This is a genomic window from Flexithrix dorotheae DSM 6795 (genome assembly GCF_000379765.1).
GTDB lineage: Bacteria > Bacteroidota > Bacteroidia > Cytophagales > Flammeovirgaceae > Flexithrix > Flexithrix dorotheae.
The window spans coordinates 1-50,457 of record NZ_KB903459.1; the positions used below are offsets into that span (position 1 = coordinate 1).

General features: G+C 33.2%; 33 protein-coding genes. 26 read left to right on the forward strand and 7 right to left on the reverse strand.

The window, feature by feature from the left end; genetic code table 11:
- Positions 1 to 882, forward strand: an 882-nt coding sequence (locus A3EM_RS43670; RefSeq protein WP_044239823.1) for a T9SS type A sorting domain-containing protein, incomplete at its 5' end; no start/stop codon positions are given.
- A gap of 187 nt (positions 883 to 1,069) precedes the next feature.
- Positions 1,070 to 2,335, forward strand: a complete 1,266-nt coding sequence (locus tag A3EM_RS0125625; protein WP_020531105.1) for a PD40 domain-containing protein — start codon at positions 1,070 to 1,072, stop codon at positions 2,333 to 2,335.
- Here A3EM_RS0125625 and A3EM_RS0125630 read toward each other — a convergent pair.
- From A3EM_RS0125630 to A3EM_RS0125650, 5 genes are all read right to left on the reverse strand, one after another.
- The gene (locus A3EM_RS0125630; protein ID WP_157638087.1) at positions 2,332 to 3,003 is read right to left on the reverse strand and encodes a porin family protein; all 672 of its coding nucleotides are present in this window, start codon (positions 3,001 to 3,003) and stop codon (positions 2,332 to 2,334) included. The two genes, A3EM_RS0125625 and A3EM_RS0125630, sit on opposite strands and share 4 nt — an antisense overlap.
- Positions 3,004 to 3,055: 52 nt before the next feature.
- Complete coding sequence (locus A3EM_RS43675) at positions 3,056 to 4,102, reverse strand: endonuclease/exonuclease/phosphatase family protein (protein WP_020531107.1); 1,047 nt, start codon at positions 4,100 to 4,102, stop codon at positions 3,056 to 3,058.
- Between the two features lie 283 nt (positions 4,103 to 4,385).
- Entirely contained in the window at positions 4,386 to 5,012 is a 627-nt protein-coding gene (locus A3EM_RS0125640) for a recombinase family protein (protein WP_020531108.1), read from the reverse strand.
- 218 nt (positions 5,013 to 5,230) lie between these two features.
- Positions 5,231 to 12,076: a fibronectin type III domain-containing protein gene (locus A3EM_RS0125645; RefSeq protein WP_169513403.1), complete on the reverse strand. Its 6,846-nt coding sequence runs from the start codon at positions 12,074 to 12,076 to the stop codon at positions 5,231 to 5,233.
- 76 nt (positions 12,077 to 12,152) lie between these two features.
- A complete protein-coding gene (locus tag A3EM_RS0125650; RefSeq protein WP_020531110.1) occupies positions 12,153 to 13,334 on the reverse strand; it encodes an acyltransferase family protein in 1,182 nt (393 codons plus the stop codon).
- A gap of 472 nt (positions 13,335 to 13,806) precedes the next feature.
- On the opposite strand from A3EM_RS0125650, the gene A3EM_RS0125660 reads away from it, so the two are divergent.
- The 4 genes from A3EM_RS0125660 to porU all read left to right on the forward strand — a co-directional run bounded on the left by A3EM_RS0125660 (position 13,807) and on the right by porU (position 20,392).
- Complete coding sequence (locus A3EM_RS0125660; RefSeq protein ID WP_020531112.1) at positions 13,807 to 14,694, forward strand: decaprenyl-phosphate phosphoribosyltransferase; 888 nt, start codon at positions 13,807 to 13,809, stop codon at positions 14,692 to 14,694.
- Positions 14,691 to 16,022, forward strand: coding sequence for an FAD-binding oxidoreductase (locus A3EM_RS0125665; RefSeq protein WP_020531113.1), 1,332 nt, complete (start codon positions 14,691 to 14,693; stop codon positions 16,020 to 16,022). Before A3EM_RS0125660 ends, A3EM_RS0125665 begins: the two co-directional genes overlap by 4 nt.
- 52 nt (positions 16,023 to 16,074) lie before the next feature.
- The gene (locus A3EM_RS0125670; RefSeq protein WP_020531114.1) at positions 16,075 to 16,806 is read left to right on the forward strand and encodes an SDR family oxidoreductase; all 732 of its coding nucleotides are present in this window, start codon (positions 16,075 to 16,077) and stop codon (positions 16,804 to 16,806) included.
- Between the two features lie 145 nt (positions 16,807 to 16,951).
- A complete protein-coding gene (gene porU / locus A3EM_RS0125675; protein WP_020531115.1) occupies positions 16,952 to 20,392 on the forward strand; it encodes a type IX secretion system sortase PorU in 3,441 nt (1,146 codons plus the stop codon).
- 31 nt (positions 20,393 to 20,423) lie between these two features.
- Here porU and mobB read toward each other — a convergent pair whose 3' ends face one another.
- A complete protein-coding gene (mobB, locus tag A3EM_RS43680) occupies positions 20,424 to 21,578 on the reverse strand; it encodes a MobB family relaxase (RefSeq protein ID WP_020531116.1) in 1,155 nt (384 codons plus the stop codon).
- Between the two features lie 442 nt (positions 21,579 to 22,020).
- Positions 22,021 to 22,677 (reverse strand): antA/AntB antirepressor family protein, encoded by a 657-nt coding sequence (locus A3EM_RS46260; protein WP_020531118.1) that lies wholly within the window; start codon positions 22,675 to 22,677, stop codon positions 22,021 to 22,023.
- 515 nt (positions 22,678 to 23,192) lie between these two features.
- Here A3EM_RS46260 and A3EM_RS46265 point away from each other — a divergent pair.
- The 20 genes from A3EM_RS46265 (at position 23,193) to A3EM_RS46275 (ending at position 49,820) form a co-directional block, all read left to right on the forward strand.
- Positions 23,193 to 24,221, forward strand: a complete 1,029-nt coding sequence (locus A3EM_RS46265; RefSeq protein ID WP_020531120.1) for a replication initiation protein — start codon at positions 23,193 to 23,195, stop codon at positions 24,219 to 24,221.
- 268 nt (positions 24,222 to 24,489) lie between these two features.
- Positions 24,490 to 25,431, forward strand: a complete 942-nt coding sequence (locus A3EM_RS0125705; RefSeq protein ID WP_020531121.1) for a ParA family protein — start codon at positions 24,490 to 24,492, stop codon at positions 25,429 to 25,431.
- A gap of 63 nt (positions 25,432 to 25,494) precedes the next feature.
- The gene (locus tag A3EM_RS46270; protein ID WP_020531122.1) at positions 25,495 to 26,352 is read left to right on the forward strand and encodes a ParB N-terminal domain-containing protein; all 858 of its coding nucleotides are present in this window, start codon (positions 25,495 to 25,497) and stop codon (positions 26,350 to 26,352) included.
- 238 nt (positions 26,353 to 26,590) lie between these two features.
- The gene (locus A3EM_RS0125715; RefSeq protein WP_020531123.1) at positions 26,591 to 27,778 is read left to right on the forward strand and encodes a glycosyltransferase family 2 protein; all 1,188 of its coding nucleotides are present in this window, start codon (positions 26,591 to 26,593) and stop codon (positions 27,776 to 27,778) included.
- A 32-nt stretch (positions 27,779 to 27,810) separates the two neighbouring features.
- The gene (locus A3EM_RS0125720) at positions 27,811 to 28,209 is read left to right on the forward strand and encodes a GtrA family protein (RefSeq protein ID WP_020531124.1); all 399 of its coding nucleotides are present in this window, start codon (positions 27,811 to 27,813) and stop codon (positions 28,207 to 28,209) included.
- Positions 28,210 to 28,359: 150 nt separating this feature from the next.
- Positions 28,360 to 29,358, forward strand: a complete 999-nt coding sequence (locus tag A3EM_RS0125725; protein WP_020531125.1) for a hypothetical protein — start codon at positions 28,360 to 28,362, stop codon at positions 29,356 to 29,358.
- Entirely contained in the window at positions 29,358 to 30,572 is a 1,215-nt protein-coding gene (locus A3EM_RS0125730) for a T9SS type A sorting domain-containing protein (RefSeq protein WP_020531126.1), read from the forward strand. Before A3EM_RS0125725 ends, A3EM_RS0125730 begins: the two co-directional genes overlap by 1 nt.
- 24 nt (positions 30,573 to 30,596) lie before the next feature.
- Complete coding sequence (locus A3EM_RS0125735) at positions 30,597 to 31,007, forward strand: lipocalin family protein (protein ID WP_020531127.1); 411 nt, start codon at positions 30,597 to 30,599, stop codon at positions 31,005 to 31,007.
- A gap of 325 nt (positions 31,008 to 31,332) precedes the next feature.
- Positions 31,333 to 31,701, forward strand: coding sequence for a response regulator (locus A3EM_RS0125740; protein WP_020531128.1), 369 nt, complete (start codon positions 31,333 to 31,335; stop codon positions 31,699 to 31,701).
- Between the two features lie 54 nt (positions 31,702 to 31,755).
- Positions 31,756 to 32,901 (forward strand): sugar transferase, encoded by a 1,146-nt coding sequence (locus A3EM_RS43700; protein ID WP_020531129.1) that lies wholly within the window; start codon positions 31,756 to 31,758, stop codon positions 32,899 to 32,901.
- 63 nt (positions 32,902 to 32,964) lie between these two features.
- Complete coding sequence (locus A3EM_RS0125750; protein ID WP_020531130.1) at positions 32,965 to 39,678, forward strand: PA14 domain-containing protein; 6,714 nt, start codon at positions 32,965 to 32,967, stop codon at positions 39,676 to 39,678.
- A gap of 142 nt (positions 39,679 to 39,820) precedes the next feature.
- Entirely contained in the window at positions 39,821 to 41,002 is a 1,182-nt protein-coding gene (locus A3EM_RS0125755; RefSeq protein WP_026210591.1) for a glycosyltransferase family 2 protein, read from the forward strand.
- Positions 40,999 to 41,913, forward strand: a complete 915-nt coding sequence (locus A3EM_RS0125760) for a glycosyltransferase family 2 protein (protein ID WP_020531132.1) — start codon at positions 40,999 to 41,001, stop codon at positions 41,911 to 41,913. Before A3EM_RS0125755 ends, A3EM_RS0125760 begins: the two co-directional genes overlap by 4 nt.
- Positions 41,914 to 41,960: 47 nt before the next feature.
- Complete coding sequence (locus tag A3EM_RS0125765; protein ID WP_245576551.1) at positions 41,961 to 43,034, forward strand: glycosyltransferase family 4 protein; 1,074 nt, start codon at positions 41,961 to 41,963, stop codon at positions 43,032 to 43,034.
- On the forward strand, positions 43,031 to 43,804 hold the full coding sequence (locus tag A3EM_RS0125770) for a class I SAM-dependent methyltransferase (RefSeq protein WP_020531134.1): 774 nt from the start codon (positions 43,031 to 43,033) through the stop codon (positions 43,802 to 43,804). The genes A3EM_RS0125765 and A3EM_RS0125770 overlap by 4 nt, the downstream gene beginning before the upstream one ends.
- A gap of 3 nt (positions 43,805 to 43,807) precedes the next feature.
- On the forward strand, positions 43,808 to 45,163 hold the full coding sequence (locus A3EM_RS0125775; protein ID WP_083925305.1) for a flippase: 1,356 nt from the start codon (positions 43,808 to 43,810) through the stop codon (positions 45,161 to 45,163).
- Positions 45,164 to 45,189: 26 nt separating this feature from the next.
- Complete coding sequence (locus A3EM_RS0125780) at positions 45,190 to 46,341, forward strand: glycosyltransferase (protein WP_020531136.1); 1,152 nt, start codon at positions 45,190 to 45,192, stop codon at positions 46,339 to 46,341.
- Between the two features lie 109 nt (positions 46,342 to 46,450).
- Positions 46,451 to 47,755: an MBOAT family O-acyltransferase gene (locus A3EM_RS0125785; protein ID WP_245576550.1), complete on the forward strand. Its 1,305-nt coding sequence runs from the start codon at positions 46,451 to 46,453 to the stop codon at positions 47,753 to 47,755.
- 104 nt (positions 47,756 to 47,859) lie between these two features.
- Positions 47,860 to 48,714 carry an SGNH/GDSL hydrolase family protein gene (locus tag A3EM_RS0125790; protein WP_157638088.1) on the forward strand — a complete coding sequence of 285 codons (855 nt, stop codon included), beginning with the start codon at positions 47,860 to 47,862 and terminating at the stop codon, positions 48,712 to 48,714.
- Positions 48,715 to 48,725: 11 nt separating this feature from the next.
- Entirely contained in the window at positions 48,726 to 49,820 is a 1,095-nt protein-coding gene (locus tag A3EM_RS46275; RefSeq protein ID WP_020531139.1) for an acyltransferase family protein, read from the forward strand.
- Positions 49,821 to 50,457: the final 637 nt, after the last annotated feature.

Genomic DNA, 50,457 nt, shown 5'->3' on the forward strand with positions numbered 1-50,457 from the left:
AATATGGTGTTTGCTCATAAGAATGCTAGACACACAATTATTGGAGCTAATCAAACTGGTACCAGTAGAATCATCAACAATATCCTGAACGGTGAACCACAACAGGGTAATGTTAAACAAGCCAATATCGTGGTCACTGATTCTACCAACCTGAAAAGTCTGGTGGAAGACAAAGGTATAGATGTGAGTGAATATGGCATTAACTTCGACTTTTACCTCAACCAAAGACCTCAGGGAGATGCTTTCGATATCGGACCAATGGAATACCTGAAAGAGGGAGGAGAAGGAGATACAAGAAGGATAAGATTTAGCACTGATCAGCTTGATTTTGGAGAAGTATATCTCGGAGATTCTTCGGAATTGGAATTTACTATTGTAAATTTAAGTGCACAACCAGTGTCAATAGATTCCATGAATATTCCTACTCCTTTTTATACGAACTGGAATGCAGGAATAATTGAAGCCAATCAATCTAAAGTAATAAAAGTATTTTTTAAACCTCAAGACAGTCTTTCCTGTTTTAGAAATTTAATTATTTTTTCAGATGCAAACCCTTTCGAAAAGATGATCACTCTTTCAGGAAAAGGGGAAGAAATGTTGCCTACAGGAGACCTACAAAAAGATAAAAATAGAACACTGCTAGTGACTTATCCCAATCCTTTTACAGAGCAAATCTCCTTTGAATTGGATAATAATTTTTTTGGAAAAGTTTATATTTCAATAATAGATATACAGGGTAAAAATGTAAAGGAATTAGCAGTAAATAAACAAAACCTGTTTATAAAGAAAACTCTAGACCTATCTTCATTAAGAAAAGGGTTATATTTCTTAAAAATCAATGCCGGAAGTAATATCATCTCAAAAAAAATCATAAAAACTTAAACTAAAGCTCCTGATTAAGAATAAGCTCAGCTAACTTTAAAAAGTTTGTTGAGGAGATTTTTTTATAACCACCTTGCAGTATATAAAAATTTTATACGCAATATGATTTAATTAAATACCATTCATTTTAATGTAATTATTAGTATTTTTCCAAAATTGTAAAAGTATATCATTGTTAACTAACAAAATGGCTAAAATTTATTTTTACCTATTTATTTTATTATTAAAACTTGTCAGTTATACTAATTCATACTCACAAGACCCTAAATCAACAAATAACAATAGTGAATTTTTCTCTGGAGAACCTATTATATCCAATAATGATAGTAAGTTTTTCTTTGTTAGAAATTTAAAGTTTGGCAGTGGTTATTATGGAGGAATCTTATCAAAAGAAAAACATTGGTTTGACTTAGACAACATTAAAAACAATAACAATGATCACTACAAAAAAAACTTATCAAATAATATTATCGGAATAAATTCCTCAAAAGATATTATTTACTTCGTGAATGGTAAAAAGCCTAATTCAAAGTATTCAAAACCAAGTAAATTCAAAGGTTTATTTTTCTCAGAAAAAATATCTAACCTTTGGAGTATGCCTAAAGAGCTTAAGTTTAATGGTGTGAAAGCAAACAATATTCATAGTTTTTTCATGAATAAAGCTTGTGATTTAATCATTATCAGTATGTGGAACAAGAAAGAGGGTAATGAATCATATGATCTTTATTTATCTACAAAAAAAAATACAGATGAGTGGTCTGATTTAATGAATTTAGGACCAACTATAAATACAAAGAATGATGAAGTCACTCCTTTTTTGGATGAAAAAAATAACACCCTTTATTTTTCAAGTAATGGTCATAAGGGATATGGAGAATTTGATGTGCTTTATTCAAAAAACCTTCATAATTCGTGGAAAGTTTGGCAACTACCAAAAAATATAGGAAACAGTATAAATACAAAAAATGATGAATTATATTTTAGCATTGTGAGTGATAGTATTGGTTTTATTGTCAAAAAAAACGAATATAATCTGACAAGTATTTTAAAATTAAGCTTGCCTAATACTCATAACAACAATTTAAAAACAAAAAATAATTTTTTATTTCTAAAAGAGAATGAAATAGAACAAATACTAAATTTACCCCAAAGTAAATGTGTGATTTCTTTTGCTCCTGAATCAATTCTTTTAAACTCAGATGAAAAAGAACTCCTCTGGTTTATTGTAAATAAAATAAAATCTAAACCAGAGTTGAAAATAGGATTATTATACAAATCCAACGAAAACAACACTAACAACTTAGTAAGCAGGAGGGTATTTGTTATTTCTCAATATTTAGAATACTTAGGAATTGATTCAGAATCAGTTCTTACAGAGAAAATGGAAAATGATAACATCGAAGGTTATTCAGTTGATGATATTTTAGTAAAATTATATATAAGCGAATTTTAATTACCAAATAACAAACTGGTTCCGATAAATAGACCCAAATTTTTTGTGTTGATAAAGTTTATATTTTCTTTCTCAATATTATTAATATTTGAAAGCCCTAAGTAACCTCTCAAGTTAAAACTTAAAACTAATCGATAAGTTAAATTAAGGTCAAATGATGACCCTAATGTAAAACCAAAATCAACTTTATTAAATTTATGCGTAACATCTTGTTTTTCAATTATTACCTGAGAAATATTTGTTTGATTATCTATTTCTAAAATATCTTCATCTGCATTGATTAAAAAACCAACTTGAGGTCCAGCAAATAGGTTAGACCTTAAAAAAGTCGTTGATTTGGATAATTTTAAATTAAGCGTTATAGGTAGCTCAATATAATTTCGAATAATTTTTTTTTTTAAGGTTATATCTTCAAAAATAGTATTTGTCTCTAATCCCTGCGGCCCCCAAACCACGCCCCCTTTTATACCCAGTAAATTATTGATATCAAAAACACCTTCTACTCCTATATAAAAAGCATATACTGAATGATAGTTTTCCTTAATTACATCTTCTTTAAGTAAAACATCACCAAAGGTATTTGAGATTTTGTACCCTCCGTTTAAGCCAAAAAATTTATTAGAATAAAACCTCATATTTTCACCACTTATATTTTGCGCTTTAGCCATTGTACATACAATAAAAACAAAAATAAAACTGATGATAATTCTCATACTATAGTTATAAGGCGTATATTCCAATAATAGGAAAATGTTTGGAAGCTTTACAATCCATTTTTGTATCAAATCTAATAAGCTTTATCCTTGTATCATAAAATTGATTGTCAATTCTCAAAAAAGGTAAAATGCTACTGTTATAAGAAAACCCAAAACCACTTCCTCCATTTTCAAATGCATTATATAAATCATTTCCCAACTTATTATAAACAAAGCTATAAGGTGTCTCATTTAAATCTCCACATAAAATCATTTTATAAGGTGTGTTTTTTATAAAGGATAATAGCTGCTCCAATTGAAGGTTATGTTTTACAACTCCTCTCTTATATGCTTTAATAAGTCCCGTTAAATAATTGGCTTTAGATCCTAGTCTCATGGATTCCAAATGGGCATTTATTATTCTTACTGTGTCGGAATTAATTTTCAAATCGGCATAAATTGCCCCATTATAATGGTTTTCACTTAAAAAGACTGTTCCTTTTTCTATAATGGGGTATTTTGAAAAAATTATCAAACCTTCTCTAATACCATTATCATGTTTTTGTTTATAAACAAAATTATGGTAGTAGCCTCCAGCCTCCGATATAGAAGCTACATTATTAAGAATACTAGAGTTTACATCATCAAAGAATTCTTGCAAACAGATAATATCTGCATTATTACTTTTCAACCAATCATTTATCTCTATTGCATCAGTATTTGATAGAGGATCATAGTATTCTTCAGAAAAAGTAGTTTTCTTATTAAAAAAACTGGTATTGTAACTAACTATACTAGTAGTATTCTGTATTTCAGGAATATTATTAGATGGAAATTGATATGTAGCACCAAAGAAAAAAATGAAGGAAGGGATAACAAATAAAAAGGGGAATAAAATTCTTTTTTTACCTTTTATCAAAAAAATTAAAACCAAGAAAGAATTGATAACAAAAAAAAGGGGAATCAATTGGACAATCACCCCAGCAAACCAAAAATCTTTAGGAGCTATAATCGGACTTACAAGTACAATTAAGTTTACCAGAAAAAATAGAAGATATACAAAAACTTTCATAAAAAGTCAGGCAAATAGTGAAATTTATAGTTTTAATATTTTTCAGATTTAAAGTTAAGTTTCCTTCATAAAAGGATCATGTAACTAATTCATCTTATTTATTTTAAAAAATTATTTAAAACATAATATTAGAAAACCATCTCAAAACAACTTCGCAGTTCAGCGTATTAATGAATGATTGCTTATAAAGAAGAAATTTTAGTTAGAGCGTATCTTGGATAAGATCATTTTATAGAATAATCCACTATTTTCAGTTAAAAAAATAAACAAAACTTAAGTACATTTAAATTTTGTTTTCCAAAGCTAATTTAACACGCCTAACCGTATTAACAGAAACCTCACTTAATTTAGCAGTTTGTCTCAAACTAAATCCTCCTTTAAGACACTTTACCACCTTAGGATAACCTTTTAAATAATCTATATCTACTTTACGGCTATCCTTCGGTCTTCCAATTTTTACTCCCTTACGTCTTGCTTCTGCTAATCCAGATAAAATTCTTTCCCTCAATGTTTCTTTTTCTAATCTGGAAAATTCAGCTAATATGGTGAAAAGAAACTGAGCAACTGGATTTTTTTTCCCATCTTTTAAGGTTTCTATTCCAAAGTTTTGCACATAAATGCTCACTTCGTATTTAGTCAATTCTTCGACTATTTTTAATACTTCTACTGTAGACCTCCCCAACCTTGAAACTTCTTGTACTAAAACTTTTTCAATTTGGCCGGTTTGAGCCAAAAACAATAATTCCTGAATACCCTCTCTTTTTTTATTCGAAGTACTTCCTCCAATTTTTTCAGTAATCTCTTTTATTATATTTATCTTCATAGATTTTGCAATGGTACGCAAATCCTGAAGTTGTCTTTCAAAATCTTGTTCTTTTTTAGATACTCTTACAAAGATTACTCCTTTCATGCAATAAAAATACTCAAGAAGTATCAAAATAACCAAATGGTTTTATTAATACATTTTTAAATATGTACTATGGTTAAATATTGCAAAGCAACAACTGTTCAATGAACAACCTTTTTTTTGATACACTTTACTATAGCAAATACACAACAAAACCAAAACTATCCTAATTTCTATTTTTAAAAATAGAAATTAGGATAGTTGTAAGAGTTACCTGTTTTTTATCTTTTGATTACCTTAAAGATATTTTTTCCTACCGTAACTCCATTTACCTCTAATAAATATAATCCGCTGCTAAATGAAACTACTTCATTTGAAAAATCTAATAACATGGTACTTTTTCCAGCATTAATTTGCATTCCCTTTCTAGAATAAATAGTTCTTCCACTCAAATCTCTTAAAGTAATATCAACCATTTCATCAGTTACTATTTCGAAATCCAGGTTCAAAGTATTCAGAAAAGGATTAGGATAAATATCAACTATATCAGTGATATTATTGATTCCATTATCTTCACTCAACGATTGAGAGGACTTTCTTAAATTCCCTGCATTTTTTTCTACGGCCTGTATAACTAAACCATTAATATATGCAAAAGAAGCATTTGGGCCTAAATCTATATCTATAGTAATTTCTCCATTTCCGTTTGGAGAAATTCCATTTAATACGGCTGTGTTTTGAGTATTATAGGATGCATTTAATGAAACAGATTCAGTTCCTACCGTATAAACCGTTGTTCTATCACCTCCTCCATTTCTACTGCCAAAAAACACAAGATTATATTCAAAAAAACTACTCAGTCCAGAAAGTGTCAGTTGGCCAGTATTGCCATAATCTAACCAATAGGAACTTCTCATTACATTATCAGGAACAATTCCCGAATCATCTCCAGTGATCATGCCATAAGGATTAACTCCATCAAAATTACTGGTAACTTCCAGGTTAATTCCTGTTGGATTTCCTTCATCATTTTTTAAATCAGCATAATAATCCCCTACTAATGGAAATGCACTGGTATTATTCCAAGGTTCTGCTGCTGGATCTGTTTCGTTGAAATTCATATATACAGCAAATACTAAGGTTCTACCTTCAGAAATATTGCTAAAATCAGATTCTCCAATAGCATTGATCGCTCTTACTTTATAATAGTGAGCAGATCCGGTTTCTAGTAATGAGTCAGTAAATGAAGTAACATCAACTCCTACCGTGGCCACCATATTATAATTACCATTCAACGTATTTGACTTCCAAATTTCAAAGCCAGTTTCATTATCTGAATTATCTTCCCAATTAAGCTCTAAAGCTGACTTTGACAGTGTTTTTGCGATAAGGTCTGAAGGCATAAAAGGCAATCCATCATCCTCATATGCTTGTATAATCAAGGCATTGATATAGCCATAACTTGCAGTAGAAGCTTTCTGAACATTGATCAAAACCTCGCCTACACTATCAGGAGAAATCCCATTAATTTGTACTGTGTTTGCGCTGTTATATGCTGCATTAAGGGACACTGTCTCTCCACCTATTGAATAATTGGTCGTTCTATCTCCTCCCCCATTTCTACTGGCAAAGAAGATAAAATTGTACTTATGTGTATTGGAAAGCCCTGACATTTTTATGCGCTTGATATTTGTTGAATTATCCCAATAATAAGATTTCATTACATTATCAGGATAAATACCAGATTCATCACCAGTACCCATACCTGCAATGTCATCATATCCAGTCCATCCATCTAGGAGGGTAAGACCTACACCTGTATCACTTCCGGAGTCATCCAATAAATTAGAAATGGATAAATTGGCATTTGGAATAGCTTGTGTATTATTCCAAGGAAACCCTTCAGGACTATCTTTTGTGAAATTAATATAGGTTGTAGCAATACCAGCCTCTACTACAACGATTTCAATATTTTGGTGAGCACTTCCTCCATTTTCGTCTACTGCAGTAAGGCTAATAATATAATTTCCTTCATCTCCAACTTGAGGAGAAAGAGTAAACATTCCGTTACCGGAACCTTGATCTTCAAATGTCGCAAATCCAGGTAGTCCCTCAGTAGATAACGTTACTATATCTCCTGGGTCTGAATCAGTGGCGCTGACAGATAACTGGAGTATTTCTCCACTCTTCACACCTACGATTCCAATAGGAGATATTAAAGGAGGAGCATTTGGTGTTTCTACGGAAACAGTTCCACTAAACTCAGACTCCCCGTACTGATTCACACTTCTCACCTTATAAAAATAGGTTGTACTACCTGATACAGTACCATCGACATAAGCGGACACATCTGCTGCAGTAGCACCAGGGTTCAGCAACTCATAAGTGCCATTCTCTACTGTAGAACGCCATACCTCATATCCTTGCTCATTATAAGCTACATCAAGCCAAGATAATGCTATGGAAGGACCTGCAGCAAGCGCTGCTGAAAGGTCTTTAGGAGCAGCTGGTAAAGTACCATCATCTAATGACCCTTTCACAATTAGAGCATTGAGATAACTATAAGCCGATCCATAACCTTTAGATACCGTAACAGTAATCTCTCCAGACGCATCTGCCGTTAGACCAGAAAGTGAAACAGTCTCTGTACTGTTCTTTGAAGCATTTAGAGATACTGTCTGGCCATTAACTGTATAATCCGTTGTTCTATTTGTTAGCCCTCCTTCATCGCGACTGCCAAAGAAGATTAGTTCATATTCATAATTTGTAGGCAATCCCGTCAGTGTAAAACTCTCGGATGTTCGACTAGACCAGTAGGATGTCTGCATCACATTTGAAGGATATATTCCACTAGTTGAAGTTGAACCTAGTGTATTGACCCCAAAGTCCGAAGTTCGCATTTCTACAGTTGTAGTACCTCCACTAGCATCTATAAATGGTCCGAATGTAGAACCATTTGAAGGATCTCCGTGTGTATTATTCCAGGGAGTACTTTCATCATATGATGGTCCGTTTAAGTTCACATATATTTCGAGGCCAACTGTTATATCTTCTACCACTAAAGTAAATGTTTCTGTATCAACAGCCCCATCAGGATCTGTAACACTTACTTGAATAGGGTATGAACCCACATCTGAAAGCCCTGGAGCAAAAGAGAGTATTGCTGTTCCCGTATTTATATCAGAATTCATAATACCAAAAGAAGGTAATCCTGTTACCGTCCAGACAAGATCCGATACCCCATTTTGATCTGTAGCAGAAAGATGTATTTCGATAGAATCATTTTCAGAAATAGATATGTTAGATAATGGAGTTATTTCAGGCACATAATTATCACCAACCTCTAAAGAGAATATTTCACTTTTTACTCCTCCAAATCCATCAGAAAGAACGACTTCAATATTTGGGTAATTACCATTATCTGCAGCAACAGGACTAAATAGTAATAAAGCAGAACCATCCCCATAATCTGTTAGTTCACCAAAAGAAGGTAGTCCATTTACAGAATAAGTAAGATTATCACCATCTTCATCTTCTCCAAAAAGGTTTACAAACAATTCGGTACTATGCCTCATGGTTTGGTTGCCTATATCCGAAAGTATTGGTTCGTTATTAAGTGTCTTGATAGAGGCTTCCTGAGGATCAGAACTTCCTCCCACGTTGAACGCAACAACTTTATAGAAGTATGTTACATTAGCAAAAAGTCCTTCTTCATTATAAGATGTAGTATTCGCATCCAGTGTTTCCTGCAGAATGTAATTATTACTATTGCCAACAGATCGATAAATTTCAAAACCTGTTTCGTTATCACTCAAATCTCCCCAGGTCAAGGAAATTGCAGTAGAAGAGATTGCTGTTGCAGTAAAATTAGCAGGGTTCATTGGTGCTGGAGGAAGTAACAATGTTGTAGCATATGGTTTTACTTCGTTTTCTCCAGATGCTAATTTCTGAATTTCTTCTATACTTAATGCTTTCCTGTAAACCCTTAAATCATCCATTAAACCCTGGTAAAAGCTCCCATTATCCCCAAAAGCATTAGAGGAACCATTTGTAGCACCCAGACCCGCCTCATTGCTATGTGCACTCACATCTGAATAACCAGTATTCGGATCAACAGCTTTTTCCTCACCATCTAAATACAAGCTTAACCTACCATTGCTAAAAACTGCAGCCACATGTACCCAAGTATCTAAAGCCACTGTAGAACCTATTGTTTTTTGATTGCTACCATCTCTTACCGCAAGTTCTATTTGACTATTTTCTAAACGAATAGCAAAACCATTGGTAGTTCCACCCTCATCATAGATAACTTTCTTTCCTGTAATGGAAGCTGGTTTCATCCAAAAAGCTACAGTTCTTTCAGTAAACTCATCGTGAAACTCACCAGAACCACTGCCTAATGAAAACCAATCATCTGAACCATCAAAAGTCAAAGACGCTATGCCTTCTTTAACATCATTAGTATTAAATACAGGATTTCCTGCTGGCATAGCATTCAGCCCATTATCGGTATCATTTGAAAAATCATTTTCAAATCTCAATTGCATTTTAGCACTTGGTAAAAATGGCTGAAACGCTGATACTCCATAATCGTTTAAAGATTGAACTTTATAGTAGTAGGTAGTAGAAGCATCCAGCCCACTATCATTGAAACTTGTAGCATCTGCTTCAACAGTACCAGCAGAATAATAACTACCCTCCAGGGATGTAGATCTGTATATTTGGAAACCAGTTTCGTTATCACTATTATCCAGCCAAGTAAGGTCTATTTGATCATATGAAACAGCTGTAGCTCCAATTTCAGTAGGAGTTGCAGGAGGATCATCAGGAAAATCAAAGCCTGCCCGGAAAGCATTATCGGGAATCAGTTGCCTTGATGTTACTCCATGTGCCGTATTTTTCCAATAAACTTCCATTCTTCTACCGCTTCCTCCTCCTTGGAAATAAGTCATCACGATTGGATAATCGCCCGGTGAGGTAAAATTATATGTCCCTTCCCGGTATCTAGAGCTATGTGTCCCATCATTATTGACCACAAGATTTGCCTCATCATAGTTGCCTATATATAATTTACTTCCATCATCTGAGCGCGTTTCAAATGTGTAAGTACCTGCTACTGGAATATTGATAAAGCCTTCCCACATAAAAGCGTAATAAGAATTTATATCCCTTAAACCCAGATCCACATTAGCAGTCGTACCTGTTTTTACCGGAGTAAGCGTATTAAAATCAGGAAGAACACTCCAGGTGCCTTCATAATATTTATAGTTTAAATATGGGTCTAATGCAGCAATCACTACCTGATTACTCTGAGCAGACTCATTTCCTGTTACATCACGTGCCACCACCGAAAAGTTATATGCTTTCCCAGCAATTAAGTTGTAAACTGTAACCTCTGTATCATCAACTACCAAGGCTTTTTGTCCATTCTGATATACATCATATTTGTATACCCCTACATTATCACTAGATGCTTTCCATTTCAAAGTAACTTGTGTTGAGCTTACAGACTCAGCATAAAGGTCTCTTGGAGCAGTAGGATCTTCACTATCGACTTGTGTTTGAGTAGACACTTCCACAGAAACAGGAGCAGCCCCCTCTTCATTAATTGGTCTTAGAATATAAAAATATTCCGTATTAGGTGACAACTCTGTATCTAGGAACGACAACTCATCAGCACCTGTCACATGAACAAGTGTATAGCCAGTTCCTGCCTCTAAGCTTCTGTATATTTCAAATCCTGTTTCATTATAAGTTGCATTTGGATTATCGCTCCAATTTAGCTGAATCTCTGTTTTGGAGATAGCATATGCCACCAAACCATTCAGTTCATCTGGAGCACCAGTTCCCGAGGCGTCTACTACTTTAAACGGAGTAGAAAAATTACTGGAACATCCAAACTTTTCTGTAACCCGGGCTATATATTCACCTGGCTCGGAAACTACAAGTGTACTTGATGTACCGAGTACAGTTCCATTACCTACTTTTTGCCATTCGTAAGACTCATACCCTTCTGGCAATTCGAGGGTTACACTTGTACTGCCATCAGCTGATGGCAGTACATTACTCATTCCTTCTCTCACAGTAATAGGAGGAGTCACTGTAGTAGCCTTCTCTCCTACAACCATTGGTTTTGGTGACCAATACGACCATTCATTCCCTCTTTTTATACGGACATCGTATACACCATACTCAGTAACTTGAATAGTATTTTCCGTTTCACCTGTTAATAACACGCCATCTTTTCTCCATTCATAACCATCAAAACCTGGAGTTACTCCCACCGTAATATCCACAGGATCTCCTGGACAAAACTCATGTTGGCCATACAACACCCATGGGTTTACTTTGTTTGACTCAAGCATATATGGAAAGAAATCATTTTCGGCATAAACAGTTGACATAATACCATGCCCTTTTCCTAAATAAAGCTTGTAGGTAATGTCCCCTCCTGCAGCTTCAACTTGTGATACAAGCGCCTCCGTTTGGTAGGGATAAGGTCCCTTGTCTTTCTCCCCTTGGAACACCCAGATAGGGGTAAACTTATAATCTCCTATTTTACTGGCTGACCCTGGAGATATCCCACTGATGGGCAAAGCAGAAGAAAAAAGTTTTGGATGTTCTGCAATAAAATCCCACACAGAAACTGCCCCACCAGACCTTCCATTGAGCGAAACTCTATTGATATCCAGGTGAAGTTCATTATCAAATTTAGTTACAAGCTCTGATAATGCCTGAAATATAGGTAAAGAGAATTTGGAAATTGCTTGTGGAGCAATAACAAACCCATCATACTTACCATTATTTATAGCTTTTTCAAATGCATCTGCACCTGCATTATTCAGGTGGCGGTCATTTAGATATATCGTACCATCCTTAAAACCATAGCCATGCAAGATAAATATCATAGGATATTCTTCTGCTCTTGACGGGTCGTAATTATTTGGAAACCTCAATCTGAAAGGCACACCTTTGTAGATATATGACTTCCACTGATCTGAGTTCCAATTTACCCCAGGCGTAATCACCCACTTACCTATTTGCCCATAGGGGGGTTGGGCTGGAGGGTTTACTTCATCATACTCTACAATAGGATCATTAGGATCAAGAACTTGACTCAAGACCATATTGGAGCTTAGGAAAAATGCAATTGCTACTAGTAAGTAAATGAAAGTTTTTTTCATGTTAGTTAATATGAAAAATTTAAAATTTAATAGATTGTATTAATACCTCCTTTTGGCGCTCTCCATGAAGATATATCCCAATAATTGAATATCTAACAAAAGCGTGGTATGTGACTAAGGTGATGATAGTTGTCAGGAGTAAGATTATGCCGAACTTAAAGTGATCAAAGTAATTCACTTCTAAAAATAACACTTGCAATCCTACAACAATTGGCAGGTGAATCAGGTAAACCCAATAAGATGCATCGGAAAAATATCTCAGGAGTTTTTGTTCCTTTTCAAAAGCTGTCATAAAAAAACCTAACATACCAAACAGGAGCAAATTAGTTTGTATAGCAGTGAATGCCTTTAATACGGTAATATTAAAAAAACCAAAAAATGCTATATCATAGGTATTGGTATAGATTAGGTAAAAATTTACGATACTTAAACAGGTGCCTATTATCAGATAGTACTTATAAACAAAATTACACACTTGCAATGAGTTTATATTCCTTTGCATGGCATACCCAACAAAATAGAACAGACCATAATACAATATCAAACTCCACTTAATTTTAATACCTGTCCAAGGTTCTACTTTTACATCTAAAAAGAGAAATTGAATCACAAAAAGGAGCACAGATAATACTATTATATTAATAGTAGTGGGTAAAAAAGTGAAGTTATTATTTAGGGCCTTAAATTTTGTTTTTTCCAATAGCCATTTAATACCTAAAAAAATGCTATAAAAAATTATAAGGTAGTATAAAAACCATAAATGAATTACACCATTCCACCTGACTGAAGCTTGAACAGCCAAACTGATGGACGTTTTAAAGGATTCCTCATTTGAAATAAAATAATTATAGAAATGAAATGGGAAAGCTGTTATTGGAACAATTAAAACTAAACCAACCAAAAAAGGAATTAATATCCTTTTTATACGATGTTTTAAAAAGGATGCATGCCCAATTTTTAAGTAAAGAAAACGTGTAAAAAAACCTGCGATTAAAAAAAATAATGGCATCCTAAAAGAATGTATCCATTGATATACAAAATCATACACTATGTTAGCTGAATGACTATCTTGAGGCCACCCACTTCTGGGGTGTAATTGATAAGACATTGCAGCATGTAGTACAACTCCCAAAAACATAGTTATAGCCCTTAAAGCATCCATACTATGAAGCCTAGAATTAAGTCTTACTTGTTTTTGCATAAATATTAGAGCAACTAAATAGAATGACTATTTATATATGAATATTTAATTAATTTCTGCTTGTTCCCTTGCTCAAAATACTTTCCATATTAGCAGTAGGAAACTTAGCTATAGATTAAAAGTAATAGGTATGATTATGATTGGAAATGGATTAAGGATTAATTCCTTATTATTATTAAGGTCTCTTGTAAACCCCGCGTAAAATAACAGTAAACAATTTTAACTCACAAATAAAGGCATCCATTTATTATTTATTGTTAACATTTTATTTTTTTTCTTACATGTATTAATGGTTTATCCAGCCAACAATAACATCCCACAAATCAAAAAACCACTTTTTAAAAATCAACTTATAAATAAAACAATAGCAAATATCAAAATTTAAATATTAGTTAATTTTAATATTAGGCTTTTCATCTTAAAAAGATAAAATTATATATTCGGCCCAAATAAATATCTAAAGCTATTTTTTGTGGAAATCATAAACCTTTTACGCCCTAAACAATGGGTAAAAAATTCTTTTCTATTTATTCCCCTATTTTTTGCAGGAGAAATTTTAGAACTCTCAAAAATAATCACAACCCTTATCGGGTTTCTCTGTTTTAGTTTAATTGCGAGCTGTGTTTATATTCTTAATGATTATAGGGATATTGAAGCAGATAAGAAACATCCAAAAAAATCAAAGCGACCACTAGCTGCAGGTACTGTTTCAAAAAGCCAGGCTATTATAGTATTATTTCTTTGTTTAATAACCGGATTTGGAGTTGCATTTTTCTTACAAACTAAGTTTTTAGTGATTTTAATGATTTATTTCATTCTAAATTTAGGTTATTCGTTTGGCCTAAAGAATATTTCAATTTTAGATGTAATTATTGTATCAATAGGCTTTGTTTTAAGGGTAAAAAGTGGAGGTGCCTTAAGTGACATTTATGTTTCAGAATGGTTAACCTTAATGATTTTTCTTTTAGCACTGATAATGGCATTTGCAAAACGAAGAGATGATGTGTTATTAAAAATAAATTCGGGAACTACAATGCGGAAAGTGGTCAAAGGATATAATCTTGAGTTTATGAATGTAACTTTGGCTATGTTATCAGCAATTACTATTGTAAGTTATTTATTATATGCATTATCAAACGAAATTATAGAACAATGGGGAACTCATAGAGTATATTACACCAGCCTTTTTGTTATTTCAGGTATTTTAAGATACTTACAAATTACTTTTGTAGAAAATGACACTGGGTCACCCACAAGTATCCTTTATAAGGATAAATTCATTCAGTTTAGTCTTTTATTATGGATTTCCAGCTTTTATTTCATAATATATTATCCAGGTATTAAAATTTTTGGAGAATGAAAAAAAAGGTTACGAATTGGGGAAATTATCCAGTAATTCATGTTGAGGAAAAACAGTTTTCTTTTCAAAATGAATTATCTGAGATAAATCACATTAAAGGAAACATAATTGCAAGAGGCTTAGGACGGTGTTACGGTGATGCTTCATTGGGAGACAACATAATTTCTACACTTAAATTTGATAAAGTTTTATCCTTTAGTAAAGAAACAGGTGAAATAGAATGTGAAAGTGGGGTAAGCCTTGCTGATATATTAGATTTCAGTGTTCCTTCTGGATGGTTTCTCCCCGTTACCCCTGGGACAAAGTTTGTTACCGTAGGTGGAGCAGTGGCTTCAGATGTACATGGCAAAAACCACCATGTAGAAGGTAGTTTTTCTAACCATGTGATTCATATAAAAATATTACTTTCCAATGGAGAAATAGTTATTTGTGGCCCCAACTCAAATAAAGAACTTTTTGAGGCCACATGTGGTGGTATGGGTTTGACAGGTTTAATTATTTCTGTAAAATTTAAACTCAAACAAATTGAAACTGCCTATATTTCACAGAAGCAAATTAAAGCAAATAATTTAGAAGAAATCATTAACTTATTCCAGGAACATAAAGAGGCTACCTACTCAATGGCTTGGATAGATTGTTTGAAAAAAGGTAGAAATTTTGGGCGTAGTATTTTAATGGTAGGAGAACATGCTAAAAAATCTGAAATCAAAAAAAAAGATCCCTTAATTCTACCCTCCAAAATGAAGCTTTCAATCCCTTTTAACTTTCCTGGATTTATTCTAAATACCTTTTCTATTAAGTCCTTTAATTTTCTTTATTATCATAAGAATACTAAAAGAACGATTGAAAATATTATCCCTTACGAGCCTTTTTTCTATCCTCTAGATTCCATATTAAATTGGAATAGAATGTATGGAAAAAATGGGTTTGTACAATACCAATTTGTATTACCTCTTGAAAATAGTCATAAAGGACTAATTGATATTTTAACCAGAATTAGTAAAAAGGGTATGGGTTCATTTTTAGCAGTCCTGAAGCTATTTGGAAAACAAGAAAGTTTAATATCATTCCCAATGGAAGGTTTTACCCTGGCTTTGGATTTTCCAATAAAAAAAGGATTATTTGAATTTTTAAATGAATTAGATAAAGTTGTCCTTAACTACGGTGGTAGAATTTATCTTACAAAGGATGCCAGAATGAATTCAGAAGTATTTTGGAATTCCTATCCAAATATTAACCAGTTTTTATCCATTGTGAATAAATATAATCCAGAATTTAAATATTCATCTCTACAATCTAAAAGACTTATATCTCCAAAATTATCTTAATGTAAAGAATACTTGAATAAAGTAATCTAATCTCTAATAAACTAAAATTTTCATGTCTAATATATTAATTCTGGGTGCTACTTCTGATATAGCAGTGGCTACAGCTCGAAAATTTGCAGCTGAAAAACATGACATTCAACTTGCCGGCAGAAATATAGAAAATTTGTTACCCTTAAAAACAGATTTAAATGTACGATTCGGTGTCAATACAGATGTTTTTAAATTTGATGCCAGCGATTTTAAATCCCACAAACCATTTTATTCAGGGCTCCCCAAAAAACCTGATGTTGTGATATGTGTATTTGGATACATGGTAGAAGAGGAAATTGCCGGAGATAACTGGGAAGAAGCAGAAAAAATGATCAATGTAAACTTCACTGGGGCAGCATCAATCCTTAATATTATTGCTAAAGACTTTGAAGAAAAAGGTAATGGTGTAATTGTTGGAATTAGTTCGGTAGCAGGAGAACGGGGACGACAAAGTAAACTTTTTTATGGAAGTGCAAAGGCTGGTTTCTCAACTTTCTTAGATGGCTTAAGAAATAGAACAGCTAGTAAAGGAGTCCATGTTTTAAGTGTAAAACCAGGATTTGTTTATACAAAAATGACTTCAGAACTTGATCTACCAGGTATTTTAACAGCAAAACCCGAACAAGTTGGCAAAGCTATTTATAATGGTGTTCAAAAAAGAAAAAACACTATCTATGTAAAATGGATGTGGAAATGGATTATGCTTATCATAAAATCTATTCCTGAACCACTTTTTAAAAAAATGAACCTATAAAACAGCGAGGTTTTGATCAGAATTATTTTGGTTTTTGTAAGTAATCCAAAAAGTTTGGTTTAATTTTTTACAAACTATTTTTTAAAATCAATAATTCTGGTAGGTTTATAAAACATGATGATGTTTAACAAAACATTTCAAATTAGTGGCAAAATTTTGCTGGAAAAACACATATTTTTCAAAAAAGGGAAAAATATATGTTTTATATATTCATAGCCTAATAATCCTGCTTATTTTTCCTTACATCACATCCTATGGTCAATCAATTCTTAAAGAAGGAGAAATAATAAAAGTAGGAATTGTTAAAAACGGAATATATAAAATTGACAATGATTTCTTAAAAAAACATGGAATATCCGGAGCCTTGGTTAATCCCAGAAATATTCAGGTTTTTGGAGACTTTTCCGGAATGTTAAATCAAAGCAATCAAGCAGCAAATCTAAGTGGATTAAAAGAATGCTCCATTTTCCTTTCTGATCCCAACGCAAATAAATTTAGCAATAATTACCTACTTTTTTATGGAGAAAGCCCTCATACAGTTTCATACCAATCCGATGAGCAAAAATTTATTAAAGAACAAAATATTTATGCTGATACAAATTATTACTTTATAAAAATTAGCAACAACCAAAATTCTTTAATCGATAATAGGAAAAGTCTTATCACAAGCTCCTCCAATATTATAAATACATACAATGCCTATATTTTCCATGAGGTAGAAGAATACAATATATTAAATTCTGGAAGGAGATGGTTTGGAGAAAAATTTGGGAGTAAACCCTCTTTTGAATTTAAATTCCCTATAACAAACATATCCAAGGCATCTCAGATACAATTGTCCATATCCTTGATGGCAAAGTCTTCCTCAAATAGTGAATTCAACCTATTATTGAATGACACTAATGTTGGAAAAACAGAAATACCTGCTATTAATAAAAGTCTGGGAGGCGCATTAGTTCAGGATAACTTCACCATAGAATCAGCTGCTTTACCCAATCTTGATGGGTTGAAACTTGTAATCAAGTTTGTTAAAAATTCTTTGGAAGCAATAGGATACCTTGATTTTTTCAATATAAATTTTGAAAAAAAATTAATATACGAAGGAGAAACGTTTTCTTTCAGATCCATAAAAAGTACAGAAAACCCCTACTCTACTTTTAAAATTAAAACCTCTAATGACTTAACTTTTTGGGATATCACAAATCCATTAAAACCCATAAATCAACTATTTAAGGAAGGAGCTGATGGATTAGAATTTACAACCGACTCCTACAATCTCAAAGAATTTGTTGCCTTCGAACAACATAAAATTTCTCACCCATTATTTATTAGTAAAATTTCAAACCAGGATATTTTAAATTTATCCGTTCCGGATTTACTTATTATATCCAATTCTATTTTTTACCAAGAAGCAAAAAAATTAGCACAATTCAGAGAAAGTAATGATGGACTATCAGCATTAGTAGTTACCACAGAACAAATTTTTAACGAGTTTTCTTCCGGTCGACCTGATATCTCAGCAATTAGAAACTTTGTAAGATATCTATATCTCAAAGACTCAAAGAAACTTAAATATTTACTTCTTTTTGGAGATGGATCTTATGACTATAAAAATACCATTGAGACTTATAGCTCTATAAAGAATACCAACCTGGTACCTACTTATCAATCTAGGGAGTCCCTACACCCTATTTATAGTTACACTTCAGATGACTATTACGGTTTTTTAGATGAAAGTGAAGGATTGTGGTCAGAAACGAATCATGAAAATTATACTCTTGAATTAGGAATTGGACGATTACCAGTTGCCACAAAAAAGGAAGCTCAAGATATTGTTGACAAATTAATTCATTATAGTACCAGTGAAAAAACTTTTGGAAATTGGCGTCACTCCATAACTTTTATAGCTGATGATGGAGATCTTAATTTACATCAAAAACAAGCTGATAGATTAGCCGAATTTGTTCATGGTAGTTATCCCAAAATTGTTTCTACAAAATTATTTACTGATGCTTTTCCCCAATTGGAGACAGCTTATGGAGAGGTAACCCCTGAATTAAATGAGCATATTACCAGACAGATTCATAAGGGGTCGTTAATTGTCAATTATACAGGGCATGGTTCAAATCAAAACTGGGCATCTGAACAAATATTAGGGTTAAAAGATGTTATCTCCTGGGATAATTACAATAATTTGCCACTAATATTTACGGCAACATGTGAATATGGAAAATATGATCAACCTACTCAAAAATCAGGAGCTGAATATGCTCTTCTTAATCCAAATGGAGGGGCTATTGCTCTGATGACAAATACCAGATCTGTTTTTTCAAATAACAATTTTGAATTAAACCAAGACTTTTTTCAAATCCTATTCAATAAGCCTAATGGACAAAACCTAAGATTAGGTGATGTAATTAAGGAAATCAAAAATGCAAACTCGGGTATTATAAGCAATAGAAACTTTACCTTATTAGGCGACCCTTCAATGCAATTATCTTTTCCAAAAAATGAAATTAAGATAACCAGAATTAATGAAAAACAAGTAGATAGAGAACCCGATACATTATACACCAAAAGAGAAATAAAGATCAGTGGAGAGATTTATCAGGAAAATAGTTTTCAGAACAATTTTAATGGAGAATTAGAAGTGACGCTCTATGGCGACCCTCTCGAAATTACTACTTTGGCTAATGAAAAAGAAAATACCAAAATGAGTTTTACTGACAGAAATAATGTCCTATTCAACGGTAAAGCATCCATTAAAAATGGAAAATTTGAAATTTTATTTATGATTTCAGATAATAATCAAATAAGCCTGAAAAAAGGCAAAATACAATGTTACGCTTATTCAATAGAAGAAAACACGGATGCTCAAGGAGTTTATGACAACTTTTTGACCTCAGATACCTTATCCCCCACGCCCACTGATAAAACACAACCAGCAATTGATCTGTTTATTCATAACAGATTTTTTGAGGATGGAGGAAAAGTACCACCAAATACATCCTTGTTAATGGATGTTCATGATGAATCTGGAATTAGACTGGGTAAAAAAAATCAATCAGGAATTATAGCCATTTTAGATCCTGACAGCCTTAATATAAAATATAACCTTGATGATTATTACGTAACTGAAAAAGATAATTTCAAAAATGGATACATAAACTTTCCCCTATTAAATCTATCACAAGGATATCACAATATTAAAATAATTGTAAGTGATAACTTTGGAAATGAAACCAGTAAAACTGTTTTATTTGAGGTTGTAAAACCTAAAAAAAACATTGCACCTAATGTAACAGTATTCCCAAATCCTTTTTCCAATTCTACTACCTTTAAATTGGATCATGGATTTATTGGCGACAATATCAATTATGAAATTCTTTTTTATAACTCCCTTGGATATCAAATTCATAGGCAAACAGGATCTATGACTTATAGCAGGTCTCCAATTTTTATTCCCTTAGAATTAAAAGAAAATTTTTCGACTTCTCAATTGCTATTTTATAAGGTTCAAATCTGTGCACAAGATAATCAGCTTAATTGCTCCTCTGCTTCAGGAAAGATTTTGAGAGTAGAATAATTTTTTTCACACCCTAAATATTTTACACAACTCAATACCCAAACTGAATCCCACGGGTAATAGGCTTTATAGCCAGTTGCAATGTTTTCTTAATCAGCTGAACTGGCAATCCTGCCGGAGATATGGCCATGGATTTCGCCACTTCATCTATTACTTTATTCATCACGTTTTGCCTTACCCCTCCAACAGTGGTCGGTATATGCATCAAACTATTCACTTCTTTATTCTGCCTCATTGCCCTCTCCAACATGTAACGGGCCAGCCCTTCTGGTGATTTCGGAGCATTGATCACCATATCCAAATACTTCACTGCATCGTGCTTTTTAGCATGTCGGTAGGCATAGTTGTTTTCATACCCTCTTACATACCCGAATTGTTTGTCGAATATCTCCTCTGTCTTCCCCACAAACTGATGGCGATCAAAACCTATTTTATGCTCCTTTCCATTCAGTTTTACTTTTCCATTCCGGGGTTTGGAAAATGGTGATAACCGCACTTCCTTCTTCCTGTCCATCCTCGATACTATGATGTGCACATGCATCTGAGCACCTCCTTTATTCCTCCCGGGTAAAATCACTTCTCCATAATCATCCTTGATATAACTCTGGTTTTGATTAAGAATCTGCTGGGACAATGCATTGATTTTTTGCTGATTTCCACCACTGTCTCTTAAATTTTCAACCTCCCTTTTCAAGGCATTAATTTCTACACTCACCTGATAGTTATGTTTAAATACTTCCCGGTATTTTGCCTCTTCCTTTTTATAGCTTCGTTCATGCTCTACTTTGGCAAAATACACCAAATCTTTACCCTGTATTTTTGTACCGTCTTTATAGGTCTGGGCAAAACTATTGGCATATTCTTCCATCACCGCTCTGGTGTAGGCTTTTAACTTTTCCTTATCATGGCCAATATGTGCCAGCTCATCAGCACTTGGGTTAATCGTCAGCATAAAAAACTTGCTCTCCTTGCTTTTCAGCTTCGCCCCTACTCCATTGCTGTCAATGGCATGCCTGACCTGAAAAGAGCGATAATCCTGCCCATCGTGGGCAAAGAAATGTTCCTCTTCCCACAGGTCCTTATCCTCATTTTCCTTCTCCAGGTATTCCACCAATGCACCACAACTCCCACTATTGTTATCGTAGTGGGAATCGTATTTGCCCGTTTGATGGATTTTAACATACATATCTGATCAAATCTTGTATAAATGTGGTTGGGTTGAATAAGATAATCTCTTCCTAATTTTTTCTGCTGTTTTTTACGTAATTACTTACCTGTTTGGGTTATCCCGAAATTATTATCTTTTCCACTATGCAGCAGCTATTTTGGCTTAATATGCTGTATAAAAATAGCTTTTATGACCACTCAAGTCAACTATTTTTGGAAAATGCTGCAAATAAAAATTTATATGCTGCATAATATGCCGCATGTTATTTTTATAAATTACTGATTTATAATATTTTATCCATCACCCAAATATCCACTATCATGCGCTGCGTGATACCATCTTGCTTACAATTTCCCCTCCCCTACTTCCACTTCCTAATTGTAACCAACTGGGGGTTGCTTCAGATACATCCTCTGTTAAAATTTAAGAAATTAAATATTGATATTTGGGCAGGTAAACCTTATTGTCCTAACTTCTTAATGTCTTCCTCAGGTTTATAATCTTCAGGAAGTTTTTTGGTATTATCCTTTATAAGTTTTCTCACATCAGCGTGATTGTCTTTGTGGGTCTTTTCTATTTCACCAAGATCTGACTCTTCCTGTTCTTCCAAAACTTCCTTTGATAGGGCTACAGCAAAACTTCTGGCAGTTAAAAGCACATCTGGTAAAACTTCATCAGGAAGAGGTTCTCCATTGAATAATACTTTACGGGCTTCATGGTCTATTTGAATAAAATTATCTTCAGTATGTCCTTTTTCAAGAAGATAATTCAATAATTTGCTTTTGCCATCTTGCAATTTATTCCAATAATCCAAACGCTTATTTTCCTTGAGTTTGATAAGCGTTTCTTCTGCCTCAATAAAATACTTCCTGGCTTGCCTTCCTTTCTCTGATCGTTGAATCATGGAAATTTCCTTGGCAGTTCCAATTTTCAGGTGATATTCCTTTAAAGTATGACGATACTCTTTTTTGAGTACGGTGAAATAATCCTTATTTTCTTCAAAGCCATACTCAAACATCCTAATGATCCAGTCATTGAATCGGGTTTTTACTTCCAAAAATTCCCATAATTCCCTGGCATTAATCAAATTCCCCTGATATATTTTTATGAGTTCCATGATATATAAAGCTTTATTGGATTCCAAACAATTATCAAAGACAAAGGTAATGATAGTTAAACATACCCCTAATGTTTACACCAAGAATATATATTTATTAAAAATCAACTTTTTATGGGAAATTGAAGCCTTTTTAAACCTCTTGAAGGAATTATTGTATAATTATTCTAATAAAAATCTGTAAAATAAAAAAAAATCACCTTATAAGAGTAGTTATATATTAGTTATAGTTATAGTTAAGGGGGTGTAACTTATTGGTTTACAGTTTTTTATAAAGTTAAACATACCCCTAATGTTTGCAATAAGTACCCTAAACGTTTACAATACATACCCTTAATGTTTACGTTAATATACCTTAATGTTTACAAATATGTACCCTAAAGGTTTACATACATACCCCAAACGTTTGCAATATATACCCTCAATGTTTACATTTAGATTAAATTTTAAAAATAACTGTCACTAACCAACAGATTTTCCTCTTTTTGTAAACATTGGGGGTATGTATTAAAAAAATGGAGATAAAGTTTAAGGTCAATCGTACTGTACGAAAATCAAACAAACTGATTAACTACAGAGATAAACTTGGGTTAACAGCCTTACAACAAAAGCTCTTTTTATTTTCAGTAACTGAACTGAAGAAAAAAGAAGATTTTGGAACCATGCTTTCATTTGATATGCGGGATTTTTTTGGAAAGAAAAGACTTACCACTCGTGAATATGAAACAGTTCGGAATGCAGCAGCTCAGCTGGTAAGAACTAGTATTAGTATAAAGGATGATGATGGGAAATGGGCGGAATTGGCTTTATACTCCAAAATAGAAGGGCAGGAAGGTTCTAGTACTATTTATTTTAAGTTCAACCAGGATTTGCGGCCTTACCTTGTCAATTTAAGAGGAAATTTCACCTCCTATTTGTATGATAATGTGGTTCATTTTAAATCAGGCTATAGCGTAAGGATTTACGAATTATTGGTGAGACATTTGGGATGGAATAATGTGTATGAGGTCAATGTCGATTATCTAAAAGAGATATTGGGAATCACCGAAGTAAAAACCTACAAAACTTTCCCAAAATTTAGAGAAAAAGTATTGGATAAGGCCCAAAATGAAATTAATGCTTATTCTGATTTAACTATATCCTATGAGACGGTAAAAAAAGGGCGGACTATTCGATCAATCCGATTTTATATTTCAAGTAAAGAGGAGGTAAAGCAGGATTTTCTAAACCACCCAGAAGAAGTAAAAAAATCCGAAAAGATAGATTTCGAAGGTGAAATTACTGACTCAGAACAACATGTAGACGTACAAGAAGATTTAGCAGAAAAAGCGGCCAGATTAGTTACTCGTCTTAAAGCTTATGGTTTTACTCATGATCAGGCCTTGTTGGTAGTCAAAGCAACAGAAGCCAAGATAGAATCTGGTATATGGAAAATTTTATATAACCTGAAAATTGCCCTCTCTGATAAGAAAATAAACAACCCCAAATCTTACCTGATCAAGGTATTCAAGAATCAATATAACCTTGAATTTATGGAAGATTGAAAAAGAATTTTTATCAGAAATTGAAAGATTAATACCGAAAAACCTCCAGGATGTTATAAAATACCTATCCCAACCTGTATAGATCGTTCCATTATAGAAACGGGAAATCATTGTTCCCTCAGCAATGCTTTTGAAACGATTTTTAAAAAATGTTCATAAAAAGTGTATTTTTTGATGCAAAAATGATTTAAATTGATATAATTGCAACTTTATTGATACAATTTAATCAGTTTAATTTGTCCATTTTACTTTATGAAATAAGGAAAATATGAGCAATAGCGATTCTATTAGGTTATTTTTTAAGAAAAATAAAGCTATTTCTGCTACCGCAGTGGCAGATGAGGCTGGTATTAATCCATCTGCATTTAGAAATTATTTAGCCGGAGATAGAAATTTACCAGAAAAACATCTTCCTGCACTTTTAACTGTGCTAAAAAAATATGGCTTTAAAGAGGATGAAGGAACTTGTAAAGTAATTACGGTGCTCAACCACAAAGGAGGAGTGGGTAAAACTACTACTACCATGAACCTAGGAAAAGCCCTTGCTTTGCTTGGCAAAAAAGTGTTATTGATTGATATAGATCCTCAAGCTAACCTGACTCAACATTGCGGAGTGGCACAGCAAGTAGATAAAACTATTGTGGATACCTTGTTAAATGATGAGGTTATGCCTGTAATTGATATTGAGGCTAATTTTCATTTGGTTCCTTCAGAGCTTGCTTTAGCCACTGCAGAATCTCAATTGATGACTGATGTCAATGGTTGGTTTAAATTAAAAAATGCACTAAAATTTGTAAAAAGTCCCTATGATTATATTCTGGTGGACTGTCCTCCTTCTTTGGGGATTCTTACCAATAATGCTTTGTTAGCTTCCGATGAGGTGGTTGTAGTTGTGGAAACAGAATACTTGGCTATAAGTGGATTAGGTACTATTACCAAACATATCGATGGGATTAGGAGGAATTCTTTAAATGAAAATATTAATCTGTTAGGCTTATTATTTACCAAAACCAATAATACGGTAGTCAGTAAAGAGATTGTGAAAGAATTGTCTACTTTGTATAAAAGCAAAGTGTTTAAAACCAGTATCAGAAGAAATATTTCATTGGTAGAAGCGGCAGGTAATGGTACGGATATTTTTTCTTATGCAGAGGATTCTCATGGAGCAGAGGATTATATGAAGTTTGCTAAGGAAGTGGTAGAGAAATAATTTTATCCTTTATATCCAGATACAAAAAAGTTGATTTTTCAGAAAATATAAGTACAGCTACTCATGGCAAAAAAGAAATTTCAGAAACAGAATGTGTTAGGGTTTATGACTGAAACTGCGAAGTTGGATGATGATGCCCTCATTAAAGATAATATAAAAATATTACCAGAATTAAAACCATATATATTTCCATTAACGCCTGAAGAATTTCAGCAACTGGAGAAAAATATCATTGAAGAAGGGTGTAGGGATCCTTTAGTGATTTGGAAGAAAGCAGATATGGATTTTGTGCTGGTAGATGGACATAATCGCTTTGAAATTTGTTCCAAAAATCAAATTGATTTTAAGGTAGAAAAAAAATCATTTGAGTCGATAGATGAAGTAAAAGACTGGATGATTAATAATCAGTTGGGTAGGAGAAACCTTACTCCAGAACAATCTGCAATATTACGGGGAAGGTTATATAACCGAATGAAAAAAAGTGGTGAAACAGAACGAGGACCGGGGGGACAATTTGTCCCCTCGGTAAATTTGTCCTCACAGTTGGCTGAAAAACACAATGTGAGTGATAAAACCATCAAACGAGATGGCCTTTTTGCGGATGGCATGGAAGCTATAAAAACGGCAAATCCTGAAATTTATAATGATATTCTTTCCAGGAAGGAAAAGGTGAAAAGGGCCGAGATCGAGCAATTGGGAAAACAGGTAAGAGCAGATGAAAAGCTTGCCAAAAACCTGGTGATTAAATCAGTAGCTGATATTCATAAAAATACGGGCAAAACTACTACAACAAAAGCCCAAAGCCCCCAAAAGGATAGAGTGGTTTTTAACAGAGAAAAGCTAATTTTCCATGCCCGTAATTTACAAAGCCTTGGACTTTCAAAATCAGAAATTAAAAGGATTATTGATGGGGTGGATTGAAAAAAAAGCTTAGTATTGTTGGCTTTTTTCACATCACTCATATTGTATGCTATTAGAGAAAGGAATAAGATAGAAGAGTCTTGTAGGAAAAACAAATGAAGTATTTCTAAATTCTAATTGTTTCTTTTAATTCTTCTGTGAACAATAGTTAATTATACATTATTACTAAATTAAAGCCTCAAAGTTTGAACTATTGAAGAGTATATTAGTGCAACTTTTACAATGATTAATAATCTTAATGGGAATTTTATCTATACTTTTTTGGATTTGCCTTGGAATAGTATTTTATACATTCATTGGTTACGGGTTAGTTATGTTTTTTTTAATTAAAATTAAGAGAATTTTTAAGAAAAAAAACAACCAATTCAACGCAGATTTTGAACCTTCAGTAACTTTAATTATTCCAGCATATAACGAAGAAGAATTCATTGATAAAAAAATTGAAAATACTTTAACCCTTGATTATCCAGCAGAAAAATTAGAGATATTTGTTGTTACAGATGGAAGTACGGATTCTACTCCAACAAAAATCAGAAGTCATAAAAGGTTAAGGTTGTTTCATGAGGATGCAAGAAGAGGGAAGACAGTTGCTATGAATAGATGCATGAAATATGTTGAAACATCAATAGTAGTATTTTGTGATGCTAATACTCTTTTAAATAGGGAAGCAATACGAAAAATAGCCGCTCACTATAGTGATCCAAGAGTAGGAGGAGTTGCTGGAGAGAAAAAAATTATTACTTCAAACGATGAACAGGCTGCCGGTGCCGGTGAAAGTATTTATTGGAAATATGAATCAGCATTGAAGCGTTTGGATTCCGAAATGTTTTCTGTTGTAGGGGCTGCTGGAGAATTGTTTTCAATAAGGACTGAATTATATGAAGATCTTGAGGAAGATACTATATTGGATGATTTTATGATTTCTTTAAGGGTAAACCTTAAGGGGTATAGGGTAATTTATGAACCAGAGGCCTTTGCAATGGAAACATCCTCTGCTTCCATGCGTGAAGAACAAAAAAGGAAAATCAGAATTTGCGCAGGAGGAATCCAGTCTATTCTTCGATTAATTCCTCTTTTTAATTTTATAAAACATCCCTGGCTGACATTTGAATATATATCGCATAGGGTATTGAGGTGGACCATTACTCCGTTTTGTTTATTGTTATTGGTGATATTAAATCTTATTTTATTTAATGCTAATTCATTTTTTAAAGTGACATTAATTCTCCAATTTATTTTTTATTCGCTAGCCCTAATAGGTTGGTATCTGGCTAATAAAAATATTAAAGTAAAAGCCCTTTATATACCTTATTATTTTTTATTTATGAACTTTTCAGTTTTTCTGGGATTGATAAGGTTTTTAAAAAAGGATCAATCTGCAGTTTGGGAGAGAGCGACTAGAAAAGTCTATAATTATAATACCTGATATAATAAAAGAGTTCAAATTTTCATTTTCGAATGCTATATAAATATATATTTTTTGCTGTCATTGCGACTATTACAAATATTCTTGTCCAGGCTATAAGCTTTCACTTTTATCAAGGTATTTTTTATTTACAAGTGGCGATGTTATTTGGTACGGGTGCTGGTTTAGTATTGAAATATATTTTGGATAAAAAGTTTGTATTTTCACATACATCTGATAGCCTACAAAATGAAGGAAAAACTTTTAGTTTATATACTTTAATGGGGGTTTTCACAACGTTTATTTTTTGGGGTGTAGAAGCGGCATTTCATTTTTTATTGGATTATGATTGGGCTAAATACGTTGGGGCTGTTGTCGGTTTAGGGATTGGATATGTGATCAAATTTCATCTGGATAAACGGTTTGTATTTTCGGTTGAAAGCAGACAATAGTAATCCCTTAAAGGGACTTTTGACTTTTTTTTATAAGTACTTTCTGAAGGATAGCTAATGATTTTACTTAATTCAATATTTTTTGGCATGACACTGTACTTAACATATTAACCATACAAAAAGGAGGAATATCCTTTTAATTTTTTAACCATGAATAATAAAATTTTAATTACTTTATGTTGTATACTTCTGCCATTTCTCTTAGAAGCAAAGATTTGGAGAGTTAATAATGTTCCTGGAAAGCCAGCTGACTTTACCTCTCTTCAGGCAGCACATACACAGGCAAATATTGGAGATACTATTCATTTAGAAGGGTCCAATACTGATTATGGAGTTTTTACGTGTACAAAAAAATTGGTGATTATTGGACCTGGAAGCTATTTAAGTTTAAATTCTGAAACACAAGCAAACCTTAGCGATGCGAAAGTACAGAGTATAGAATTAGGAAAAGGTTCAGCAGGAACCATTCTTATGAGTCTACACATTTATAAAAATAATCCTTCAAGTAAGACTACTGGAAATATTACTATTTCAGACAGTAATATTTCTATATTGAGATGCAGGATAGATAATAGCATTATTTTTAGTTCTGCAACCGAAGTCGTTAGCAATTTTATGTTACTTCAAAATCATATTGCAGAGAATATTACAACTGATGATGAGGAAAACAGTCCGGTTGATTTAATCATCAATAATAACATTGTCTCTAATATTAGTGTAAGTTCAAATGCTCAGATTTCTCAAAATGTGATTAGAGGGAATCTCACATGTTCAAATTCTACTGTTCGAAACAATTTTTTTTACGGAGGTATTATTGGAGAAAATAACATCATTACCCATAACATTGCTTTTACAGAGACTTCTTCTATTCCTGATGCAAATGAAAATAAAAAAAATGTGGCAGAAGCTTCTGTTTTGACCAAAAATGAGGAAGGTAGTCCTTCTCTATATTATAAAATTATACCAGGTTCTGTGGCAGAAGGCAATGGTTTTGGTGATACCGATGTAGGAATTTTTGGAGGAGATATGCCTTTTGTACCCTCTCTTTTGCCAAAAATGCCCATTATTTACGAGTTTTCTGCTCCGGTACAGGTAACTTCCCAAGAAGGAAGCTTTGAAATTAGAATAAAAGCAAAAGCCCAACAATAATGAATAGACTTCTATTGGTAGCTATAATAATTATTGGTTGGTCATGTATAGGATATGGACAGAATATTAATACACTAGAATATTTTTTTGACACTGATCCTGGTTATGGAAATGGGAAAAAAATCAGTATAACTGCAGCCACAGATATCAATCAATCTTTATTAATAAATTCTTCTGGTTTATCAGAAGGAATGCATACCTTATATTATAGATTACAAAACGATCTGGGAAGTTGGAGCTTTACGGGTTCTCATTCTTTTCTAATCATTCATGGCGAAAAGCAAATTACCCAGATAGAATATTTTTTTGACACTGATCCTGGAATTGGGAAAGGTAACATCATGAACGTTTCCTTTAATACTACTTCTGAATACAACATTCCAATTGATATAGAAGATATCCAATCTGGGTTACATGTATTGTTTGTGAGAGTACAGGATAGCTTGGGGATGTGGAGTTTTTTACAAAGAAATACTATTTTAATTACTGAGGAAAAAGAGAATAGCCTTAAAAAATTAGAATATTTTTTTGATAATGATCCTGGTTTTGGAGAAGGAAAATCAATTGACATCATGCCTTCAGACAAGGATATTGACAGTTCTTTTGCTATTGAACTAGACTCTGTTCTGGCGGGTGATCATTTATTACAAATACGAGTAGTTGATGGCAATGGAAGTTGGAGTTTAACAAATAATAAAAATATTTCATTTTGTGGTGATCCTATATATTTTAATTTGATTCAAAACGGAATAGATAATCTTTCTGCAACATTTACCCTGTTATCTGATAAAGAAGGATTACATCAATGGTATAAAAATGGTGAACCAATAGAAGAGGCTAGGGAAAACGAGTATCCTGTAACTGATGGAGGTGTTTATTATGCCATTGTTACTAATGAAGATAGTTGTATCATTGCATTGTCTGATACTGTTGTACTTACTTCTTCTTATGATTACTTGGCTGATCATGGGCAGGATATTTCTATATATCCTAATCCTATCTTAAATAACCTTTATATAAAGGTTAAAAGTGGTCTGAACTATTCCTATGTAATAAAATTGTTGAGCCTGGATGGAAAGGCCATTTACGAAACGGAGGTAAAAAAAACTAAAATGATTCAGGATTTTGATATATCACATTTACGAAAGGGGATCTATTTGCTGAAAGTCGTTGGGCGAGATATAAATATTACCAGAAAAGTAAGAAAAGAATAATCTTGTAAAGAAGCGCAATTTATTATGTCAAAATATTATACAATTATTCTACTATTATTATTTACTAACTGTAAGAATACTGTGGAGGAAGTTGTTGTAGAGGATAAAGTATCTCTTATATCAAGAAAATGGTCGATTGTAAATACTGTATATGTGTCAGGTAAAAGAGATATAATTAACGACTATAGTAATTATGAGTTTACTTTCAATGAAAATGGTACATTTATTTTTAGTAGAATTGCGGCAGAAGGATTAAAACTCCCTGAAGAGGGAACATGGGAGATTGAGGGTGATAAAATAATATTAAATCCAGGAGAGAGTGAAAATTTAGTTGTGTTTGGTAATTTAACAGAATCCACTTTAGACTTAGTTTTTGTGGTTAAAGAGACATTTAAAGGGGATATTTCAATTAAGTTCGAATTGCTTTCTGAATAATTTTATAAAGATAAATGTAATTCCTGTGAAATTTTTACTAGATTTATCCACCAAATGTAATTATAGATTAATATTGTTTTTCACATTTATTAACTCAAAACATTACATCCTTTTTTGTTTGTGATTTTTTATGTTAATAACTTTACGCAACAAAAGATTAACTACAATCCAATCCAATCTAATCTAATAACACCAATCTAGATTCACCTTATTTTAACTATTGTCTGTCTGTTTTTTAAAAAAATAGAACATCATTTTTAACTAATTATTTAGTGAAAGAGAATGATAAAATTTTATCTCATTTATCCAAAATCAGAATTAAGTCATGAAGAATAGAATTCTGATAATTGATGATGATCTGGCTATTTGCAAGTTTTTAAAAGTTATTTTAGGTAGACATTATGATGTTGTTACAGTTCAAGATGGTATTAGTGCAATGTTTTTATTATCTGAAGGAGATGTGCCTGATTTAATAATAACAGATATTAATATGCCTATTTTAAATGGAGTTGAACTGATAAAAAACTTAAAAATAAGTAGACTATATCGAGGTATACCGGTAATAGTTCTTTCTGGTTATGACTCTAAAGTTATTGAAAAAGAATGTTTCAGTCTTGGAATACATCAATACATTAAAAAACCTTTTGATCCTGATTCCCTAAAACTGGTTGTTAAAGGAATAATTAGCAATTGACAAAATTACTTTAAAAGTAAAACTTAATTAACTAATCAAATTAAAAAACTAATAATGTATCATTCAGACTCTAATTGGCATATAGGGGTTAAGGAAGTTGTAGAAAAGGATTTTAATTTACAAGCAAACGATTATCCTGAAGGGAATGATTATTTTCTCCATATTGGAAATAAAATCGATGGTTTTTCCCAAAAAATCACTAATTATGGTAAGTGCATTGATATCTTAAGTTTGGAAGGAGCAGAATACTGGCTGATTTCAAAATTAAATGAGAAGAAAGCCCTTCCCAAAATTATTTTTTGTGATTATAGATTTAAAAGGAAAAGTATTGAGCGGTTTCTAGATAAAATATCTTCTATTGATGGTCTCAATATTTTACCATTTATTTTATGTGTTGAAGATTCTACCATTATTGAGATGAATAAAATTCAACAGATAAAAGGGGTAGATGATATTTACTGTCAAAAAACAAATGGGTTAAACAATTTGCTAAGTAGGTTAGATTTTATTTTGAGGTTTAAGAAATATAAATATCAAGGTAATATAGAACCAAAAAGAGTTGATTATCAGGAAAAACAAATTAACTTAAAAGTAAAAAGAGTTGTAGATATATTGGCTTCTTCTTTATGTTTATTGTTATTGAGTCCTCTTTTTTTATTAATAGCTGCTCTTATTAAGCTTGAATCTAAAGGCCCTGTATTTTATACTTCTAAAAGGGTCGGAACATTCTACAAAATATTTAATTTTTATAAATTTAGAACAATGGTGGTTAATGCGGACCAGAAAGTTAAAGAGCTTAGCCATCTGAACCAGTATAGTTCAAAAAATGACTCAGAGGTCTTTTTTAAAATCAAAAATGATCCGAGAATTACAAAAGTTGGTTCTTTTTTAAGGAAAACAAGTCTAGATGAGCTCCCTCAATTATTAAATGTATTGTTTGGACAGATGTCCTTGGTCGGTAATCGACCCTTACCAATCTACGAAGCGGCTTCTTTGACAAGAGATGAATGGGCAGAGAGGTTTATGGCACCTGCAGGAATTACTGGACTTTGGCAGATTACAAAGCGAGGAAAAGATGATATGTCTGTAAAAGAAAGAGTTGCATTAGATATTGAATATTCTAATAATTTTTCGATTTGGAAGGATTTAATAATAATGTATAAAACAGTTCCCGCCATGATTCAACGCGAAAATGTATAAATACTAATCAATATCTTCTGAAAGCATGCCTAGGAAGTCGTTCACACACTAAATACGAAAAAAATGAAAAAATTTCGCCTACTATTATTACTTTTTATTTTACCATTTTTCTTTTTAAGTAAAGATTTATCTGCTCAGGTACTTGACCCCGATGATCCTTTAGTTAGATGGGAAGAAGGAGATCCCGTACCATCTCAGCCAGCATTTGGGCAAATTGGAAAGTGGGTTGCAACTCAGGTTGTTAATTGGGATACTGAGGATTTTAAACCGTATATTTTCAAGGGCATGCCTTTTAGGTTGATGTTTCCCAAAAACTATGATCCTAATAAGGCAGATGGATATCCTATTGTTGTAATGTTTCATGGTAGAGGAGAAGCAGGTGAAATTACTAACAATGAAAGACAACTCATACATGGTGCTCAAAAACACCGTGATGCTATCAATAATGGAACATATGATGGTTTCTTGCTTTTTGGTCAGAACACAGGAGGATGGTGGAATAATTATCTGTACAGTGTTATAAATGAACTTGTTACCCAGAAAATGCCCCAAGAAATTAATTTGGATGTCAATAGGGTATTTGTTCATGGTCTGTCATCAGGAGGTATTGGTGTATGGGAAATGATTATTAATTATCCTCTTTTCGCAGCAAGTGCCCTGCCTATGAGCGCTTCAAGTTCTTATCAAAATAATGTCTTGAATACATTGAAGTTTACACCAATGTGGATTTTTCAAGGTAGTGTAGATAATAACCCTCCTCCTGAAAGAACTACCTCTCAAGTTAATGCACTTTTAGGCTTGGGAGCTGATGTTAAATACACGATATATGATGGTGTGGGTCATGGCACCTGGAATAGGGCTTATAATGAAAGTGATTTTTTCCCTTTTATGAATAGATCCAATAAAGTTAATCCATGGGTGTTGTATGGCCAAAGCGAATTTTGTCCTGGGGAAGCTGTTAATGTTACTATAGGGCTAACTGCAGGTTTTAATGGATATGAATGGCGAAAAGATGGTGTGGTTATCTCTGGAGCTACAGGAAACACAATTAATGTAACTGAATATGGTGTATATGATGCGAGAGTTAAACGAGGCAATCAATGGTCTTATTGGTCCCCAGCACCTGTAGAAATAAAGGTAAAAGATCCTACGGTTACCCCACCTATTCAGCAATTGAATAGTTTTGAAAGCAAAGTCATTCCTTCTCCTGATGGTAGTAATGAAATAACTTTAGTGCTACCTGAAGGATATGAAACGTACCAATGGAAAAAGGTAGGTAATAACTCTGTAATCGGAACATCGAGAACTTTAGTTGTGAATACTCCAGGTGAATATATTGCATCTGTTAGTGAGTTTAATGGTTGTTCAAGTAATTTTTCAGATCCTTTTTTAGTAGTCGATGCTAATGGAAGTAATGGCCCTGATGGTATTAATGGTTTAGTAGCCTATGCCCCTTCAAAGACAACAGCCCAGTTAAACTGGAGTGATAATCCTAATGCTACTAATAATGAAACAGGGTTTGAAATTTATCGCAGTGAATCTACAGGAGGTCCTTATACTTTGGTGGGTATCACTGATGTTGATCAATTATCTTATTTAGATGAAGACCTTAATCCTGACACGGAATATTATTATATTATCCGTCCGGTAAATGATAATGCTGCGGGACCTACTTCAACAGAAGTTAGTGTGCGTACTCAGGTTGATAACCAAGCTCCGACCGCACCTCTTAATCTTCAAGCCATTTCCACAAATAATAATTCAATTACTTTACAATGGGAGGCTTCTACAGATAATGTTGGCATAAATCGATATGATATTTATCAAAATGGTGTAAAAGCTGTTGTAACAGAAAGTACATCAGCTATAATTTATAATTTGGTAGAAGGTCAGGTTTATAATTTTGTGGTTAAGGCCAGGGATGTAACCGGGAATGAATCCGCAGCCAGTAATCAAGTTACAGCTGTAGCTATTAATTCCGGATTAACCTATTCTTATTATGAAGGTAGCTTTGGAAATTTAGATCAACTTGAAACTGCCACACCTGTAAAAACAGGCACAAGTGATAATTTTGATTTAAGTCCTAGGGAACAAAACACGAATATAGCTTTTAAATGGGAGGGCATGATTAGTCTTCCAGTTGATGGAGAGTATACTTTTTATACCGAATCTGATGATGGCAGTGAGTTATTTATAAATGGTACCCAGATAGTTTTCAATGATTACAATCAGGGTATGAAAGAACGTAGCGGAAATATAACGTTAACCTCGGGAAGTTACCCTATAAAAGTAACCTGGAGACAAGGTGGTGGAGGCTACGGGCTTAATGTGAGATGGATGGTGCCCGGTATGACTAAAGAACTGATTCCTACATCAGCATTAAAGGATGATTTTCAAATGCCTGGATTACCTCCTGAATTCCCAACTAATTTAACCGCTATTGCTATTTCGTATGAACAAATTGATTTAACCTGGACGGATAACAGTTCTAATGAAACGGGTTTTCAGGTTTATAGAGCCAGTAATGCAGCAGGTCCATTTTATCCTATAACAATCACATCACCTAATGTGACTTCATATAGTGATAATGGTTTGGATGCAGAGTCAACTTACTATTATAAGGTATTAGCATTAGGAGACTATGGCAATTCAGGGTTTTCTGATGAGATTAATAGCGGGTTGAATTATTCCTATTATGAATCAAATTTTAGCAATTTAGATCAACTTGAATCGGCAACACCTGTAAAAACAGGAATTGCTACCGACTTTAGTCTTTCTCCAAGAGAGCAAAATACAAGTTTTGCTTTTAAATGGGAAGGAAGTATCAATATCCCTGAAGATGGTGACTATACTTTCTATACCAGGTCGGACGATGGTAGTGAATTATTTATAAATGGGACTCAGGTTGTATTTAATGATTATAATCAGGGAATGACCGAGAGGAATGGAACGATTAATTTAACGGCAGGAAATTATCCTATAAAAGTTTGGTTTAGACAAGGAGGTGGAGGTTACGGGTTAGAGGTACGATGGCAAAGTACCAATATTAATAAGCAATTTATTCCTGAAAGTGCTTTGAAAGACCCTGATGTAAATGCTACGACATTCATTTTGCCACCAGCTCCTGCTGCCCCTTCTAATGTTTTAGCCACAGCGTTGACTAATAGTTCAATAAAAATTGATTGGACAGATAACAGTGCTGATGAACAAGAGTTTGAAATTTATAGATCTACAAATAATAATACTAACTTTTTATTATACAGGAGTTTACCAGCGAATACCACATCATTCATTGATGAAGATTTATTTAGTGGATTAGACTACTATTATAAAGTAGTCTCTGTAAATGTGGGTGGAAGTTCAGAATCAGAAGAGGTAATGAGCCGTACTTTGAATAACATTCCTGAACTTACTGTTATTTCGGATCAGTCTATGAGGTTTAATACATCGTTAGAGCTAAACTTATATGCAGAAGATATTGATGGAAATGCTTTAATTTATAGTACTCAAAATCTACCATCATTTGGAGAGTTATTTGATTATGGTGATGGTACCGGGCAGTTGGTATTTAACCCCACCGAGTTACAGCAAGGTACTTATAATAATATAACCATTATTGTAGACGATCAAAACGGAGGTTTAACAAGTTTTTCATTCAGCTTAATAGTTGATGACAATTATCAGCCGGTACTTAATCAGGTTGGAAATCAAACCATTAGTGAAGGAAATACTTTAAGTATCCCTCTAACAGCCACAGACCAAAATAATAGTGATATTTTAACATGGGATACTGAAGGTCTTCCTCCCTTTGCCAGCTTAACAACCGGGAATAATGGTGAAGCTGATTTATTATTGGAGCCAGGTCTGTCAGATTTAGGAACTTATACAATAAGAGTTTCAGTTTCGGATGGAAAAGGAGGCGAAGATAGTGAAACGATTAATATTATTGTGGAAGATACTCCTGTGGGTTATTCTATTTTTCTGAATTTTAATGGACCTGAATATAATGCCTCCTCTCCATGGAATAATACGCATAAGGATCCTGTAAATGGGGACAACTTCGGAAACTTAGTTGATGATCAAGGAAATACCACATCTATAGGAGTAATTACTTCTGATTTTGGGACCAATACCTTAGGATCAACAAGTAATAACGGGATTTATCCCGCAAATGTGATGCGGACGGCTTATTGGTCAAATAAAACCGAAACGATAACAGTCTACGGTCTAGATAATGCATTAACTTATGATTTTGTGTTTTTTGGTAGTAGAAATGAAGGGAGTACTACTAATAGAAATACAGTTTATACAATTAATAATGAAAGTGTAACTTTAAATGCCTCTCGCAATAGCGCAGAAACTGTAGAATTAAAGGGTATATCTCCTGATATAAATGGTGAAGTAAATATCACATTGAACAGGGCTAATGGTTCTGCTTATTTATATTTAAATGCGCTTGAAATTAAAGGGAATTATGATGATGGAACAGTTCCGGTGCCACCTCGTAACCTCTCAATTTCTTCAGTGACCGGTGAGACAGTTGAATTATCATGGTTAGATGCAGCCTATAATGAAAAGGGCTATGAAATCTATCGATCCATTGGTGAATCGGGACCATTTGATTTACTAAATCCAGGTGGTACAGCCAGTGATGTCACTTCTTACACTGATAATACTGTTTCTGGAAGTACAACATACTTTTATAAAATTAAGGCTTTTAATGACAATGGTATTTCTGATTTTTCTGAGGCAGTCAGCGTTACTACACCAAATGCGTCTCCGGTGCTAAGTCCAATTGGAGCCATTTCTGCCAAAACGGAAGAGACCACAACTATAAACATAACTGCTTCAGATGGTGATCCTGCAGATATATTAACCTTATCGGCTACAAATTTACCGAGCTTTGTGACTTTTGTTGATAATGGAAATGGGAGTGGAGATTTAATTATTAACCCTACCAGTACAGATGCGGGAACTTATGAGGATATCATTATTTCAGTTGAGGATAATAATGGAAGTATTGATTCGGAAAATATTTCTATAAATATCAGTAGCAGTGAACTAGTCTCTATTTTTGTAAACTTTAATAATGATTTTAACGAAAGTTCTCCTTGGAATAATACAGCTGGTGCACCAACTTCAGGTCGTTCTATCAATAACCTTCAAGATGAATCTAATACAGGGACAGGAATTAATTTAACGCTTCTGGACGGTTGGTCTGGTGACAATTCACTAGGTATAAATACAGGGAATAATTCTGGAGTTTACCCTGATAACGTAATTAAAACAGCATATTGGGAAAGTACAACTAATAATAAGCGAATTCGCCTTTCAAACTTATCCTCTGATAAAAAATATAATTTTATTTTCTTTGCGAGTAGAGATGGTGGCGGTGATAGAACAACTGTTTATAGTATTGGTAGTGAATCAGTTTCTTTAAATGCTTCATATAATTCTACTAATACAGTACAGATTAATGGAGTTTCTCCAAATAATTCAGACGAGATAACCATTAATATGCGTAAAGCTAATGGTGCTAGTTATGGTTATATTAATGCTTTAATTATTCAATCTTACGATGACAATGGACTCCCTCTTGCACCAACTGATATGGTTTCTGCTGGTGTCTCTAATTCAAAAATTGACTTAGGTTGGGTAGATAATTCAGATAACGAAACGGGGTTTGAAATCTGGAGATCCAGTTCAGCTGATGGTAGCTTTAGTTTATTACATACAACTGGCTCAAATGTTACAAATTATAGTGATGTAGTAGCCACTAATAGTACCTTTTATTATAAAGTCAGGGCTATTAATGCCTTTGGAAACTCTAGTTTTACAGAAATTGCAGGTGCATCTACCATTTCCTTTACAGTAAGTGTGAATTTTAACGCTGAGAACCCAGCAGGTGAACCCTGGAATAATTTTAATTCTGACCCTTTTCCAGGTATAACATTAAATAACTTGCTTAATGATGGTTTAAATAATACAGGAATTTCTATTGAACTTGTAGAAAGTAATCCTGATTTTGATGAATTTTCTTTTGGATTTGATGGTACAAATCCTTTCGGAATGGTAACAGGTGATGATTCAGGGATTGTACCTGATAATGTTATGAGAAGTACTTATTGGATGGACCCTAATAAAGCGGCTCAGTTTAAGATTTCCGGACTTAATTTAGCTTTTTCCTATAATTTTGTCTTTTTTGCAAGCCGAAATGGTAGCGGTAATCGTTCGACAGATTATATTATAGATGATAAAAAGGCTACCTTAAATGCTTCGTATAATACCTCAAATACTGTACAAATTAACGGTGTAAGACCCGATGGAAATGGTGAAGTAGTAGTGACTGTTGCTACCTCTCCTGGTTCCTCATTTGGTTATATTGGTGGTCTTATTTTGCAGGCTTATCCTCAACCTCAAATTAATGGAGGAAGCAATGCAAGAAACGCATCATCATCTTTAGCAGTTAAAGATTCTAACGCAGCAGATCAAAACTTCAATAATAATTTTAAGAGTCAGGTTAATATGATCTATCCTAATCCATTTACTGATAAAATATCAGTTTCAATGGAATTACATGCTGTTGATAGACTAAATATTAATATAAGAGATATTACAGGTAAACTTATTTTCAGTAAGGAAAAAATAGAATTAGAAAATGGGATGCATGATCTCTCACTAGATGTTGGAGAAAATTTAATTTCTTCAGGAATATACTTTATGGAAATTGAAAGCCTGGAAATGGGTAGCCAGGTATATAAATTGATAAAAGAATAGTAATGAAGATTTAATAAAACTCTAATAAATTTACCTTATTAAGTAGATGTTTAATTGACCATAATCCAGTTAAACATCTACTTATTTAATAAACAGTGTTTTAAAAAAATACTAAAAAGGAATAAATTATATATCCCAAAAAATGGAATTAATTTCTATTGTACTTCTTATTTATTTTTCATGTTCTGTTTTATATGTTTGGATTTTTACTATTCTTGGTCGAATAAACTATCGCGTTAAAATCGATAAAACTCATTTACGCGCAAGGATTGCTGTTTTTGTTCCCGCTTATAAGGAAGATGCTATCATGCCTTCCATTGCCAACCAACTATTGGTTTCTAATTACCCCACAGACCTGTATGATGTAATTATAATTGCTGATTCTTTTCAAAAAAAGACAATTGAAAAGTTAAATAAGCTTCCTATTAAAGTAGTGGAGGTAGCCTGGGAAGAAAGCACAAAAGCCAAATCATTAAATTATGCTTTGGAGCTATTTGAAGGGCAATATGATATTGCTGTGATCAGCGATGCTGATAATATTTTTGAAAAAGATTTCTTATCGAAAATAAATAATGCTTATCAAAATGGATACACTGTAATTCAGGGATGCAGGGTGGCCAAAAATCTAAATACTTCGTTTGCTATATTGGATGGAGCAAGTGAAGCCATTAATAACCATATCTTTCGTAGAGGCGCAAATGCTTTAGGTCTTTCCTCTGCACTGATAGGCTCCGGGATGGCGTTTGATTATGCTTTACTTAAGAAGGAATTAGGAAAAATTGAAGCAATAGGAGGATTTGATAAAGAACTTCAACTTAGTTTGATAAAGAAAGGTCATCATATATTGTATATTGAAGATGCAATTACATATGATGAGAAAATAGAAAAAGCATCTTCTTTTGGTAATCAGAGGAGACGCTGGCTTTCCACACAGTTTATTTACCTTAAGAGACATTTTATACCTGGTTTTTCTGAACTCTTCAAAGGAAATGTGAGCTATTTTAATCTTGCCATTTTAGTGAATGTTTTTCTTTCAAGAGTATTGACTTTAGGAGCATTATGTATTCTTACTTTAGTACATACTCTTTTTGCCTCTTACAATATTGTGGTCTTATGGTGGGGTTTATTGCTGATTTATGGCATTTCACTTTTAATTTCTCTTCCTAAAAGGATGTACACCAAAAAGACATTGCTTGCATTACTAAAGTTGCCTCAGGCTTTTTTCATTATGTTCTTATCCTTATTGAAAATTAGGGGGGCCAATAAAAAATTTATTCATACAGTGCATACCAATACAGAAGTAGACAATAGTGCGGTATTATGAGTTCTGATACCGCTACATATCGCCCTCTTATTTCTATTATTACGATCAATTATAATCAAGTTGAAGTTACTCTGGAATTTTTGGCCTCCCTGAAATGTTCGAATTATTCCAACTTTGAAGTCATAGTTGTAGATAACAATTCAAAGGTCAATCCAACCAAAATTATCCAGGAATTGTATCCTGATGTGATGGTTCTGGTCAATGCTGAAAATTTAGGTTTTGCTGGAGGAAATAATACAGGAATAAATATCGCTAAAGGAGAATATATTTTACTTATTAATAACGATACTGAAATTACCGAAACCTTATTTGAAAAGTTACTAGAACCCTTTTATGAAAATAAAAAAATCGGTGCAGTAAGTCCTAAAATTTTGTTCTATCATCACCCAGATACTATTCAGTATGCTGGATTTAATCCCATACATCCGGTTACGGGGAGAACTACTGCCGTTGGCGGTTTGGAAAAAGATTTAGGACAATATAATTATCTTAAGGAGACTAATGGTGCACATGGTTGTACCATGATGATAAGCCGAAAAATAATAGAAGAAGTAGGCTTAATGCCAGAGCTTTATTTTCTGTATTATGAGGAATGGGATTGGTCTGAGCAAATAAAGCGAGCTGGTTATAAAATCATGTATCAAGGAAATGCTATTGTGTATCACAAGGAGTCTATGTCCACAGGGAAAAATACTCCTTTAAAAACATATTACCATACCCGAAACAGGATACTTTTTATGAGACGAAATTCTAAAAAAAGGACTTTACTTCTTTTTTACATTTTCTTCTATTTTGCCACCTTACCTAAAAACACCCTTGTTTTTATAATGAAAAGACATTTTGACCATCTAAAAAGCCTCTGGAAAGGAGTTTGGTGGAATTTGACAAACTATAAAATCATGAGCACATGAGGATAGGTATAGAAGCACAAAGATTATTTAGAAAGCGGAAGCATGGGATGGAAGTGGTAGCTCTGGAAACTATACGAGAAATCCAAAAACTTAGTCTCAATCATGAAATTATAGTTTTTGTGAAAGAGGATGAAGACATCTGTATTTCTTCTACTGAATCATGTAAGCTAGTAAAACTCCCTTCAGCTTCCTATCCAATGTGGGAACAATTTTCACTAAGAAAAGCCATAAAAGCATTTGACATTGATTTGCTTCATTGCACTGCAAATACAGCTCCCTTGTTTCTTAGAAATAAGCTTGTGCTTACTTTACATGATATTATTTATCTGGAGTCAGTATCCTTTTCTGGAAGTAATTATCAAAACTTTGGTAATTTATACCGCAGGTTTGTAGTGCCTAAAGTGGTGGATAATTGTTCTTATATATTAACTGTATCTCAATTTGAAAAAGAACAAATTTCTGAAGCGTTAAGTATTAGTTCAGAAAAAATAAAAGTTGTTTATAATGCGATAAACTCTTCTTTTAAAAAATATGGCGAACAAACTTTACAAACAACGAAAGTAAAGTATGACCTGCCTGAAAAATTTATTTTACATTTTGGAAATACAGCTCCCAAAAAGAATACCATAGGAGCTTTAAAAGCTTTTGCTGAAATCACAAGACATTCGAAGTATAAAGGCATTTCATTGGTGATCACAGATTGTTCTGAACAGCACATTGATGATATGCTCAGAGCTATCAATGCAATGGAAGTCAAACCTTTTATTAAGATATTGGATTACGTACCTTTTAGCGAAATACCATATATCTATAACTTGGCCACTATTTTTTTATATCCATCTTTAAGGGAAAGTTTTGGAATGCCAATATTAGAAGGAATGGCCTGTGGAACTCCTGTAATTACATCTTCTACATCCTCTATGCCCGAAATTGCTGGAGGAGCGGCTTTACTTTCAGATCCACTTGATCACTTTCAGATAGCAGATTGTATTTTCTCTTATTTAGATGATTATGAATTATATATAGAAAAAAAGAAAAAAGGTCTTGAAAGAGCAAGTAAATTTAATTGGACAAATACTGCAAGAGAGGTTTTGAATATTTATGACGAAGTTTTTATATGACAGAAAATATAATACCATCGAAAATCAGCTATTCGAAAGCTGTAGATATTAAAAGGTTAGACTTTATAGCCAAGTCAATCGAATTACATACTTCAGGAGAGAGCAAAGTATTAGATGTAGGTTGTGGTAATGGATTGATCAGTATGCAATTAGGTCAGTTGGGGTATAATGTAAAAGGCATTGATATTAGTGAAAAAGCTATTAGCAAGGCAAAAGCTAAAAATACCCTTCCAAATGTTTCATTTGAAGTAGCTGATGCAGAGGAATTAAGTATTCAGAATCAGAAATATGATGTGGTAATTTGCAGTGAAGTACTAGAGCACTTGCATGAACCAGGGAATATGCTGGAAACATTGCGAGAATTGATTGCAGAAAAAGGAATATTGATAGTAACCGTACCAAACGGAAGAGGCCCTAGAGAAGTATTAATAACCAAACCAATGCAATGGATGCAATCTAAAGCGCCTTTTGTTTGGGGTATGGTAAGAAAGGGGAAGGGATTGTTAGGCTACGATGGAAAAACCGAACAATCAGATGCAGACGACCTGACACATATTCATTTTTTCACTAAGAGAAATTTAAAAGATCTATCAAAAGAAAAAGGTTTTGAACTGTTGACTTTTGGTAAAGCTAATTTTGTAGGAGATGTTTTTCCCTTCTCATTTTTTATTAAAAGGTCCTTAAAATTACAGCAACTCGATTGCAAAACAGCTGATCTATTACCACACTATTTTACTTGTGGATTCAATACAGTTTGGGCAAAAAAATAATTTATGTCAAAAGTCTCAAAGAAACCCCTTTCTTATTGGATTAGCTCTGTGTTTTTTACTCTTGCCCAAAGACTTTCGGTCATGTTGGTGGGAATCGGTGCTTTCTTGATATTGGTGCGAGTTCTTAGTAAAACCGAAATGGGGATTTATGCACTTTTCTTTACAATCATTACTATTTTTGAAGTTACTCGGGATGGCCTAATTAAGAATGCATTGATTAGGTTTATAAATATATCCCCAAAGGAGGATAACTCAAGGATACAAAGTACAGCTTTGGTACTGAGTTTAATCTATACATTGCTTTTTGTGGCATTAATATTTATAGGAGCTAAGCCCTTAAGTATTTATTGGGAGACACCCCAGCTTGCAAAAATGCTTTACGTATATGCGGTTACTGCTATCGTTTCAATATTTTTTTCTCATGCAGAATATATTCAACAAGCCAATCTTTATTTTAAAGGTATTTTCCTGATTTATTTTGTAAAACAGGGCTTTTACTTTCTTTTTATTGTTTTGTTCGTTTTCATTTTTAAAGACCCTTCGCTTTATAAACTAGTCTTACTTCAATCAGTAGCAGTAGCCGTTGCAACAGTAGTTGGTGTTATTTCAGCAAGAAAATTTTTCTTAAAAAAATTCGAGTTTTCGACTAGATGGATTGCTGATCAATGGAAATATGGAAGATTTGTATTGGCCACCAATGTGAGTTCACAAGCGCTTCGAACTATTGACCATTTTTTATTGGCATCCCTGGTTTCAACCCAAGCAGTAGCATTATACAATACTTCAGTTCGAATTTCTAATTTGTTAGATATGCCTTCCAAGGCTGTTGCAGAGGCACTTTTCCCTAAAAGTGTTCAGAAATCAACTAATGGAAATAAGGAGGTTGCCAAGCTCTATGAGCAAACTACTGGAGGAATATTAGCGGTATTGATACCTATGTGCTTATTTATCCTTATTTTCCCGGATTTAATTATACGGATAATAGCAGGAGCTAAATACCTGGATGCTGTTCCCGTATTGCGGATAGCTGTTATTTATAGCCTTTTATTGCCGTTTCAAAAGCAATTTGGAACAGTGATGGATGCAAGTGGCAAACCTAAAATCAACTTTATTGTCAATTTGCTACTTGCCCTGTTCAACTTAATAATTGTATATTTTTCAGTTAAAGCCTTTGGACTTTTAGGAGCTGCTTATGGTTTGCTGATTACCTTGATAATAGCACTTATAATCACTCAGATAATATTAAAAAGAGAGTTTGGAGTGAGCACAATAAGTGTTTTCAAGCAGGTAGGAGTTTTTTACTCTTATCTTTTTAAAAAAAATCTAATGAAGCAGGTTTTGTCAAAAGAAACCAAATAAATGATTAAATCTCTATCAAATCTCATATGAAAGATATAATTATCACAGGTCTACAATCCTGGGATATCGATATTGGAAGTAACTGCAAGGATATTGCACAAGAATTTTCGAAAAAACATAGAGTACTTTTCGTTAATCGGGCCTATGATAGGAAGACTGTGTTAAAAGAGAAATTAGGTCAAATAAAGAAAAGTAAAAGAGGGCAGTTAATAAAACTGTCCTCCAGTTTTTGGGTATATACTCCGAAGATGGTATTTGGCTCAATTAATTGGTTGAAAAGCGATAGTGCATATGATTTTATTGCAGATAAAAATGGGAAGGCATGGGCAAAAGAAATAGCAGGAGTTGTGGATCATTTGGAGATGAAAGAGCCAATGCTTTTTATTGATAATGATTTTCTTAGGGGTGGATTTTATGCTAAGCACTATCCGTATAAAAACCTTATTTACTATATAAGAGATAACCTTCTTACGCAGTCCTACTTTCAAAGACATGGAAAAAGGTTAGAAAAAAGGATAATGGAGATGGCAGATTTTGTATTCGCCAACTCAGCATATTTAGCTGATTATGCTAAAAAATACACCCAAAAATCTTACTACATTGGTCAAGGTTTTGATAAGGATATTTTCCTGGATTTACCTGAAAAGAGTGACTTGTTGGAGCATATTCAGAGCCCAATAATTGGATATATTGGGAATATAACTGCTGAAAGAGTAGATATTGCTCTCTTAGAAAAAGTAGCCTCTGAAAATCCAAAGTGGAATTTTGTTTTTGTAGGACCGGAAGATGATAGGTTTAAGGAAAGTTCTCTTCATCAATTGAATAATGTATTTTTTAAAGGTAAAGTCCCTCCTGAGGAAGTACCAATGTACATAAAAGCGTGTGATGTTTGCATTAATCCACAAGTCATTAATGAGATGACTCAAGGTAATTATCCAAGAAAGATAGACGAGTATTTGGCTGTAGGCAAGCCGGTGGTCGCAATAAAAACACTTGCTATGGCTCCTTTTGAGGAGTATGTATATTTAGCAGATAGTTATCAGGATTTTAGTAAAAAAATAGCGCAGGCTTTAATAGAAAACAATGAAATACTCGAAAACAACAGGAAGTTATTTGCCAATGCACATACTTGGGAGAACTCTGTCTCAAAAATTTATGAGCAAGTAGAAATCGACTAAAGATCCTTTTAGAAAATGTAGTATGCTTTTTAATTCCACCGAATTTGTTGTATTCTTTCTGCCAATTACTCTAATCCTTTACTTTTGGTTTTCAAAATTTAGGAACGACTTGTCAAGGATATGGCTATTGCTTGCCTCTATATTTTTTTATGGGTGGTGGAATCCTGCTTACGTTCTACTTATAGTTGGTTCTATTGTTTTTAATTTTTTTGTAGGAAAAGCTATTTTAAAAGGTACTCATACCTTCACACGCAAAGCTTTTTTAGCCCTTGGAGTGATCTCGAATGTGAGTCTTTTATTTTACTATAAGTATGCTGATTTTTTTGTCAGCAATGTGAATACAATTCTTGGTGAAAATTACCCTTTACTTCACTTAGCGCTTCCTTTAGGCATTAGTTTTTTTACCTTCCAGCAAATCGCATTTTTGGTAGATAATTATAAATACAAAATAGAAAAATACAATTTTATAAACTATGGTGTGTTTGTTTCATTTTTTCCTCAGTTAATAGCAGGGCCAATCGTACACCATGCTGAGATGATGCCCCAATTTAAAGAGGAATCAACCTATAATATAAAGCCTGAAAATATTAATAAAGGCCTTTTTATATTCATATTAGGTCTCAGCAAAAAACTTGTAATTGCCGATACTTTCGGAGTGATTGCCAACAATGGATATGCCAATATATCATTGCTGAGTAGCTTGGAGGCCTGGATAACTTCATTAGCATATTCCGTCCAGTTATATTTTGATTTCAGTGGATATTCCGACATGGCCATTGGTTTGGGCTTACTTTTTAATATTCATATTCCTATAAACTTTTGGTCTCCTTATAAATCAAAAAACATTCAGGAGTTTTGGAGGAGGTGGCATATCACATTAGGTAGTTTTCTTAGAGATTATGTATATATCCCTTTGGGGGGAAACAGAAAAGGAGAGGGAAGGACTTATTTTAACCTGTTTATGACCTTTGTTATTGGAGGTATATGGCATGGTGCAGGATGGAATTTTGTTGTGTGGGGTGCGCTTCACGGACTTGCATTAGTAGTGCACAGATTTTATAATAGATTGCGTTTCAAACTCCCCAAATTAGCAGGTGTAGTAATCACTTTCCTATTTGTAAATTTGGCTTGGGTATTTTTTAGGGCAAGTTCATGGGGAGATGCTACAGAAATTTTATCTAAAATGTTTAGTTATGAAAAAGGAGCCGTCACATTTAACTTGATTGGTTCTCTTTATGACATACCCGTTTGGTTAATAGGTTGCCTATTGCTATTTATGCCTAATACATTTCAATGGAGTGAAAAGTTCAAGCCTTCAGTCTTGTATCTATTTACTATGGTTACTCTTGTCATTTTAAACATCACTTATATGAATTCGGTGGTGAAACAAGAATTTCTATACTTTGATTTCTAGATTTCTCAAACAAACCTATGAAAATGAGTAATGTTTCCTTTTTTTATTGGTTTTTAATAGCTGCTTTTGGCTCGCTATTATTGGTTTTTACTCTTAACTATACTGTGAATATTTATGGATTATATGGTGATGTAAATGGGGCAAGTAAAAAAGTGTATTATAATGAAAGGAAAAGTAAATTACTGCTTTCCAAAAACTATATTCCTGCTAATTATAATACAGTTTTAATTGGTCCATCCCTCTCTGATAATATCAATGTTTCTTATTTTTCAGACAAGAAACTTTCGATTTATAACGCAAGTATGATGGGGGCTAAAATCAATGAACTTGACCCTATCGTCAGAAACAGTATAGAAAAGGGATGCAGAAACATAATTATCTGTCTTCACCCTTATTTAACTGATTCATATAAGGAATTGGAAACAAAGGGAAAAGATCCTTATTTGGAGGCTTTTGGTTCTTTGGATCTATATAGGGCCTACCTGTTAAAAATAATACCTTTTGCTTCTCTTAAAAGGATGATATCAAGAGATGATATTGATCAACACGGGTTCAACAACTACAATTCTTTTTTGAGAGTAGAAGATGTACAAAAAAAAATACAGGAGGAAGCTTTACTTCATAAGGATGAGGTGATTACAGTTGATGAAAAAGCATTAGCTTCATTGAAAACAACGCTTCAATTTATAAAGCAAAATAAACTTTCATGTATGGGCTATTTTCATCCAATACCAAAGGAGATTTACACAAATAATGAAGTTAATTACCAAAAATTTCAAAGAAAAATTCGGGCAATATTTGAAGAACATGGTGTACGGACCATCGATTTTAACAAAGGTGAATTTGATTATTTTACTGGCGATTATGCAAATTACATTGACCATGGACACCTTAGTGTAATAGGTCAAAAAAAGATGTTTGAAATGGTAATAGACAAGTTTGAATTGATAACCCAATAAAGTTTAATAAAATGGAAAATGTGGTTTCAAAACCAAAGAAAAAAAATAGACTTGGCTGGATAGATTACGCTAGAGGAATTGCCATTATCCTTGTAGTGTATAAACACGCAGTAGTAGGTTTTATATCTTCAAAGGTAGAGATACATAGTTACTTATTTGATTTTCAAGAAATGATCTATAACCTCAGAATGCCTCTTTTTTTTATGCTTTCAGGAATTTTTATAGAGCGCAGTCTTAAAAGGCGTGGGTTTTCCAAATTCTTAAAATACAAAGCCAGCACAATTATATATCCCTTTTTTGTTTGGGGAATTATCCAGATTCTAATTCAAATTGTTGCGTCTAACTATACCAATAGCCAAAAAGAATTTTCGGATGTTTTATATCTGCTTTATTATCCCAGATTAATCGATCCTTTTTGGTTTCTTTACACCCTCTTTGCCGTAGTGATGGCATATGCTGTGCTTAAATCTTTTGTTGGAGTGAATAAATTAACTTTATTCGTTCTGAGTCTAGGTTTGTACTTTGTTTCATTTTACATCAAAACTGATCTTTTCTGCATAAATGATATTCTTTTTTATTCTATTTTTTTGGTAACAGGTATTCTTTTATCCAAAAAATTACTTGACGAAAAATTACAAGACCTTTTAACTTCACCCAAATTACTATTGATACTAGTACCTATAGTGCTAATAGGACAGTGGTATTGGTATACACACCACAAAGGGCTCGTTTGGTTCACAGATCTTACAGGAATTGACCGGTTCCTCTTTCTACCAATAGCCATAGTAGGAGCTATGCTTGTTCTCCATATTTCATTTTTATTAGATAAGAAAAATTTACTTCCTGTTCTTCGCCACATAGGGAGTTATTCCCTCTATATTTATGTAATGCATTTAATCGTAACCGGAGCATCCAGGGCTGTTTTTCTTAAATTATTTGGTGAAAACGCAGCTACTTTTTCAGCGATTCTTGTAATAATACTTGGGGTATTGGTTCCTATTCTCATTTTTAAAATCACTGAAAAGTTTCATATGGACTTTTTATATGAACCTCCCAAAAAGAAAGTAATGAAATCAGAGCTAGAAACAGTAGATCAGACAAGATAATAATTTATTATACTCAACCCACCAAAACTGAAGAGTAGATGAGGATTTTTTTCAGGGGATAGTATAAACTTTTATTCATATTTAAGAAATATTAACAAGTACAGCACGGAAATTGATAAACCGCTATAAGATTATATGAAATTTTGTGTCTGTGATTCAAACATTTAATGACAAATAATTAAGTTTTTATCACAGAAACTTTAATTTTAAGGCTTTTTAAAGGCTTATATACAGCAATTGGACAGCGTAAACCTTTGCAGACACGTCACAGTAGTAAAATTATATATCAAATAGAATAACTCCAATTTACATGTTGCTAACTTACAACTTCTATTTGTTTTCAAAACACTTGAGTTTATTGAAGGTATTTGCAAGGTATTATTGTTTTAGTTTACTCACAATATTATTGCTTACTACCAATGTATTTGGTCAGGATGTAGCCAATCAGACNACCAGACAAACTGCTGGTGGAACCTGGTATTTAGAATATNTGCCTGAAGATTATGCNAGTTCGGGTAAAGACTACCCCATCATGATATTCCTGCACGGACTCGGAGAAAGAGGGACTGGTCAGGCTGATATTGATTTAGTGGCCAGACACGGGCCGCCTAAACATATTAAGAACGGAGATAAAATG

What these genes read in the sequence shown, in the direction of transcription:
- A3EM_RS46275 (WP_020531139.1), top strand. Translation starts at nt 48,726, where the DNA reads ATGGAAAATGTGGTTTCAAAACCAAAGAAAAAAAATAGACTTGGCTGG.
- A3EM_RS0125670 (WP_020531114.1), top strand. Translation starts at nt 16,075, where the DNA reads ATGTCTAATATATTAATTCTGGGTGCTACTTCTGATATAGCAGTGGCT.
- A3EM_RS0125650 (WP_020531110.1), bottom strand. Translation starts at nt 13,334, where the DNA reads ATGCAAAAACAAGTAAGACTTAATTCTAGGCTTCATAGTATGGATGCT.
- A3EM_RS0125750 (WP_020531130.1), top strand. Translation starts at nt 32,965, where the DNA reads ATGAAAAAATTTCGCCTACTATTATTACTTTTTATTTTACCATTTTTC.
- A3EM_RS0125630 (WP_157638087.1), bottom strand. Translation starts at nt 3,003, where the DNA reads ATGGCTAAAGCGCAAAATATAAGTGGTGAAAATATGAGGTTTTATTCT.
- A3EM_RS0125715 (WP_020531123.1), top strand. Translation starts at nt 26,591, where the DNA reads ATGGGAATTTTATCTATACTTTTTTGGATTTGCCTTGGAATAGTATTT.
- A3EM_RS43675 (WP_020531107.1), bottom strand. Translation starts at nt 4,102, where the DNA reads ATGAAAGTTTTTGTATATCTTCTATTTTTTCTGGTAAACTTAATTGTA.
- A3EM_RS0125755 (WP_026210591.1), top strand. Translation starts at nt 39,821, where the DNA reads ATGGAATTAATTTCTATTGTACTTCTTATTTATTTTTCATGTTCTGTT.
- mobB (WP_020531116.1), bottom strand. Translation starts at nt 21,578, where the DNA reads ATGTATGTTAAAATCCATCAAACGGGCAAATACGATTCCCACTACGAT.
- A3EM_RS0125725 (WP_020531125.1), top strand. Translation starts at nt 28,360, where the DNA reads ATGAATAATAAAATTTTAATTACTTTATGTTGTATACTTCTGCCATTT.
- A3EM_RS0125765 (WP_245576551.1), top strand. Translation starts at nt 41,961, where the DNA reads ATGGAAGTGGTAGCTCTGGAAACTATACGAGAAATCCAAAAACTTAGT.
- A3EM_RS0125625 (WP_020531105.1), top strand. Translation starts at nt 1,070, where the DNA reads ATGGCTAAAATTTATTTTTACCTATTTATTTTATTATTAAAACTTGTC.
- A3EM_RS43700 (WP_020531129.1), top strand. Translation starts at nt 31,756, where the DNA reads ATGTATCATTCAGACTCTAATTGGCATATAGGGGTTAAGGAAGTTGTA.
- A3EM_RS0125740 (WP_020531128.1), top strand. Translation starts at nt 31,333, where the DNA reads ATGAAGAATAGAATTCTGATAATTGATGATGATCTGGCTATTTGCAAG.
- A3EM_RS46265 (WP_020531120.1), top strand. Translation starts at nt 23,193, where the DNA reads ATGGAGATAAAGTTTAAGGTCAATCGTACTGTACGAAAATCAAACAAA.
- A3EM_RS46260 (WP_020531118.1), bottom strand. Translation starts at nt 22,677, where the DNA reads ATGGAACTCATAAAAATATATCAGGGGAATTTGATTAATGCCAGGGAA.
- A3EM_RS0125720 (WP_020531124.1), top strand. Translation starts at nt 27,811, where the DNA reads ATGCTATATAAATATATATTTTTTGCTGTCATTGCGACTATTACAAAT.
- A3EM_RS0125730 (WP_020531126.1), top strand. Translation starts at nt 29,358, where the DNA reads ATGAATAGACTTCTATTGGTAGCTATAATAATTATTGGTTGGTCATGT.
- A3EM_RS0125665 (WP_020531113.1), top strand. Translation starts at nt 14,691, where the DNA reads ATGAAAAAAAAGGTTACGAATTGGGGAAATTATCCAGTAATTCATGTT.
- A3EM_RS0125760 (WP_020531132.1), top strand. Translation starts at nt 40,999, where the DNA reads ATGAGTTCTGATACCGCTACATATCGCCCTCTTATTTCTATTATTACG.
- A3EM_RS0125775 (WP_083925305.1), top strand. Translation starts at nt 43,808, where the DNA reads ATGTCAAAAGTCTCAAAGAAACCCCTTTCTTATTGGATTAGCTCTGTG.
- A3EM_RS0125735 (WP_020531127.1), top strand. Translation starts at nt 30,597, where the DNA reads ATGTCAAAATATTATACAATTATTCTACTATTATTATTTACTAACTGT.
- A3EM_RS0125770 (WP_020531134.1), top strand. Translation starts at nt 43,031, where the DNA reads ATGACAGAAAATATAATACCATCGAAAATCAGCTATTCGAAAGCTGTA.
- A3EM_RS0125640 (WP_020531108.1), bottom strand. Translation starts at nt 5,012, where the DNA reads ATGAAAGGAGTAATCTTTGTAAGAGTATCTAAAAAAGAACAAGATTTT.
- A3EM_RS0125645 (WP_169513403.1), bottom strand. Translation starts at nt 12,076, where the DNA reads ATGGTCTTGAGTCAAGTTCTTGATCCTAATGATCCTATTGTAGAGTAT.
- A3EM_RS0125780 (WP_020531136.1), top strand. Translation starts at nt 45,190, where the DNA reads ATGAAAGATATAATTATCACAGGTCTACAATCCTGGGATATCGATATT.
- A3EM_RS0125705 (WP_020531121.1), top strand. Translation starts at nt 24,490, where the DNA reads ATGAGCAATAGCGATTCTATTAGGTTATTTTTTAAGAAAAATAAAGCT.
- A3EM_RS46270 (WP_020531122.1), top strand. Translation starts at nt 25,495, where the DNA reads ATGGCAAAAAAGAAATTTCAGAAACAGAATGTGTTAGGGTTTATGACT.